The sequence below is a fragment of the Polynucleobacter sp. IMCC 30228 genome, assembly GCF_021395205.1.
Classification (GTDB): domain Bacteria; phylum Pseudomonadota; class Gammaproteobacteria; order Burkholderiales; family Burkholderiaceae; genus Polynucleobacter.
Genome location: NZ_JAJVCS010000005.1, coordinates 173,015 through 229,535, shown reverse-complemented (window position 1 = coordinate 229,535; position 56,521 = coordinate 173,015). Strand labels below are relative to the sequence as shown.

57 protein-coding genes (2 of these 57 cut by a window edge) are annotated in these 56,521 nt (G+C 44.6%); 32 read left to right on the top strand and 25 right to left on the bottom strand.

The window, feature by feature from the left end; translation table 11 throughout:
• The 3 genes in view from LZT21_RS10350 to LZT21_RS10340 are tightly spaced (at most 51 nt apart) and all read right to left on the bottom strand, a layout consistent with a single transcriptional unit that may run on beyond the window.
• On the bottom strand, nt 1–95 hold the start of the coding sequence (locus LZT21_RS10350) for a tetratricopeptide repeat protein (protein WP_233990699.1). 355 nt of this gene lie to the left of the window's left edge; the window shows 95 of its 450 coding nt (coding positions 1–95); it begins with the start codon at nt 93–95; its stop codon lies off the left edge, out of view.
• Nucleotides 96–115: 20 nt separating this feature from the next.
• Complete coding sequence (locus tag LZT21_RS10345) at nt 116–862, bottom strand: hypothetical protein (RefSeq protein WP_233990697.1); 747 nt, start codon at nt 860–862, stop codon at nt 116–118.
• Between the two features lie 51 nt (nt 863–913).
• Entirely contained in the window at nt 914–2,170 is a 1,257-nt protein-coding gene (locus LZT21_RS10340) for an MFS transporter (protein WP_233990695.1), read from the bottom strand.
• 98 nt (nt 2,171–2,268) lie between these two features.
• On the opposite strand from LZT21_RS10340, the gene LZT21_RS10335 reads away from it, so the two are divergent.
• The 3 genes from LZT21_RS10335 to LZT21_RS10325 are packed head-to-tail and all read left to right on the top strand — an operon-like array spanning nt 2,269 to nt 2,860.
• Nucleotides 2,269–2,508 carry a hypothetical protein gene (locus LZT21_RS10335; RefSeq protein ID WP_233924864.1) on the top strand — a complete coding sequence of 80 codons (240 nt, stop codon included), beginning with the start codon at nt 2,269–2,271 and terminating at the stop codon, nt 2,506–2,508.
• Between the two features lie 20 nt (nt 2,509–2,528).
• Nucleotides 2,529–2,711, top strand: a complete 183-nt coding sequence (locus LZT21_RS10330; protein WP_233924865.1) for a hypothetical protein — start codon at nt 2,529–2,531, stop codon at nt 2,709–2,711.
• A complete protein-coding gene (locus tag LZT21_RS10325) occupies nt 2,708–2,860 on the top strand; it encodes a hypothetical protein (protein WP_233924866.1) in 153 nt (50 codons plus the stop codon). Before LZT21_RS10330 ends, LZT21_RS10325 begins: the two co-directional genes overlap by 4 nt.
• Nucleotides 2,861–2,875: 15 nt before the next feature.
• Here the strand turns inward: LZT21_RS10325 and LZT21_RS10320 are convergent, their stop codons facing one another.
• Nucleotides 2,876–3,475 (bottom strand): isoprenylcysteine carboxylmethyltransferase family protein, encoded by a 600-nt coding sequence (locus LZT21_RS10320; protein WP_233924867.1) that lies wholly within the window; start codon nt 3,473–3,475, stop codon nt 2,876–2,878.
• Nucleotides 3,476–3,602: 127 nt separating this feature from the next.
• Between LZT21_RS10320 and LZT21_RS10315 the strand changes: the two genes are divergently transcribed.
• On the top strand, nt 3,603–3,950 hold the full coding sequence (locus LZT21_RS10315) for an FKBP-type peptidyl-prolyl cis-trans isomerase (protein WP_233990774.1): 348 nt from the start codon (nt 3,603–3,605) through the stop codon (nt 3,948–3,950).
• A 36-nt stretch (nt 3,951–3,986) separates the two neighbouring features.
• Here LZT21_RS10315 and LZT21_RS10310 read toward each other — a convergent pair whose 3' ends face one another.
• Nucleotides 3,987–5,141, bottom strand: coding sequence for an iron-containing alcohol dehydrogenase (locus LZT21_RS10310; RefSeq protein ID WP_233924868.1), 1,155 nt, complete (start codon nt 5,139–5,141; stop codon nt 3,987–3,989).
• 130 nt (nt 5,142–5,271) lie between these two features.
• Between LZT21_RS10310 and LZT21_RS10305 the strand changes: the two genes are divergently transcribed.
• Both LZT21_RS10305 and LZT21_RS10300 read left to right on the top strand, forming a co-directional pair.
• Complete coding sequence (locus tag LZT21_RS10305) at nt 5,272–6,567, top strand: Rieske 2Fe-2S domain-containing protein (RefSeq protein ID WP_233990692.1); 1,296 nt, start codon at nt 5,272–5,274, stop codon at nt 6,565–6,567.
• Nucleotides 6,567–7,532 carry a tripartite tricarboxylate transporter substrate binding protein gene (locus LZT21_RS10300; RefSeq protein WP_233990690.1) on the top strand — a complete coding sequence of 322 codons (966 nt, stop codon included), beginning with the start codon at nt 6,567–6,569 and terminating at the stop codon, nt 7,530–7,532. The genes LZT21_RS10305 and LZT21_RS10300 overlap by 1 nt, the downstream gene beginning before the upstream one ends.
• Nucleotides 7,533–7,544: 12 nt before the next feature.
• Here the strand turns inward: LZT21_RS10300 and LZT21_RS10295 are convergent, their stop codons facing one another.
• Complete coding sequence (locus tag LZT21_RS10295; RefSeq protein ID WP_233924871.1) at nt 7,545–8,174, bottom strand: LON peptidase substrate-binding domain-containing protein; 630 nt, start codon at nt 8,172–8,174, stop codon at nt 7,545–7,547.
• Between the two features lie 147 nt (nt 8,175–8,321).
• Here LZT21_RS10295 and egtD point away from each other — a divergent pair, with 147 nt between their 5' ends.
• From egtD to LZT21_RS10280, 3 genes are read left to right on the top strand one after another with little or no spacing between them, the layout of a single operon-like run.
• Nucleotides 8,322–9,266 carry an L-histidine N(alpha)-methyltransferase gene (gene egtD / locus LZT21_RS10290; RefSeq protein ID WP_233935488.1) on the top strand — a complete coding sequence of 315 codons (945 nt, stop codon included), beginning with the start codon at nt 8,322–8,324 and terminating at the stop codon, nt 9,264–9,266.
• Between the two features lie 2 nt (nt 9,267–9,268).
• Entirely contained in the window at nt 9,269–10,600 is a 1,332-nt protein-coding gene (egtB, locus tag LZT21_RS10285) for an ergothioneine biosynthesis protein EgtB (protein ID WP_233990688.1), read from the top strand.
• Nucleotides 10,601–10,611: 11 nt separating this feature from the next.
• Nucleotides 10,612–11,748, top strand: coding sequence for a MalY/PatB family protein (locus LZT21_RS10280; RefSeq protein WP_233990686.1), 1,137 nt, complete (start codon nt 10,612–10,614; stop codon nt 11,746–11,748).
• Here the strand turns inward: LZT21_RS10280 and LZT21_RS10275 are convergent.
• Nucleotides 11,745–12,164 (bottom strand): carboxypeptidase regulatory-like domain-containing protein, encoded by a 420-nt coding sequence (locus LZT21_RS10275; RefSeq protein WP_233990685.1) that lies wholly within the window; start codon nt 12,162–12,164, stop codon nt 11,745–11,747. The genes LZT21_RS10280 and LZT21_RS10275 overlap by 4 nt on opposite strands.
• A 187-nt stretch (nt 12,165–12,351) precedes the next feature.
• Here LZT21_RS10275 and LZT21_RS10270 point away from each other — a divergent pair, with 187 nt between their 5' ends.
• Nucleotides 12,352–12,756, top strand: coding sequence for a translational machinery protein (locus LZT21_RS10270; protein ID WP_233990684.1), 405 nt, complete (start codon nt 12,352–12,354; stop codon nt 12,754–12,756).
• Nucleotides 12,757–12,764: 8 nt separating this feature from the next.
• Here the strand turns inward: LZT21_RS10270 and LZT21_RS10265 are convergent, their stop codons facing one another.
• Nucleotides 12,765–13,670 (bottom strand): fumarylacetoacetate hydrolase family protein, encoded by a 906-nt coding sequence (locus tag LZT21_RS10265; RefSeq protein ID WP_233990683.1) that lies wholly within the window; start codon nt 13,668–13,670, stop codon nt 12,765–12,767.
• Nucleotides 13,671–13,753: 83 nt separating this feature from the next.
• Here LZT21_RS10265 and LZT21_RS10260 point away from each other — a divergent pair, with 83 nt between their 5' ends.
• Entirely contained in the window at nt 13,754–14,773 is a 1,020-nt protein-coding gene (locus LZT21_RS10260) for a Bug family tripartite tricarboxylate transporter substrate binding protein (RefSeq protein ID WP_370634822.1), read from the top strand.
• Between the two features lie 39 nt (nt 14,774–14,812).
• Here LZT21_RS10260 and LZT21_RS10255 read toward each other — a convergent pair whose 3' ends face one another.
• Complete coding sequence (locus tag LZT21_RS10255) at nt 14,813–15,409, bottom strand: lipocalin family protein (protein WP_233990681.1); 597 nt, start codon at nt 15,407–15,409, stop codon at nt 14,813–14,815.
• A gap of 56 nt (nt 15,410–15,465) precedes the next feature.
• Between LZT21_RS10255 and LZT21_RS10250 the strand changes: the two genes are divergently transcribed.
• Nucleotides 15,466–17,262 (top strand): ABC transporter transmembrane domain-containing protein, encoded by a 1,797-nt coding sequence (locus LZT21_RS10250; protein WP_233924881.1) that lies wholly within the window; start codon nt 15,466–15,468, stop codon nt 17,260–17,262.
• Nucleotides 17,263–17,287: 25 nt separating this feature from the next.
• Entirely contained in the window at nt 17,288–17,584 is a 297-nt protein-coding gene (locus LZT21_RS10245; RefSeq protein WP_233924883.1) for a hypothetical protein, read from the top strand.
• A 53-nt stretch (nt 17,585–17,637) separates the two neighbouring features.
• Here the strand turns inward: LZT21_RS10245 and LZT21_RS10240 are convergent, their stop codons facing one another.
• The 3 genes from LZT21_RS10240 to LZT21_RS10230 are packed head-to-tail and all read right to left on the bottom strand — an operon-like array spanning nt 17,638 to nt 20,646.
• On the bottom strand, nt 17,638–18,633 hold the full coding sequence (locus LZT21_RS10240) for a tripartite tricarboxylate transporter substrate binding protein (protein ID WP_233935474.1): 996 nt from the start codon (nt 18,631–18,633) through the stop codon (nt 17,638–17,640).
• Nucleotides 18,634–19,689, bottom strand: a complete 1,056-nt coding sequence (locus LZT21_RS10235) for an Ldh family oxidoreductase (RefSeq protein ID WP_233924887.1) — start codon at nt 19,687–19,689, stop codon at nt 18,634–18,636. It lies immediately after the preceding gene.
• A gap of 27 nt (nt 19,690–19,716) precedes the next feature.
• Nucleotides 19,717–20,646, bottom strand: coding sequence for an SMP-30/gluconolactonase/LRE family protein (locus LZT21_RS10230; RefSeq protein WP_233924889.1), 930 nt, complete (start codon nt 20,644–20,646; stop codon nt 19,717–19,719).
• 172 nt (nt 20,647–20,818) lie between these two features.
• Between LZT21_RS10230 and LZT21_RS10225 the strand changes: the two genes are divergently transcribed.
• The 9 genes from LZT21_RS10225 (at nt 20,819) to LZT21_RS10185 (ending at nt 32,810) form a co-directional block, all read left to right on the top strand.
• Nucleotides 20,819–21,754, top strand: a complete 936-nt coding sequence (locus tag LZT21_RS10225; protein ID WP_233990679.1) for a 3-hydroxyacyl-CoA dehydrogenase family protein — start codon at nt 20,819–20,821, stop codon at nt 21,752–21,754.
• A 381-nt stretch (nt 21,755–22,135) separates the two neighbouring features.
• Entirely contained in the window at nt 22,136–23,377 is a 1,242-nt protein-coding gene (locus LZT21_RS10220) for a cytochrome c (protein ID WP_233924892.1), read from the top strand.
• 221 nt (nt 23,378–23,598) lie between these two features.
• Nucleotides 23,599–25,395: a methyl-accepting chemotaxis protein gene (locus LZT21_RS10215; RefSeq protein ID WP_233990677.1), complete on the top strand. Its 1,797-nt coding sequence runs from the start codon at nt 23,599–23,601 to the stop codon at nt 25,393–25,395.
• A 21-nt stretch (nt 25,396–25,416) separates the two neighbouring features.
• On the top strand, nt 25,417–27,720 hold the full coding sequence (locus LZT21_RS10210) for a chemotaxis protein CheW (RefSeq protein ID WP_233990675.1): 2,304 nt from the start codon (nt 25,417–25,419) through the stop codon (nt 27,718–27,720).
• Nucleotides 27,717–28,178 carry a chemotaxis protein CheW gene (locus tag LZT21_RS10205; protein ID WP_233990673.1) on the top strand — a complete coding sequence of 154 codons (462 nt, stop codon included), beginning with the start codon at nt 27,717–27,719 and terminating at the stop codon, nt 28,176–28,178. The genes LZT21_RS10210 and LZT21_RS10205 overlap by 4 nt, the downstream gene beginning before the upstream one ends.
• A gap of 61 nt (nt 28,179–28,239) precedes the next feature.
• Nucleotides 28,240–29,340 carry a chemotaxis response regulator protein-glutamate methylesterase gene (locus LZT21_RS10200; RefSeq protein WP_233990671.1) on the top strand — a complete coding sequence of 367 codons (1,101 nt, stop codon included), beginning with the start codon at nt 28,240–28,242 and terminating at the stop codon, nt 29,338–29,340.
• Nucleotides 29,340–30,194, top strand: a complete 855-nt coding sequence (locus LZT21_RS10195) for a protein-glutamate O-methyltransferase CheR (protein ID WP_233990669.1) — start codon at nt 29,340–29,342, stop codon at nt 30,192–30,194. Before LZT21_RS10200 ends, LZT21_RS10195 begins: the two co-directional genes overlap by 1 nt.
• A complete protein-coding gene (locus tag LZT21_RS10190) occupies nt 30,194–31,318 on the top strand; it encodes an adenylate/guanylate cyclase domain-containing protein (protein ID WP_233935459.1) in 1,125 nt (374 codons plus the stop codon). The genes LZT21_RS10195 and LZT21_RS10190 overlap by 1 nt, the downstream gene beginning before the upstream one ends.
• A 31-nt stretch (nt 31,319–31,349) precedes the next feature.
• Nucleotides 31,350–32,810 (top strand): mechanosensitive ion channel family protein, encoded by a 1,461-nt coding sequence (locus LZT21_RS10185; RefSeq protein WP_233990667.1) that lies wholly within the window; start codon nt 31,350–31,352, stop codon nt 32,808–32,810.
• On the opposite strand, the gene LZT21_RS10180 is transcribed toward LZT21_RS10185, so the two are convergent.
• Nucleotides 32,797–33,741, bottom strand: coding sequence for a hypothetical protein (locus LZT21_RS10180; protein ID WP_233990665.1), 945 nt, complete (start codon nt 33,739–33,741; stop codon nt 32,797–32,799). The two genes, LZT21_RS10185 and LZT21_RS10180, sit on opposite strands and share 14 nt — an antisense overlap.
• Nucleotides 33,742–33,771: 30 nt before the next feature.
• Nucleotides 33,772–34,923 (bottom strand): GNAT family N-acetyltransferase, encoded by a 1,152-nt coding sequence (locus tag LZT21_RS10175; RefSeq protein WP_233990663.1) that lies wholly within the window; start codon nt 34,921–34,923, stop codon nt 33,772–33,774.
• 110 nt (nt 34,924–35,033) lie between these two features.
• Between LZT21_RS10175 and LZT21_RS10170 the strand changes: the two genes are divergently transcribed.
• Nucleotides 35,034–36,317, top strand: coding sequence for an amidase (locus tag LZT21_RS10170; RefSeq protein ID WP_233990661.1), 1,284 nt, complete (start codon nt 35,034–35,036; stop codon nt 36,315–36,317).
• 8 nt (nt 36,318–36,325) lie between these two features.
• On the opposite strand, the gene LZT21_RS10165 is transcribed toward LZT21_RS10170, so the two are convergent.
• The 4 genes from LZT21_RS10165 to LZT21_RS10150 form a co-directional block, all read right to left on the bottom strand.
• Nucleotides 36,326–37,351, bottom strand: a complete 1,026-nt coding sequence (locus LZT21_RS10165) for a cytochrome d ubiquinol oxidase subunit II (RefSeq protein WP_233924909.1) — start codon at nt 37,349–37,351, stop codon at nt 36,326–36,328.
• Nucleotides 37,339–38,691 (bottom strand): cytochrome ubiquinol oxidase subunit I, encoded by a 1,353-nt coding sequence (locus LZT21_RS10160; protein ID WP_233924911.1) that lies wholly within the window; start codon nt 38,689–38,691, stop codon nt 37,339–37,341. The genes LZT21_RS10165 and LZT21_RS10160 overlap by 13 nt, the downstream gene beginning before the upstream one ends.
• A gap of 103 nt (nt 38,692–38,794) precedes the next feature.
• Nucleotides 38,795–39,418 carry an NTP transferase domain-containing protein gene (locus LZT21_RS10155; RefSeq protein ID WP_233990659.1) on the bottom strand — a complete coding sequence of 208 codons (624 nt, stop codon included), beginning with the start codon at nt 39,416–39,418 and terminating at the stop codon, nt 38,795–38,797.
• A 15-nt stretch (nt 39,419–39,433) separates the two neighbouring features.
• Entirely contained in the window at nt 39,434–39,670 is a 237-nt protein-coding gene (locus tag LZT21_RS10150) for a hypothetical protein (protein ID WP_233935442.1), read from the bottom strand.
• 110 nt (nt 39,671–39,780) lie between these two features.
• Between LZT21_RS10150 and LZT21_RS10145 the strand changes: the two genes are divergently transcribed.
• Nucleotides 39,781–41,004, top strand: coding sequence for a Coenzyme F420 hydrogenase/dehydrogenase, beta subunit C-terminal domain (locus LZT21_RS10145; protein ID WP_233990657.1), 1,224 nt, complete (start codon nt 39,781–39,783; stop codon nt 41,002–41,004).
• Nucleotides 41,001–41,624 carry a 2-hydroxychromene-2-carboxylate isomerase gene (locus LZT21_RS10140; protein WP_233990655.1) on the top strand — a complete coding sequence of 208 codons (624 nt, stop codon included), beginning with the start codon at nt 41,001–41,003 and terminating at the stop codon, nt 41,622–41,624. Before LZT21_RS10145 ends, LZT21_RS10140 begins: the two co-directional genes overlap by 4 nt.
• On the opposite strand, the gene LZT21_RS10135 is transcribed toward LZT21_RS10140, so the two are convergent.
• Nucleotides 41,613–43,205, bottom strand: a complete 1,593-nt coding sequence (locus LZT21_RS10135) for a 4-hydroxyphenylacetate 3-hydroxylase family protein (protein WP_233990653.1) — start codon at nt 43,203–43,205, stop codon at nt 41,613–41,615. The genes LZT21_RS10140 and LZT21_RS10135 overlap by 12 nt on opposite strands.
• 74 nt (nt 43,206–43,279) lie before the next feature.
• Between LZT21_RS10135 and LZT21_RS10130 the strand changes: the two genes are divergently transcribed.
• The 5 genes from LZT21_RS10130 to LZT21_RS10110 are packed head-to-tail and all read left to right on the top strand — an operon-like array spanning nt 43,280 to nt 47,301.
• On the top strand, nt 43,280–43,819 hold the full coding sequence (locus tag LZT21_RS10130; RefSeq protein ID WP_233990651.1) for an isochorismatase family protein: 540 nt from the start codon (nt 43,280–43,282) through the stop codon (nt 43,817–43,819).
• Between the two features lie 11 nt (nt 43,820–43,830).
• Nucleotides 43,831–45,039, top strand: a complete 1,209-nt coding sequence (locus tag LZT21_RS10125) for an acyl-CoA dehydrogenase family protein (protein ID WP_233990649.1) — start codon at nt 43,831–43,833, stop codon at nt 45,037–45,039.
• Nucleotides 45,040–45,822: an SDR family NAD(P)-dependent oxidoreductase gene (locus LZT21_RS10120; protein WP_233990647.1), complete on the top strand. Its 783-nt coding sequence runs from the start codon at nt 45,040–45,042 to the stop codon at nt 45,820–45,822.
• Between the two features lie 11 nt (nt 45,823–45,833).
• Nucleotides 45,834–46,895 carry a phosphotransferase family protein gene (locus tag LZT21_RS10115; protein ID WP_233990645.1) on the top strand — a complete coding sequence of 354 codons (1,062 nt, stop codon included), beginning with the start codon at nt 45,834–45,836 and terminating at the stop codon, nt 46,893–46,895.
• 49 nt (nt 46,896–46,944) lie between these two features.
• On the top strand, nt 46,945–47,301 hold the full coding sequence (locus tag LZT21_RS10110) for a phage holin family protein (RefSeq protein WP_233924938.1): 357 nt from the start codon (nt 46,945–46,947) through the stop codon (nt 47,299–47,301).
• 107 nt (nt 47,302–47,408) lie between these two features.
• On the opposite strand, the gene LZT21_RS10105 is transcribed toward LZT21_RS10110, so the two are convergent.
• The 6 genes from LZT21_RS10105 to pcaD form a co-directional block, all read right to left on the bottom strand.
• A complete protein-coding gene (locus tag LZT21_RS10105) occupies nt 47,409–47,987 on the bottom strand; it encodes a c-type cytochrome (RefSeq protein ID WP_233924939.1) in 579 nt (192 codons plus the stop codon).
• Nucleotides 47,988–48,004: 17 nt separating this feature from the next.
• A complete protein-coding gene (locus LZT21_RS10100; RefSeq protein ID WP_233935423.1) occupies nt 48,005–49,306 on the bottom strand; it encodes a sorbosone dehydrogenase family protein in 1,302 nt (433 codons plus the stop codon).
• A gap of 154 nt (nt 49,307–49,460) precedes the next feature.
• The gene (locus LZT21_RS10095) at nt 49,461–51,641 is read right to left on the bottom strand and encodes a TonB-dependent receptor (protein WP_233924941.1); all 2,181 of its coding nucleotides are present in this window, start codon (nt 51,639–51,641) and stop codon (nt 49,461–49,463) included.
• A 17-nt stretch (nt 51,642–51,658) separates the two neighbouring features.
• Nucleotides 51,659–53,407: an AMP-binding protein gene (locus tag LZT21_RS10090; protein WP_233990643.1), complete on the bottom strand. Its 1,749-nt coding sequence runs from the start codon at nt 53,405–53,407 to the stop codon at nt 51,659–51,661.
• 102 nt (nt 53,408–53,509) lie between these two features.
• Nucleotides 53,510–53,740: a hypothetical protein gene (locus LZT21_RS10085; protein ID WP_233990641.1), complete on the bottom strand. Its 231-nt coding sequence runs from the start codon at nt 53,738–53,740 to the stop codon at nt 53,510–53,512.
• A gap of 11 nt (nt 53,741–53,751) precedes the next feature.
• On the bottom strand, nt 53,752–54,576 hold the full coding sequence (gene pcaD, locus LZT21_RS10080) for a 3-oxoadipate enol-lactonase (RefSeq protein WP_233990639.1): 825 nt from the start codon (nt 54,574–54,576) through the stop codon (nt 53,752–53,754).
• 122 nt (nt 54,577–54,698) lie between these two features.
• On the opposite strand from pcaD, the gene LZT21_RS10075 reads away from it, so the two are divergent.
• Both LZT21_RS10075 and LZT21_RS10070 read left to right on the top strand, forming a co-directional pair.
• On the top strand, nt 54,699–55,745 hold the full coding sequence (locus tag LZT21_RS10075) for a tripartite tricarboxylate transporter substrate binding protein (protein ID WP_233990637.1): 1,047 nt from the start codon (nt 54,699–54,701) through the stop codon (nt 55,743–55,745).
• 2 nt (nt 55,746–55,747) lie between these two features.
• A protein-coding gene (locus tag LZT21_RS10070; protein ID WP_233990635.1) for an amidohydrolase family protein crosses the window boundary here: on the top strand, nt 55,748–56,521 show its 5' portion. It continues 147 nt past the right edge of the window; only the first 774 of its 921 coding nucleotides appear in the window; the start codon lies at nt 55,748–55,750; its stop codon lies beyond the right edge, outside the window.

Sequence of the window (56,521 nt, the reverse complement as noted above, 5' to 3'; positions counted from 1 at the left end):
CAGACGGGATCAAATTTAACTGGTGGGGAATCGGCAGCGAATGCTACTCCACTAAATAGCCAAAAAAAACATAAGACGATTAATCCTTTTTTCATTACATTCCTCATTAAATAGGTTACTGACGTTGATACGAGTTATAAAAATTATCCTGAATCACATAAGCCTTACCCTGCGCCTGCAAGACCAAATCTTGGGAAAGCGTTTTAACTGCATATGTCCAGCCATCGGGTAACTTAAGGCGCGTGGCTAATTGCGCCAAATCGTTCATGGACAAGTTAGGGTCAGCAATTTGTGAATACGATTGCATAATATAAGTCTGTCCTTGGGGTGAAGTTAGTTGGTAAATTAGCGTGCCACTCTTGTAAATAAACGCTGTTTTGCGGTTTACCACATTCGGCACAAAAAATTGGGTGCCTGCTAATTGCCGCTTTATACCCACATCCAAAGTTGCCCGTAAACTCATTTCAATTCCGCCAAAATTCTCAATGACATCTTGGGCTGTTTTGCCAGCAGCTTTAATCTCATCCATAATCCAGTAACGCGGGCCATTCAGACGCACAAATGAGGCATCATTTTTTTTCTCAACTTCTTTAACGTCGAGTGCTTTCCATAATGCCTCAGGACATTCGTTAAGACCCTGGGTATTAAATACTTTTATCGTCAGGGTGCCTAAATGACGCTTACCATACAGCACTTCACAATAGCGTTTATTACGCAATCCTGATATCGATTTACTGTACTGATTTTCTGAGGGAGGCGCATTTACCTCGTTAACTTGCTTTTCTGCTGCGGATGCGGCGAGGGGAGTAAATAACTGAGCGAAGAAAATAAGGCTTAAAACACCGATATTAGTAATTGTCATCTTGAGATAGTTAAATAAAAAAAGTGGGTTTGCTTAAAATAGGCCAAAAAATTAGCTGGGCGGTTGATTTGCAGGTGCTCGATACGGATGAATTTTACCGACAAGCCAAAAAGTTAGCAAACCGCACAGCACTGCGCCATAGCCAACCCTGTTGTAATGCTCAATTTGTCCGCTTGGGCTAATAGTAATAACCATTCCGGCTATTACCGATGCAATTCCTGAGCCTAGCATTTGTACCGAGCCAATTAAGCTCATAAAGGTGCCCCTGTTTTTGGGCTCAATCACCTGACTCACCATAGCCATTGCTGGAATCATGCGCCCTGAAACTAAGATAAAAAATGCGGTGGAATTAATGAGTACCAACCAAATGGGTACGGGGACTAAATTCGTGGTGACAATAATCGGTACCAAACTCAATATTGCTAAGGCGCGAAAAGTACGCTTTTTACCGTAACGGTCAGCTAAAGACCCAATATAACGCGAGCTCAATAAAGATGCGATACCGCCAAACAGATAAACCAAGGAAATATAAGCATCAGGTACGCCTACATTCATGGTGAAGTAGAGCGCGATATAAGGAATGACAGAAAATCCTGTCAACATAATCAAGGCCATAAAACAAAAAGCAATCAGGTGATCGCGCTGTACCACTAAGCGATAAATTTGTCGAAAGCGATTCCCATCAGCCTTATGGGCCAAATGACCTGCAATTGAGGGGATAAATTGATAGCCCAGCCAAAAAATAAGGCTGGCTAAAAGCGCGATAAAAATAAATGGGGCGCGCCAACCTAAAAAAGAAATATGGTTAGCTAAAAATAAACTTAGGGGAACACCCGCAACGGTTGAGACCGAAAATGCCGCCATGACTGTGCCAATTGCTTTACCTCGGCGCTCAAATGGAATCACATCAGCCACAATGGTTTGCACTAGTGAACCCAAGATGCCGCCAAAAACACCAGCTAAGGCACGCGCGAAAAACAATGTTTCATATGATGTAGCTAGGCCACAAGCTAAGGTAGCTAGGGTAAAGGCAATATAGAGACTTAGCAATAGCTTGCGCCGCTCGAAGCGATCAATATAGTATGTAGCAAATACGCCGGCGATGGCAGCAGCAAATGTATAAGAGGAGATAAGTAAGCCAAATTGATGGGTATTAATTTGGAAAGCACTAATAAATTGAGGCCCTAAAGGCATCATGATCATAAAATCCAGAATATGAGTAAACTGAATTCCTGCCAGCGCAAATAGAAAATAGCGTTCGCTTTTTTTACTACCACCTAAATATTGCAGCACTGAATTGGGGCTCAAGGAAATTTCCGCGAATTGATGTCTAAAATGAGGATTTACTTAATAATACTTAGATCTTATGTATTATTTATTCAGGCTCAATTATCCCGTATCCCATAATGATCAAACACATAATTCAATGGACTTTATTAACTTTAGGGCTTTTTCTCATTTTCTTTGGATTATTAACGTGTGTATTTGTAATGTTAGGTCTGTATGAGTTTGAATTATTTAATTTTCGCCTATCCTCAGGGGTGCGCGTGATTAGCGAATTGTCGATTGCCGGCTGTTTACTATTAGCAATGAGTTTTGGTATAGATGATTATTTTAATGAGCCCATTAAGATCGGCTCTAAATAAGATTTTAACTAAGGAGATATATGTTTAAAAAATCGGATTTTTTTATCTTGCTTGCAGTGGTTATTTCATTTATAACTTCGGCCTACCTATGGTTTGTGGTTGGCGATAAAGATCAGGCCATCTTTACCTCTCTCTGGGTACCTTCCATTTTTGGCTTTGCTATTTATTTCAAAGTTTCGGCTTTATTGAGCAGAAAATCATGAGTAACACTGTCCTACTCATTATTTCTATTTTTGTCTTTTGTCTACTTGTGACAGGTTTACTACTGATGGTGCGAGAATTTATGGGAATGATGGAGGAAGCCTCTCCTGAAGTAAAGCATTGGCTCGACACTAGCAACGACAAAAAATAGAAGCGATCTGGCTGCTTAGTATATTAGTGGCAAAAGCTTGCGAACGTGTTTTTGATAATCTGAATATTCAGGAAAAGTAGTAACTAACCACTGCTCTTCTTTTCTCGATTTGATGTCAAAGAATATAAAAATCAAGCCTACATAAGCAAGGGTTAGTTCGCCCTGGGTAATTAAAAACCAAGCAAAAGAAAGCATAATGACCCCAAAATAAATCGGATGCCGGACCAACCGATACAATCCCCTTCTCACGAATTTAGCCCCCGGTTTTGGCCCAGGGAGTGGGGTCAGGTTGCTGCCCAACTGAAATGCGGCCACCCCAGAAAAAATGATGCTCGTAGTAAATAAGATCCAGCCTAGCCAAAATAGCCAATGACTGATTGAGCCCGTCCATATTTTTTCACCGCTCAAACTACTAGGGCCAAAGAATAGTAAAACTAATAATAAAGCTTGGATAAGGACATAGAGCGCTCCGCGCGCAAATATAGAGGGTGGACTTGGCGGGTTTGGTTTACTATCCATAACAAGATCCTCTTTTAAGCATGCCTCAATGGTATGCGCATTCAGAATATAATAAATCGGATGTTTAATGTTTCTTTTTAAAAGACCTAGCGCCATGAAAATGAATCTTCCCAACACCTTATTATTTGTTTGTACTGCATTAAGCTGCTTACTAATAGTAGCGCCGAATGTGCTGGCACAATCGGCAAACCCTTCTCAACCCCCTGCTGCAAAGGTAACTAAAGTGACTGAATTGAAAAAAATTGATGTTGTTGTCGGCACGGGTGCCGATGCCACCTCCGGCTCTAATGTGTCGGTACATTACACCGGCTGGCTATACGATCCCAGCGCGCCCAATAATAAGGGCAAGAAATTTGATAGTTCTTTAGACCGTGGTCAACCTTTCAGCTTTCCTCTCGGCGGTGGTCGTGTGATTCGTGGTTGGGATGAAGGTGTTGCCGGCATGAAAGTGGGCGGCAAACGCACTTTAATTATTCCACCCGAAATGGGCTATGGCGCTAGTGGGGCGGGCGGCGTCATTCCACCAAATGCCACCCTACTGTTTGACGTTGAATTATTGGGCGTGAAATAAATTTATTCTTTAAATCTTATCAAAGTGTTTAACTGCTTAATAAGCGCTTTGATATAAGCTCAACGCATCTGCAAATTGCACATCACGCGGATTATTAATCAGTAAACGCTGCACATTCATCGCATCGCGTGCGAGCATTTCTAATTCGTGTTCTTTAACACCCACTTCGCGCAAACGCTGTGCATAAGGCATGGTAATGACATGCGCTGCAATCGCTTCAATAAAATCAACTGCGGCTAATTCATCACTAACAGAATTTAACTCAGGCAAAATAGCGCGGCCTAGCTCAGCATATAAGGACTCAGCCGCAGGTAAATTAAATTTCAATACAGGCAACAAGACCAAAGAATTGGTTAAGCCATGCGGTAATTGATAGTGACCACCTAATGGGTAAGCAAGGGCATGTACCGCGCCTACTGGCGCATTGGCAAAAGCCATTCCCGCCAATAGCGAACCTAAGAGCATGTTTTCCCGAACTTGCGCATCTTTGCCGTCACTCACTGCCTCGGGTAAGTTGGCATAAAGTAACTGTAAGGCCTTAATCGCCAATGCATCGGATAAAGCATTCTTCTTAGATCGAGATGTGAAAGCTTCAATCGCATGAACCATTGCGTCAACGCCCGTCATTGCAGTAATTACTGGGGGTAAACCTAAAGTAAGCAAGCTATCCAGTACGGCAACATCGGGATAAAGTAATGGCGAAACTACGCCTTTTTTCTCATGACTTGGTGTAGTCAGAATAGCAATTGGGGTTACTTCTGAACCCGTTCCTGCCGTGGTTGGCACTTGAATGAGGGGCAAGCGGGGTCCACGCGCCAAACCAATGCCATAAATCGTGGGTAATTCTTGCGGTGTTTTTGCCAACAGCGCAACCAATTTAGCGGTATCGAGTGAACTACCGCCACCAAAACCAATGACGCCGTCAGCATGAACAAGTGCTGCAGCTTTAACAGCTGCCTGCACACTCACCTCAGGTGGGTCAGCGAGCACATCCGAAAATACCGTGACCTTCACCCCGGCTTCACTTAATGAAGTTAAAGCGCCATCGATTAAGCCAGCCTTCATCAAGCCAATATCAGTCACCAAAAATACCTGGCTCATGCCTAAGCCGCGAGCTATTTCACCAAGACGCTTTGCGGCGCCCTGCTCACAAATGATTTTTGGGGTGGTTTCAAAGGTAAATTGAGGCATATCGCTATTTTATTACACCTCCCCCCAAAAGCAGCATAACTGCGCCTTTTGGAGCAAAAGCTTTACCTCATTCAGAAGCTCGTTAGAATAGGAAAAAAGTCGTTTATTCAAATGAGGTAATGAGACCACCATGCTTTCTGCTGCTGACAACGAATTATTGGTTCGCACTAATCAAAATACGCCTCTGGGGGAATATTTTCGGCACTTCTGGCAGCCTGTTGCCTTAAGCGAGGAAATACCTCTACCTGATTGTGCCCCAATACGGGTTACTGTCATGGGTGAAGAGTTACTGTTATTTCGTAACTCAGCTGGCAAAGTAGGTTTAATTGATCGTTACTGCGGGCATCGCGGTGCTGACCTCTTTTTTGGGCGTAATGAAGAATGCGGAATTCGCTGCATTTATCACGGCTGGAAATATGATACCGATGGTAAGTGCATCGAGATGCCAAATGTACCTCCAGGTGCGGCCTACCATGACACGATTCAAATTAAAGCCTATCCAACCCAAGAATTTGCCGATATGGTATGGGCCTATATGGGGCCAGCAGAATCCATGCCCGCACTCGTCCCACAATTAGAAGTTGGCTTAGTGCCGTCAGAAAATCGTTATGTAACCAAGCGTTTAATCGAGTGCAATTGGGCTCACTCAATGGAAGGGGCACTCGATACAGCCCATTTTTCTTTCTTACATATGCCGGCCCCCTCACAAATGAATGATGACAACCCCAATGTCGCTGCCGATGTGAAGCGCTTACGCTGGCTACGCAATGACCCAACACCGCGCTTTACTTTTGTTGACCATGAAGTTGGCTTTGTCATCGGCGGTGCCCGCCATGCCGATGAGGATGAACACTATTGGCGCTTAACGCAATATTTATTACCGAATCATTCCATCACGCCATCGTCAATGCCAAATGAAATTTATTATGGCTATAGCTGGACACCAATTACCGATGAGGCGTGCTGGATGTATGTCTATGCTTGGCATCCTGAGCGGGCTATTACTGCAGAGGAGCGTACCCGTTTTGACCAAGGTGGATATGGCCAATTTGCCGCCCTCGGACCTGGCTACTTACCCTTAAGAAATCGCAGTAATAATTATTTATTAAGTCGAGAAGAACAGCGCACTGAATCTTTTACTGGCATTCGGGGCATTGCCGAACAAGATCAAATGGCACAAGAAAGCCAGGGCTATATTCTTGATCGCACCAAAGAACATTTAACCCCTACTGATGTTGGCATTGTGCGCTTTCGTAAACTGATTTTAGATGAAGTGAAGGCACTGAGTGCGGGCAATACCCCAAAAGCAGCACACTTAGGACAAGCCTATCGTACTCGGGGTGGTGGTGCTTTAACTGCAGATCAATTGCAGTTAGAAGAAGTCATGATAGAACGCTTTGGAACCAAAACAGGAGTAGTTAACTAATGAAGAATGCAAGAAATCTATTAGCCGCGCTATTGATATTTTTTAGCTTTAATGCTGGCGCGCAAAATACGGCTAAGCCAATTAATTTCATTATTCCCTTTTCAGCGGGTAGCGCTAGCGATGTAATTACGCGTATTTTGCTCGAACAAGTGACGACGAATACGGGTCAACGTTTTGTTTTTGATAATAAGCCAGCTGCTGGCGGCAATATAGGAACTGCAGCAATCGCTCGCGCAGAGCCTGATGGATTTACCATGGGCACCAGTACTTCGGGCCCTTTGGCGATCAATAAAATTCTGTATCCTGATTTAAGTTACGATCCAGAAAAAGATTTTCAACCGATTGCGCTCATTGCCATCCTACCTAATGTGGTCGTTGCTAGCTCAACACTCAATATCAATACCCTTGCCGAACTGAATGACTATTTACGCAAAAACCCAGATGTCGCATATGGCTCGGTAGGCAATGGTAGCTCGCAACATTTAGCGGGTGCTTATTACGAACAATTACTGGGGGTGAAAATGACCCATATTCCTTATCGCGTTACCGCTAACCTAGTGACAGATTTAGTCGCTGGTCGAGCACCCGTCAGTTTTCAATTACTACCAAATGTGGTTGGGCAAATTAAGGCAGGAAATATTAAACCCCTAGCCGTTGCATCCAATAAACGCTTAGCGGCACTCCCTAATGTTCCTACTGCGGCCGAGGCAGGTGTTAAAGGCTATGAATCTGCCGCGTGGTTTGCCATTGTTGCTCCTAAAGGCACACCTAAAGCTGTAGTTGAACGCCTCAATAAAGATATTGTCAAAGCCAGCGCCGATCCCAATGTGAGAGCACGCTTTACTGAACTCGGCGCTGAACCACAAGCAAGCTCACCTGAGGAATTGCAACGCTATATTAATTCTGAAATTAAGAAATGGACTGATATTATTAAAAAAGGGGGTATTACTTTAGAGAAAAGTTAAGGCCCAAAAAATTTATCGCACACCTTCCTGCTCTAAAAAGTCATTTACTAAATCCAGTCTCAGGCGCGGATTTTCTTGTAATAAAAGCTGTTGTTTTTGCAACGGTGTTAATGGTAATAACTCCGCCCAGCGATTCGCAACCCAACCGCATTCATCCAAGCGAAAGGGTTGCTTAAAAGGCATTTCCTCTTGAGGCACACCCTGCTCTTGTAAGGCACGAATGACTTTTCCCAAAGTAGCTGCACTGGCAGTCAATTCCGCTGGAATTGGCATGATGGCATCATCTCCCATCAGTTCAACAGTGGCCATGACTAAGCCATTAGACTGGACTGTGCTTTCTAAAATACGAAAACGCCTTTGTCCTTCGCATTGAATCAAATAGAGCGCTGGCTGCAAAGCATCAAAATGCATAATTTTTGCCAAAGTACCAATCGGCATTAATTGCACTGCTTGGTTTGGCGTGCGCACCTCAGAACCTGCAGCAATAGTGGCAATGCCAAAGCAAGAATTCTCCTTAAAGCACTTCTTCACCATATCCAGATAACGTACCTCAAAAATCTTTAAGGGTAAAACGCCCCCTGGAAAGAGGGTGGTTCCCAATGGAAACAAGGGGATGGCTTGAGTTAGAGTGGCTTGTGGCATAAGGCAGAATTCAATATGGATAAAGAACTTAAGCACAATCATAGTGCTAAATAAACTTATTTGCAGATACCCATACACTCCGTCGGCTTCACACGCAATTCATCGAGTTCAGGTATAAAGAAGTGCCCTACCTCAAGTGAAATTGCTGTGCCAATCTCTTTTATTGAAACACTCTCGCCCCAAGCTACTACCCTTCATCAAGAAGCTGAATTAGGCATTTTAAGTACTCCCGCGAGTTTGCCGCCGAAGTTCTTTTATGACAATCTAGGTTCGCGCTTGTTTGAAGCTATTACCTATCTCCCAGAATATTACTTAACTGCGACCGAAGAAATCATTTTTAACCAATTTGGTGCAGAAATTCAAGCACACATCGGCGCCAAACCTTTACTCATTGATTTGGGAGCTGGCAATTGCCAAAAAGCGGCGCGTTTCTTTGGTTTGCTCAAGCCCAATCTCTATGTCGCGATCGATTTTTCGATTGCTTATCTTAGAACCATCTTATCTCACCTACAAAGTCAATATCCCACGATCCCGATGATGGGAATAGGGATGGATTTTTCTCAGCAATTGCGCTTACCGCCAGAAGTTCCCCAAACGCCTCGTACCTTCTTTTATCCCGGCTCTAGTTTAGGGAACTTTTTACCAACTGAAGCCTTGCAACTACTCAAGCAAATCCGTCAAGAATCTTTGGGTGGCGGTCTGCTGCTTGGTATCGATTTATTCAAATCAGCGAGCATCCTTGAGCCCGCTTACAACGACCCACTTTTAGTAACAGCGGCTTTTAACCTCAATATTTTGCGCAACGTGAATCAATTGCTAGGGTCCAATTTTGAAGTGGCTAAATTTAAGCATCACATCGAGATTAATGCTGAGCTGATGCGCGTCGAACTCTATTTGGAGGCATTAGAAGCTACTACAGTGCAATGGCAAGGAAAAGAGCGTTATTTTAAAAAGGGGGAACGAATTCATACGGAAAACTCCCATAAATATTCTCTAAACTCCATCCAAAAGTTATTAACTGCTGCAGGATTTGATAAGATGAAAGTGTGGACTGATCCGCAACAATATTACGCCGTAATTTATGCCACCTAAACATGTCAAACAAAATTAATCCTGCCACCTTGAATGAACAAGTAAATTTGCAGACTGAGTTTATGCAAACGCGGCAGCAATCGCTTGATCTTGTTGCTCACTTAAGCGCCGAAGATTGTCAGGCTCAATCAATGCCAGATGCCAGCCCAGCTAAATGGCATTTAGCTCACACGACTTGGTTTTTTGAGACCATGGTCTTGCAGTATTTTGAAAATAATTTCGCTCCTTGGCGTAAGGTATTCGCCGTCTTGTTTAATAGTTATTACAACGCCGTTGGTGATAAGCATCCCCGACCAGATCGTGGCTTATTAACCCGCCCAACTTTAGACGAAGTGATTGCTTGGCGCCAGCACGTAGATGCACGTATGCAGAAACTATTAGCCGATGAGATCACAACTGAATTAGCGTGGATTACTGAACTCGGTATCCATCATGAACAACAGCATCAAGAATTACTATTAACCGATATTCACCATTTATTTTCAACTAATTCGCTGCTGCCGATTTACTTACCAGAGCAAATTCGTCCTACTGAAGCTGCTGGCGTCCATCATTGGATGCGCGGGCCCCAACAAGAGCACAACTTATTTAAGCTCGGGTTTAATACCGCGGCCACGGGCTTTCATTTTGATAACGAAGCACCGCAGCATACAGTCTACCTTGCGCCCTACTCACTCGATAGTCAACTCATTACTAATCGTCAATGGCTTGAGTTCATTCGTGCAGGCGGTTATCAAGAGCATCAATGGTGGCTAGACGCGGGCTGGGCCTGGATTAATCAAGAAAAAATTCAGGCGCCAATGTATTGGAGGCCAATTAATACTGCACAAGGTATTGCTGCAGAATATGCTGAATTTACTTTACGTGGTAATGCCCCGCTTAATCTCGCAGCACCGGTTAGCCATATTAGTTACTTTGAAGCCGAGGCTTTTGCTCGCTGGTTGGGCACATCCCATGCAGAATATCGTGGTGCACGCTTGCCGACCGAATTTGAGTGGGAGGCATTTGCACTCAATCAAGCGGGTAATGTAATTCCTGGAAGTAGCCATTTGCTTGAAAGTCACGATCTCGTACCAATGCCTTCAGCAAACCAGACTCTTTATGGGGATGTCTGGCAATGGACTTCGAGTAACTATGGTCCGTATCCCGGATTTCAACCGTGGGATGGCATCGCAGGAGAATACAACGGCAAATTTATGGTTAACCAAATGGTGCTCAAAGGTGGCTCTTGCCTAACGCCTCGATCGCATATTCGCCCCAGTTATCGTAATTTCTTTCCTGCCCATACGCGCTGGCAAATGACCGGATTGCGTTTGGCTCGTGACGCTAGTTAAGCTAATTAAATATGGTATTTAATTTTGATGCGCCCATCAATCGGCGCAAGACGGATTCCATTCGCTGGGATGCAAACCCCCAAGATGTGATTCCGCTCTGGGTGGCTGATATGGACTTTGCTTGCCCGCCTTGTGTTGTAGATGCTCTTTCGGCCCGCGTGCAACACGGTGTATTCGGCTACACGCACTCACCTAGGACTTTGCCAGAAGCTATTGCTAACTATTTACAAGTGCATTACAAGTGGGAAGTTGATCCCAGTTGGATTGTCTTTCTCCCCAATGTTGTATCGGGTTTGCATACTGCGGTACGGCAACTAACTACACCCAATCAACATGTATTAATTCCTCGGCCTGTTTATCACCACTTGCGCTTAGCCTGTACCCAAGCCCCACGCGACTTTACTGAACTCCCTTTAGTTTTGGAAGCAAATCGCTGGGTCTTGCCATTCGCTCAGCTTGATGAGTTTGCTAAGCCGGGTACGCGCTTATTACTCTTATGTAATCCACAAAATCCAGGGGGCACCGTTTTTACGCGCGCTGAATTAAGTCAAATCGCTGATTTTTGTTTAGCTAAGGATATTCTGATTTGCGCTGATGAAATTCATGCAGGTTTAGTACTCGATGACAATAAGCGCCATATTCCCATTGCCAGTTTGAGTAAAGCCATTTCAATGAATACCGTTACCTTAATGTCCTTGAATAAAACCTTTAATTTCCCGGGTGCTGGCTTAGCTTGGGCGGTAGCGGAAAATCCACTAATACGTAAAGCCATGCAGACTGATCTTCATAGCACAATCGCTGATCCATCCTTATTTAGTTATGTTGCTACGCAGGCAGCGCTTGACGAAGGTGAACCATGGAGAAAAGCACTGATTCAGTATCTACGAGAAAATCGCAATCTAGTTGAAACCCGCATCAATGCAAGCAATATCCTGCACTTTGCTCATAGCGAAGCGAGCTATTTAGCGTGGATTGATTGCAGCAAACTCGGGTTAGCTAAACCACAGGATTTATTTTTACAGCACGGCGTACATCTTTCGCCCGGGTCCCAATTTAATGAGCCCAAATTTGTCCGCCTCAACTTTGGCACTCAAAGAGCGTTACTAAATCAAGCTCTCGACCGCATGGAATTAGCAATCCGCAATTAAGAAGGACTTTTCCAAGTAATAACGATGCGCTGAGGCATGTCTTTCGCAATCACCAAAGTACGATTTTGAGCCATGCCATTATAAGAAGCCGCAATTGAATAAGAGCCTGGTGGAAGTTTTACTAACATGAGTGGCCCATCGCAGACCGTCTCGAGCAAAGGTGCATTTTTTGCATCACTAATGACAACTTTAACGCCCGCAACCCAAGCTGGTTTTGCTTGACCATCCGCTTGCGAAAACTCAAGTAATAAAGGCCATTGTTTAGCTTCAGCCTGCATCGCCTTAGATACGTCTGAACCAATTCCGCCAGTAATAAAACGAATACCATTAATAGTACGGGCATCTGGTAGCTGAGCCAAACAAGCGAAAGTAGCAAAATAAAGCACTAAAAAAATAATTCGGTGATGAATACGCATTATTTGCTCCTACAATTAATAGGCTTTCAGTATAAGACCTTTAAGTCTATTCTATTACCTTCACGCTGCTAAATAAACGAATTAGTCAACTGACTCAGTAAGCCCATATAATGAAGCGAGAGGAATATGGGCTTAGATTGATTAGCGCATATGCCATTTTCAGTTGTAATCGTATCAAGGAGCAGCAATGTCATTTAATCATGTCGTCGTTTGGATTGACCATCAAGAAGCCCATATTATTCGTTTTGATGCTGAAGCAAGTGAAAATCAAATCATTTCTACTCACTCTAAGCACCTCCATTTACATCATAAAAAAGGGGCTTCAGGTAGCGGTCACGTGGCACTCGATTCAGGTTATTTGCACGCGGTCATTACGGCAATTAAAGATGCCAAAGAAATTTTGATTATCGGCCCAGGCTCTGCAAAGTTAGAACTATTTAAGCACGCAAACCAACACGATCCACAGGTAGCAAAAAATATTTTAGGCGTAGAGACTGTCGATCACCCAAGTGATGCGCAAGTATTAGCTTACGGCAGAAAATATTTTATTAAAGCCGATAACATGCTCGGTGATTCTAAAATTAAACATTAAGCTTTCTACTAACCCATTACCAATGGGTTTTCTAGTACGCCAACCCCACCAATCTCTAGTTTCACAATATCGCCCGGCGCTAAATACTTGGGGGGTTTAAAACCTAAACCTACCCCGGCTGGTGTGCCAGTTGCAATGATGTCACCTGGATACAAAGTAATCCCCGCTGAAATTGTCTCAATGAGCTTGGGAATATTGAAAATTAAATCTTTTGAATTAGAGCTTTGCCGTAATTCTTGGTTAACCCAACATTTAACTGAGATATCGTTAACATCTAGCTCATCGGCTGTCACTACCCAAGGCCCCATCGGGCAAAAAGTATCAAAGCTTTTTCCTAAGAACCATTGCTTATGCCGTTGTTGCCAATCGCGTGCGGTCACATCATTAATTGCGGTATACGCCCAAACATGTTGCATTGCATTGGCTTGACTAATGCCTTTACCACCTTTGCCAATAATCACCGTTAACTCAACCTCGTAATCAACAGCATTTGAAACTTGTTGCGGAATCACAATATTTGCTCCTGGACCGATCACCGACTCAGGGGGTTTAGTAAAAATAATCGGGTCCTTCGGAATTTCATCGCCCGGCTTAGAAGTGCTGCTATCAAAGCCACTCGTGCCAAATTCTTTTGCATGATCAAAATAATTTTTACCAACACAAAAAATATTACGCCGCGGCCTTGGAATTGGGGCCAACAACTGGATTGCACTGAGGCTGTGAGTAGTAGTAGTAGCTGGCAAAGGCTGCTTGGCCAATTGCAGATTTAAAAGCGTTAGAACTCCGGCTTCAGTCAGATTAGTAGATACGCCGTATTCAGCAATATTGTCTTGCTCAGTGGACACTAAACCTACCCGCACGCGCTCGATTTCAGCGGGTGTGCCATGACGCAAACGGAATGCAGCAAATTTCATGAAACTCATCTCCTCAAACGATTGTATTCACCTGAAAATGATTGTAGTAGGATATGAATTCCTTCATTCGAGTAAATAAAAATATGAGACAAGCTCACCCTCTTTCGGGTTTACCCCAACCCTGTATTTTAGTCTTGAGTACCATGCTGGGTTTATTGACTATGCTCTCCGGCCTTTTAATCAGCGCGGCTCATGCGCAAGAGGCGTGGCCTACTCGTCCTCTGACGATGGTCGTACCTTTCCCACCTGGGGGAGTGGCTGATACCGTAGCCCGCCCAGTAGCTGAAGCGCTGTCGCGTAGCTTAGGCCAAGCAGTAATTATTGAAAACAAAGTGGGCGCTGGGGGTGGGGTTGGAATGGCGGCAGTCGCCAAATCAAAGCCAGATGGCTACACCATGTTGATGGCGCTATCCTCAATTTCCATTATTCCTGAAGCCGATAAAATTTTAGGGAAAACGCCCTCATTTCAACTAAATCAATTAAAACCGATTGCCCGCTTCACCGCCGATCCAACTGTTTTAGTGGTGCGGAGTGACAGCCCATGGAAAACCTATAAGCAATTTTTGGATGCCATGAAAGCATCCCCAGGTAAATATAATTTTGGCTCATCAGGAAATTACGGCACCATGCACGTTCCCATGGAAATGCTGAAAGCCAATGAAAAATTTTATATGGTGCATATTCCCTATACTGGAGCAGGCCCTGCAATTGTGGCCTTACTGGGTGGTCAAGTTGATGCCTTGGCAACGGGGCCATCTTCGGTGGTGCAATACATCAAAGCTGGAAAATTACGACCTCTAGCGCACTGGGGCAATGTGCGCCTAGTGAGCTTGCCTGATGTGCCCAGCTTTAAAGAGCTGGGGGTGCCGATTGAATTTGCCCAGTGGTCAGGCTTATTTGTGCCCAGTAATACTCCGGATGCGATTGTGAATAAATTACGCGAAGCTGCCAAGCTAGCTGCAAATGATGAAAAAGTGAAAGAAATTATTGGTAATTCTGGTAGCCCGGTAATGTACCTCGATGCGCCCGAGTTCAAGACTTACTGGGATAAAGATGCGGGAGACCTAGCTATCTCAGTGAAAAAAATTGGTAAGGTCGAGTAACAGCGAATTTAACGCAAGCACTCAATTCGCTCATGCAGTTTAGTCTTGCGGCGTGAGACTCAATTGACTTAAATCAAATTGCTGTGTGACGAGTCGTTGTAATAAATCATCATAGGATTTTTGATTGACCTTTGGCGTGCGCGATAAGATCCATAAATACTCGCGCCGCGGATCACTTACAGCAGCCAATTGATACTGTGGATCAAGATCAATCACCCAATAATCACCCCACACAAAGGACAAAATTGCTAACCAGTCAGGAGCAAAACGAACCTCTAATTTAGGGGAAGTAGCGCCGCCAATTTGCCTCGCGGTGCCAATTGCTTGGGCCATTTCACCACCCTCAACTTTGCACCGATTCGTTACCTTTACATTGCCATCTTCTTTTAATTGGTAGTTTGCATTCGTGCCAGAAAGGCATTTCCGCTGAAACCAATTAGGAAATTTTGCGATCTCATACCAAGTACCCAAATAACGAGCAACGTCAATTGACGGTATGGTTTTAACCGGTTGTAGCTCGGCAGCCGGGTTGGCCTGAGCATTAGCTTGCGCGGTCGCTGGTGCACTAATCTGCAGCAACGCAGTACAGATTAATGCTTGGCATACCAGAACGCTCATTTTTAATTTTATCAACATATATTCATCACCTACAATACTTGATCAATCTAAATAGTGTAAAAGTATCATCATATATGAGTAAAAAGCCTGTAAAGATCAGTAGCATTCGCCATTGGCTCAAAGACTATCAAGTGATTCGCCAATATCGTCTGCAATGGATTTTAGCCATTATCTTTGTGTTTGTTGCTGCAGGCGCTACCCTAGCGGTACCCATCGCCTTTCGGCAATTAATTGACACTGGCTTAACTAGCCAAGCAGTCCACCGTGAATTTATTTACCTCCTGATCATCGCTGTAGTCTTAGCGCTTGGTACAGCCGCGCGCTTCTACTTTATGTCGTGGCTTGGCGAACGCGTTGTGGCCGATATGCGTGAGCGGGTTTTTCAAAATGTCCTTCGGCAAAGCCCGAGTTATTTTGAAACCTTACAAAGCGGTGAAGTGTTATCACGCCTAACTAGCGATACCACCCTAATTCAAACTTTAGTTGGCACGAGTATTTCCTTAGCCTTACGCAGTTCAGTCATGGCAATTGGTGGAATTGGCATGATGTTAGCTACCAGCCCTTGGTTAGCAGGCATGATGGTAGGTCTTTTATTGTTTACTGTGTTGCCACTGTGGGCTTTTGGCCGTCGCGTGCGCAAGATGTCGCGGGCTAGTCAAGATAAAGTTGCCGACGCCAGTGCGATTGCCGGTGAAATCCTCAGTGCCATGCCTACTGTACAAGCCTTTGTACGAGAACCGTATGAGCAAAAGCGCTATCGCACTGCGGTTGAGTTGGCCTTTACCGTTGCTAAAGAACGCATCAAAGTACGCTCAATGCTTACTGCCTTAGCGATTACGCTTGCATTTTCAGTCATCGTTTTTGTCTTGTGGGTCGGAGCCTTACAGGTTGGTACGGGACAAATTACGATTGGCCAATTAACCCAATTTGTTTTATACGCAGCCTTAGTATCAGGTTCAATTGGCGCTTTGTCTGAGGTTTGGGGCGACTTACAACGCGCATCTGGCGCAACTGAGCGACTCGTTGAACTAATCCAAGCGAAACCCGCAATCGCCTTTGATCATCATGGTATTGATGACTCAGCTAATCGGCTTAAGCAACAAATGGATAAGATTGGGGCTTTAGCCGCCACGCAAACTGAGGCCATACAGTTTGCCAACGTATCTTTTTCTTATCCATCGCGCCCTACATTTTTGGCCTTAGATCATTTAAATCTCACCATTCCTAAGGGTCAAAGCTATGCCTTAGTAGGGCCATCTGGCGCAGGCAAAAGTACTATTTTCTCCCTGCTATTACGTTTTTATGAGCCGCAAAGTGGCGCTATCAATATTTTTGGCCGCACACTAGAACAGTGGCCCATCGACGAGTTACGCCATCTGATTGGCATTGTTCCGCAAGAGCCTTTAATTTTTGCTAATAGCGCACTTGAAAATATTCGCTATGGTCGTCTAAATGCTACCGATGATGAAGTGATTGCTGCTGCCAAAATGGCATATGCCGATGAATTTATTTCTGCACTACCAGAGGGTTATCACAGCTTTTTAGGTGAACGCGGTGTACGCTTATCGGGTGGACAAAAACAGCGTATTTCAATTGCCCGAGCCATTTTAAAAAATCCTTTCATCCTTTTATTGGATGAAGCGACTGCTTCACTCGATGCCGAATCGGAACGTGCCGTGCAAAAAGCCTTGAATGCGCTCCTGCCCGGAAAAACTGCTTTAATTATTGCGCATCGCTTAGCTACCGTATTACGTGCAGATCGCATTATTGTTTTGGATGAAGGCCGCATTGTTGAGGAAGGTACCCATGCCGAGTTGCTTGAAAAAAATGGCCTCTATGCGCGCCTCGCAAAATTACAATTCACGGCTTAAGCATAGATACTATTAAAATATTAGAATGCATCCCATCAAAACTTCTCATCTACTACCGCTCTTGTTGCTCTTAATCGCTCTTACTACGAGCGTTATTTTCAGCGCCTGTGGAACCTCAAAAAGTAATTTCAGAGCTGTGCAAACGTCCGATGGACGAGTCGGCGTTCAAACCGTGGTTACCGCAAATGATGAAGAAGTGATGGCAGTAGCCATTGAGGAATGTAAAAAGTTGGGTAAAAAGGGCGCGGCTATTTCTGAGGTACGGACAACCTTAAATGACCGCTTTCCAGTGATGCACACCTATACCTGCACCACATATTAAAGTCCTGTAGCCAATCAAAACCCCTATAGCAAAACAAATTCGACGTGCGCGTTTCATTCAAGCTTAATATTGGTTTTTTCCATAACTTGCTTCCACCGTGCAATTTCTGAAAAATACAGTTCACTAAATTGGGCTTGATTCATTGGGGCAATTTGTACGCCAGCTTTATTTAAACGTGCCTTCGTCTCAGGGTCTTCAAGCAATTTTAAAATCGTAGTGCTGAGTAAACTCATGATTTCCTTGGGTGTACCTGCAGGGACAAAAACACCCTGCCATAAGGTCATGTCATAAGCTCGTACCCCCGCTTCAATCATCGTTGGCAACTCAGGGGCGCCACTAAAGCGCTGTTTACTGGTTACCGCCAAAGCACGTAACTTATCGCCTTTATATAAAGGGAGGCCCACTGGCATCCCGGCAAAATAGAAATCAATTTGCCCACCTAAAACATCGGTAGCCGCAGGTGACCCGCCTTTGTAGGGCACATGAATGGCCTGTAAGCCAGTCATTGCTAAAAATAGTTCGCCCGCCATGTGATCCGAGTTGCCAATACCCGATGAAGCAAAGCTTAGTTTGCCAGGCTTGCTTTTTAGTAGGGCTACTAATTCAGCAACATTCTTTGCTTGAAATTCTTTATTCACTACCAAGATATGAGGAGTTGCAGTAACCCCAACCACGGGAATTAAATCTTTCATGCCGTTAAAGGCTAATTTTGGGTTTGCAGCCACATTGATGGCTAAACCATTTTGGGCAAATAAAATCGTATATCCATCGGGTGCACTTTTGGCTACCGCATCTGCTGCCAAACTACCGCCAGCACCCCCACGATTTTCAATCACTACAGTTTGTTTTAGCGCGATACTTAAATCTTGGGCAATAATGCGTCCAATAATGTCAGTTGAACTTCCCGGTGCATAACCCACCAGCACTTTAATAGGCTTATCGGGATAGGCAGCAAATACGGGTTGCATTAATCCAGCCAATAAGAAAAAGCTGCCAAGTAAAATCGAACGTGCGCCAAATGGAATCCTGCACCATTGTTGAAGTGTCATCTACTGCTCCTTAAGTAAAAGAGGTACGCCATGTTCAATGGCTAATGCATCTAAAGTTTTAAATAGTTCTAATGATAGGGGAATACCGTCGCGCTGTCGTTGTTCAGTTGTGCGCGCGGCACCCTCCCCTGGCACACGTATTCCAGCTCCACCTGGAATAGGAGTCGATTGCTGTATATCACGCACAACTTGATTGACCCTTTCAATAAATGCTTCAGGGTCACCAAAAGCCGAGGGGTCTAGAGCAATGACAGCTTGGCCTGTGTTGGTAGCGCTAGCTTGCTGGGCATTGAAATCGATGGTCTCTTTACCTACCGCAGCACCGTTTAAACTCCCCGCTAATAACCCAATCATCAGTGCTAAGCCGTACCCTTTGTATTCGCCAATTGGTAAAAGCGAACCTTCGCTAGCGCGCTTCGGATCGGTAATGGGTTTACCGCTTCGATCTATCATCCAAGTATCGGGCATCAACTCCCCCCTTTGCGCGGCTAATTTAACCTTACCATAGGCGGCAATGGTTGTTGCCATATCTAATAAGACAATGGGCTGCTTGCCGGCAGGTATTGCGATTGCAAGGGGATTAGTGGAGAGCAACAAATCAATTCCGCCCCACGGGGCCATATGATTTGCGTTGCCCACTGCCATATAAATTCCGATGAGACCCTGCTCAGCAAGCATCCGCACATATACTGCTGCTGCGCCAGCGTGGTTACCATGATGACTACCAATCCAAGCTACACCAAACTGCTTCGCTTTTACTTGAGCTAGCTCAACCGCCCGTGCCATTACCAAATGACCCAGCGCATTATCGCCATTTAATAGCGCAGTGGCGCCGAAATCTTTTTCAACTTGCATCTTGGGATGCAAATTAACGCCACCCGCTTGAATTCGCTTCACATATGAAGGTAAGCGAAATAAGCCATGACCATCGGCGCCTGCTAAATCAGACTGCAACATGAGATGCGCAACTCTCGCCGCATCATCGGGCGGTACGCCTACCGCCCTAAAAATATCGCTTATGAAACCTTGTGCGGTGGCTAAGGAAATGTACTGCATCTTCAGTGGTATCAAATCTAATAAAAACTAAGTAAGACCAAACATTTTTTTACCGGCTACAGGTAGGCGGGCTTTTAAAATATCGCCAGATAGTGATTCAGTAATGTAAACATCTTTGCCATCACCGCCAAAACATAAATTGGCTAAATGATGATGATGGGGATTTTCAGAATAAATTAAATGGGTAGGCAACATATTGCTATCGAAGCGCCATACTCCAATACCGAGATGACATACCAATAGGCCATTCTCCGCATCCATTTCAATGCCATCAGGCCCAGCAACCCCACCTGTTAACTGAATCGCTACCCCGGTTTTCGAGACCGAGCCATCAGCCATCAAGGGTAAGCGCCAAATTTGCTGAGAGCGAGTTGCCGCAACAAAAACATGTTTTTCTTGCGTATTTAAAGTGATCCCATTCGGGCTCGGTACATTTAAGGCTAAGCGATCAAGCTGCCCATTTGCGCGCAAACGAAAAACGCGCCCAGTAGGATCGGCAATGCCGGTTTGCCCTTGATCAGTAAAATATAAATCGCCATTCGAGGCAAAATGTAAATCATTTAACCCTTTAAAATTTTCGCTGTACATCGAACCTAAAATGGTTTCTAACTTGCCAGTTTTCGGATCTAAAGCCAATAAGCCTGCTTTGTAATCACAAATAAACGCACGGCCATCTTGATGAAACTTCAAGCCATTCGGCCAGCCATCGTATTGGGTAACTAACTCCCAATCTCCTTTAGGCGTAATGCGGAAAATCCGCCCAAAGGGAATGTCAACAAACCATAAATTACCTTCACGATCAAAAGAAGGCCCCTCTAAAAAACACTCGACTTCGGCATTTTGACGATTCGGGTCTGACCAACCCGTACGAGATTTTTTTTTAAACTTGGCTGGCATCGACATAAAAACTTCAGCTTTAATCTTTTCTACTGGCTGAAACGGGTTGTACATTGACATTACAAATTTTCCTTAAATGGTGCAAGTGAAGTAGCCTATTTAAACATAATTATGCGCGGACAAGCTCAGGTAGCCGCAGACATTTTCAGTCCTTCGCAGTTATGCTAATTTATTGCGAATTAGCTCGACTTCGACTTAAAATTGAGTTCCAACCCATCTCGGACAATACCCCATGACATATATTGCAGTAATTGGTAGCGGCACCATGGCCGCAGGGATTGCTGCTGGCTTTATTGCGGAGCAATACCCAGTTTTAATCTTGGGTCGCAATCAAGCTAAGGTATCGCAGTGTCTGCAAAAAGCGGTGGCCTTAGCGCAAACTATTTCCACCCAATCTGCTATTCGTGAGCAAAGCCCAAGCACACTATTGGCGCAACAACGGGGTGGCGATCTCGATACTTGGGCTGATTGGCAAGATTGTATTTGGGTCATTGAAACTGTTGCCGAAGATCTAGCACTCAAGCAAGCGATTTTCCAGTCGCTAGATCAGCGTGTTCCCCCACATATTCCTATTGGCAGCAATAGCTCAGGCTTTCCAATTTCAAAAATTGCCCAGAATTTAACTACTGCCAACCGCATGCTTGGAGCGCATTACTTTATGCCCGCAGAAATTGTGCCTTTAGTCGAGGTTGTACTTGGAGAAAAATCGACTCTTGCGATTGCGGAACAAGTTTGTGAACTCTATCGGCAAATTCATAAAAAACCGGTCTTAGTGAAACGCGATATCCCTGGTTTTTTAGCTAACCGTATACAACATGCGCTGATGCGTGAAGCTTTAGCCCTGGTGGACGCAGGTATTGCCACTCCAGCTGATATTGACGATGCAGTACGTTATAGCTTTGGTTTTCGCTATGCGGCGATTGGGCCCATGACTCAAAAAGAAATTTCTGGTTGGGATGGGATGGCCAACGCCGCAAAAGAAATCTATCCCTCCCTTTCGAATAGTCAAACCATTCCCCCGAGCTTGGCGCAATTAATGGCAGAAGGTAAAACAGGGATGAAGGCGGGGGCTGGCTATCGTAGTTGGACACCAGAAGAAATTAAAGCAACTACCGCGCTCTATTCCAAACGCTTAAAAGCAGCTTTTGAGATTTTGAATATGCAGTAATGGTGATTGCACACTTAAGAAAAGTGCAAGCTACCTAAAAATACAATCGTTAGAATTGCGATAGAAAAGATAATGATTCCTACCAAATAAATTTTAGCCGATCTATTTTTAACGTACTGCGGATAACTTTCTTTCATACCGATCTTTCAATATGGGATTAATTGAGGGCCTCAATAATCTTAAATCAAAAGTGAGCTAACAAACTACCTCTAGTGGAAAACCCCTAAAAGCTAGCCCATTTTGAATATTTATACAGCTTAGGCATAATGTTTTTAATCCTTATATCCTTTTTATGATTGGCACAATCAATTGCTAAACCAACAACCTATGCTCGGTATTACTTCCAGTTTCGCCTTACTAAGGTTGACCAAAAGCAATTTTTTGAAGGCTCGCAAACATGGCTTTGAGCAGGCGCTTGTCATGGTCATGGTGGCACTGAGTATCGCGCCTGTATATGCACAAAAGGCCACCGCCCCGATAGCTGCGCCGCAAACTCAACTACAAAAAGGCGAGTACCTCGCCCGCGCTGGTGATTGTATTTCTTGCCACCAAGCTCCCGGCGGCAAGCCATTTGCTGGTGGACTTCGCCTCGACACCCCTTTTGGATATATGCTTTCGCCCAATATCACCCCAGATATACAAACGGGCATTGGCTCTTGGTCGGCGAATGATTTTTATCGTGCGCTGCATGATGGCATCAATAAAAAGCATCAAGATCTTTATCCCACCATGCCTTACGATTTTTATACCAAGGCCACGCGCGAAGATATTGATGCAATTTATGCTTATTTACGCACTGTGCCAGCTGTGAGTAATCAAGTGGAGGTAAATCACCTTGATTTCCCCTTCAATATTCGGCTGTCGATGATTGGTTGGCGGGAACTCTTTTTTAAAGAGGGCACATATCAAGCTAACCCCAGTAAATCTGCCTCATGGAATCGCGGTGCCTATCTAGTTGAGGGCTTTGGCCACTGTAGTGATTGCCATTCGCCACGGGATATTGCTGGTGGTATCGAGAAGAAAAAAGCGTATACCGGCGCAGTAATTGATGGCTGGTTTGCCCTCAACCTAACCTCCAATATTACTACCGGGCTTGGCTCTTGGACAGCTGAAGATATTGCTAAATATTTAAAAACAGGCTCTTACAAAGGCAAAACAGCAGTGTTAGGCCCCATGGGAGAGGTAGTGCATAACAGCATGCAATACATGACCGAAGCCGATTTAAATGCCATGGCAGAGTACTTGAAATCCCTGCCACCCAATTCCTCTCTTTACGCCGGTAGGGCTGGGCCAGATCCGACCAAAATCATCGGCGCCAAACTCTATCTCGACAACTGTAGTGGCTGTCACCTCTCAAAAGGGGTTGGTGTTGCTGGAGTCATTCCACCCCTTACTGGCAACCCTGTTGTGAAAGCTCCAGACCCTGCGAATATCTTTAAGGTCGTTCTAGGGGGCATTCATCCACGAGCCAATTACATTGCCATGCCCGCATTTAAAGCCCGCTTAAACGATCGAGAAATAGCCGAAATTGCAAATTATGTACGTACCAGCTGGGGAAATACTGCCCCCGCCAATGCTACCCCCGAGCTGGTAGCGAAAGTGCGAAAAAATTTGGGTAATTAAGTAGTACTATTGCGACGCAATACTTTCCTGGGTCAAGGTGCCCCAAGTCAGGGCAAGGCCTAGGGTAGTACTGGGGAAAACCGAATTATTTTGCCCTTAAACTACTATATTATGAAAAGTCGATTGATTGGCAAAATGATGACTTTTTTAGTTTTGACCCCCTTGATTTAGCCCGCTTTCGTGATCTCTTTTACTCTTTTTAATTATTTGGACTGTTCATCATGCTGAAGAACTTTGAAAAACTAGCCCTCCGCACCAAACTGATCATCGGTTTTACTATCGTGCTCATACTCATGGTAGTCATTAGTGCGACTGCCTTTTGGTCAATATCCAACCTAGTGCATACCTCTCAAAATATCTACGAAAAAGATTTAATTGGTATTTCAGTTTTAAGGCAAATTAATCGTGATGTGAATGGCATTGGTCGTGCAACCAATCGTTACGCTCTGGCAATGAATGCTGGCGATCTTGAAGGCGCAAAAAAATCGCAAGAGTACATTGAAAAAACAAAAGTAGACTTGCTAGGCAGTTATGAAAAGGCCAAGGCAACCATTATTCGCCCTGCCCTAAGAGAAAAAATAGATTTAGTTAAGCCCAATATCATGAATTTTTATGCGGGAGTTGACTCTGTCTTAGCTGCAGCACAGGGTAAAGACCCTGCTTTATCGGCTTATAAGGTAATTAACTCCAAGCAATATCAGGACACAGTCGCCACCGTAGCTGCCTCAGTTAGGGAAGTTTCCGAACTAAAAACGAAGGGTGCTGAGGAAAATTTTAAAGGTGCGATGGAGCAAGGCAATACAGCCGAAATGACTCTCGCCGTTTTACTTGGTTTGAGCATCTTACTTTCGCTTGTTATTATTTATTTAGTCAGTCAATCGATTAATAAGCCCTTAAGCAGTCTACAAACCTCAGTGCTCGATTTGGCTGAAGGCAAACTGAATAATAAAATTGAAAACACCGACTACCCCAATGAAATTGGTGAAATGGCTAAAGCCGTTGGTGTACTACAAGTAGGCTTACAGAAAGCCGATCAGTTACAACAAGCTGAACGCGAAAACAATATTCGCGCCAAAGAAACTACCGAACAAATTGGCTCAATCATTTCAGCTGCGGCAGGTGGTGACTTTACCGCCCAGGTTCCGATGGCTGGTAAGGAAGGCTTCTTTAAAGATATTAGTGAACAGGTTAACCGCTTAATCGATACTTCACGCCAAGCTTTTATCGCCATTATGCGTAACGCTACTTCGGTCGCTAGCTCCTCGGAAGAGTTATCTGCCGTGAGTATGCAAATGAGCTCAAATGCTGAAGAAACATCGGCTCAAGCTAAAGTGGTCTCAAACTCAGCAGTCCAAGTTAGCGCTAATACGCAAACAGTTGCAGCAGGTGTCGAAGAAATGAGCGCCAGCATTCGTGAAATCTCGATTAACACGGTGGAAGCGTCAACCGTTGCCCACAAGGCGGTTGAGTTAGCCCAAAAAACCAATGCCACCATGGCTAAATTAAGTACGAGTAGTTTGGAAATTGGTAACGTCTTAAAAGTCATTTCAAGTATTGCCGAACAAACGAATCTCTTAGCCTTAAATGCGACGATTGAAGCAGCCCGTGCTGGCGAGTTAGGTAAAGGGTTCGCAGTGGTAGCGAATGAAGTTAAAGAGTTAGCGCGTCAAACTGCTAAGGCCACTGAAGAAATTGGCGGCAACATAACGGCGATTCAATCTGATACTCAAGGCGCTTTAGTGTCGATTGAAGAAATTTCCGCCATTATTAATAAGATTAATGATATTTCCGGCTTAATTGCCAGCGCAGTTGAAGAGCAAGCTGCAACCACAGGCGAAATGGGTCGTAGCGTCTCAGAAGCTGCCACAAGTAGCGCAGATATTGCTTCTAATATTAATAGTGTTGCGACGACTGCGCAAAGTACCTCTGAAGGTGCGGCAAATTCGCAGCAAGCCGCTTCACAGTTAGCGCAAATTGCTGGGGAATTGCAAAGTCTTGTAATGAAATTTAAAGTTTAATAGGCAAGCTAAGCGTTATCCATGGACAATAACGACGACATTTTGGCGGAATTTATTATCGAGGCAAGAGAAATACTTGACCAACTCGATTTAGATTTTGTCCAGCTTGAAGAAACACCCGACGATAAAAAACTCGTTGGTAATATCTTCCGCGCCATGCATACGCTGAAAGGAAGTAGCGGATTTTTTGCTTTTAAGCGCCTAGAAAAAGTTTCGCACGCAGGAGAAAGCCTGTTAGGGAAAATTCGGGATGGGCACTTGGCACTCGATACCCAAAAAACCAGCGCTCTACTCATGGCGCTTGATGCTTTGCGGGAAATTATTAGTGGTATTGAAGTCGCCAATACAGAACCAGCCGGTGACGATGCCATCCTGATCGCCGACTTGCTTAGTCTTGCGAGTGGTGGCGCTGTTAGCAGTACCGCTAATCGCAATGCAATGCCCTCATCTGAAACCTCCACACCCGCGGTTGACACGGGCGTTACTACCGATGACTTAGTCCTTGATGCAATTGAATCAGAAGATATAGAGGCTACAGATGAAACCTTAATGGGCGATAGCCTAGTTGCAACTGATAATGAAATGGTGGTAGATGCTGCAGCGCCAACTGGTAATGTACGCACTACTGAAGTAGCGGCCCCAGTAAAAGTCAACTTAGAGTTGCTCGACAAGTTAATGAATTTAGTCAGCGAAATGGTACTGGCGCGCAACCGTTTACTACCTTTTACCGCCGAATTTGGTGATCACAATTTTTCGAATACCGTCAGGTCAATTGACTTACTCACCTTAGAGCTGCAAGAGCGCATGATGAAAACGCGCATGCAGCCTATCTCACAGGTTTGGGCAAAATTTCCCCGCTTAGTCCGTGATATCGCTAATGATTGCCATAAAAAAGTCACCCTCATTCAAGAAGGTGCTGAAACCGAGCTCGATCGCACCTTACTTGATGGGATTCGTGACCCGCTTATTCATATTATTCGTAATAGCGTTGACCATGGTATTGAACTCCCTGCTGAGCGCTTAGCTAAAGGCAAACCTGAGAATGGCAAGGTATTACTCCGAGCGATTCATGAGAATGGCATGGTAGTAATCGAAATTGCTGATGACGGCGGTGGTATTAAATTTGACGCGGTACGCCAAAAAGCGGTTGATAAGAAATTAGTGAGTTTTGAGGACGCTAAAAAACTGAGTGATATGCAGTTACTAGAATTCATTTTTCTGCCTGGCTTCTCTACCAATCAAGTCGTCACCAACCTCTCCGGCCGTGGTGTTGGCATGGATGTGGTGAAAAATAATATTTCGGCCATTGGCGGCTCAATTGAAATTGATAGCCATCGCGGCAAAGGCACCAATATTCGTTTAAAAATTCCGCTCACTTTAGCGATCATGCCAGCGCTATTCGTGCGCTGCGAAAGCGAGCGCTATGCAATTCCGCAAAATAGCATTTCCGAAATGGTGCGCATTGATCCTACTAATTCAACTGGCTTGGAAGATTTTTATGGCACCCCAGTCTTTCGCTTACGCGGCAAACTCGTGCCGCTATTATTTTTAAATCAACAACTAAAATTGAGTGCACATGTACCCGATAGCGCAAAAGCGATTAATGTGGCAATCTTGCAATCCTCGGGCATCTCTTTTGGTCTCGTAGTTGATGAAGTACTTAACATGCAAGAAGTAGTAGTTAAGCCGCTTGGCGCCCTCTTAAAGGGGATTCCTGATTTTGCTGGCGCGACTATTTTGGGCGATGGCCGAGTAGCCTTGATTTTGGATGTCGATGGCATGGCCATTCATTCTGGCTTAGTTGCGAAAATTCAAGCACGCCCACTCAACCCTGACACCGTCTTCGATCAAGTGCGCGAAGAAGAAGTCGCGATGTTATTGTTTGAATTAGCTGGTCTAGAACGCATTGCCATTCCCCTTGATAATGTCGAGCGCTTAGAGAATTTTGCGCTCAGTCGGGTGCAGCGCAATGGTAGTCGCGAGGTAGTGCAATATGGTAACCACATCATGCATTTAATTCGTATGAATGAGTATATTGAAGGCGCCCAACCTGCAGTTGACTCAACTACCCAACCGTTATCAGTGATTGTGCATTACTTTAATCAAATGCCTATTGGCTTAGTAGTTAGTCAAGTTCACGACATTATTCATGTGCCTAAAAAATTACAGAAAGCGAATCCACCTCAGCGCGGCTTGGCGGGCTGCGTACTAATGGGTGATAAGGTGATTAATGTCATCGATCTACAAGAAATCTTAATGATGCGTAATTTGCAAGAACACCAAAAGACCTACCCAGAAGTCATTGATATGGATGTATTGCGATGAGCTCAACCACTGATTTTGCTACCTTCTATTTAGGTGGCTTGTATTTTGGTATCACTGCTACTGATGTTCTTGAACTAAATAAAAACTTAGACGTAACGCGCGTGCCAAAGAGTCCTAAAACGGTTCGCGGCATTATGAATTTGCGTGGCCAACTCGTGCCTGCAATTGATATGTATGAGCGCTTAGGGCTCGAAAATACCTCGCATCAGCAAGAAACGATTAGTATTATTTTGCAATGTGAAGGCATGTTAATTGCCTTGTTGGTAGATAACGTGGGAGAAATTATTCCCTTAGAACAAGATACCTTCGAGCCACCACCCAATAATTTTCCTAAAATGTCGCGAGAGCTGGTCTTAGGGGTGCATAAATTACCAGAAAAATTACTGTTAATTTTAGATCCCAAACAACTCATTAAGGGTATTGCCTTTTCAGGGAAGCCAGCACTATTAAGCGTTTAAAAACCTTAGATAAATGCAGTTTAAGGCCGCTTCCTAATGATTCCGTTTTAATTCCATTTCCATGAAACATATTATTTCCCCTAAAGATAAAATTCGCGTGCTGATCGTTGATGACTCAGCTGTGATGAGACGTATCATCATGACGACCCTATTACGCCATGCTGATATTGAGGTAGTTGGTACTGCTGAGGATGGTCTTGAGGCCATTGAAATGATTGGGCGCATTAAGCCGGATTTAATTACCCTCGATGTTGAGATGCCAAAAATGGATGGTTTAACGGCGCTCAAAGAAATTCGTAAACTGGATCGCGATTTGCCGATTATTATGTTTAGCTCGCTAACCCAGCGTGGCGGTGAAGCCACTATTACCGCATTAACCAATGGCGCGAGCGATTATGTTGGTAAGCCAAGCGATAAAACCAATATGAATGAAGCCATGCGGGTACTAGAAGATGAGCTCATACCCAAGATTCGTGAGTTATGTAAGCCCACGCCAGTGAAGCCTAGCAAAATCATTCCGCCAAAAGAACTCATTGCTGAAGTGAAGCAACAAATCTTTGCTAAACCAAGCGGACTTCCCGCCAGCCGCATTGAAGCCCTTTGTATCGGTGTATCTACTGGGGGACCAGCCGCCTTAATGGAAATATTTGAGGCTTGGAAGGCGCCCTTAAGCGTGCCTATTTTTATCGTCCAACACATGCCACCCAAATTTACTGAGCTGCTAGCTTCAAGATTAACTAGTGTTGGCGTTATTCCAGTTGAAGAGGCTCAGCACGGGCAAGAAGCATTTCCGGGTAAGGCGTATATTGCTCCCGGCGGTAGGCACCTAGAGCTGCGTAAGTCAGGGGCCAAAGTAGTAATGATGCTCAATGAAGATCCACCTGAAAATTCCTGCAGACCCGCGGTCGATGTCCTGTTTAGAAGTGCAGCAAAAATCTATGGCAGTCATCTACTAGCCCTAGTATTAACGGGCATGGGTTACGACGGACTGAAAGGTGCTGTCGATATTGTTAATGCCAATGGCAGCGTGTTAGTGCAGGATGAAAAAACGAGCGTCATCTGGGGTATGCCTGGCGCAATTGCCAACGCCAATTTGGCTGAAAAGATTTTGCCATTAGGTGATATTCCGAACGAAATTATCTTTCGGACGCAAAAAAAATAATGACTCAAGCGCTCACTATCCATCAAAATAATATTCATTTATTTTTCCAAATGCTAGAAGAGCATTTGGGTATTGCTCTTGATCATAGTAAAGAATATTTAGTGGCCTCCCGTTTAGCAGTAATCGCCAGATCTCATAACTTCAAAGATCATCATGCCTTAATTCAGCATCTCTTAGTCAATCCTCTCGGTATTTTGCATCATCAATCGTTTCATGCAATGACCACAAATGAAACTATGTTTTTTCGAGATAAATATCCCTTTGAAACATTACGGACCACGATTATTCCTGCGCTGATTGCCAAACGCCGCGAGACAAAAACCCTAGAAATTTGGTGTGCTGCGGCCTCTACCGGCCAAGAGCCTTATAGTTTGGCTATTCTTTTACGTGAAAATTTCCCTGAACTCTATTTTTGGAAAATTCAACTTATTGCTACCGATATTTCAGAGCCGGCCTTAACGCAAGCGCGCACTGGCATCTATTCGGAAACAGAAATCAAACGGGGTTTAAGCGAGGAGCAAATTAAGCGGCACTTTAAAAAATTGCCGACTGGTCAATATGAGATTAGTAGCGAACTAAAGCAAATGATTCATTTTGAGAGCCTGAATCTCGTCAAAGATTGGCCGGTCATGCCCAAGTTTGATTTAATCTTAATTCGTAATGTGCTGATTTACTTTAACGCTGAAACGAAAGCAAAAGTATTTCGGAAATTGCGTTCTCAGCTAACAGATGATGGTGGTTGCCTATTGCTTGGCTCATCGGAATCGATTCTCTATGATCAATCCTTCAAAGTGCAGCAGGAAGATCGTGTTTCATATTACTGCAAAGACCTTCATAAGGAGATGCAACGCTAATGAGTGCCGATCTGATGTTTAAGAATATTTCGCCCGAGGTGCTGGAGCAAACTAAGCTCATGAAAGTATTGGTGGTTGACGACAGTCGTACCCTCAGACGCCTATTAATACGGGAACTGAATAATGTTGGCATTACCAATATTACCGAAGCTGGCGATGGTAACGAAGCGCTAGAAAAAGTGCGGGCTGAGTCGTTTGATCTCATGCTATTAGATATGGAAATGCCTGAATTAGACGGCTTAGGCGTATTAAATATCGTCAAGTCTGATCCAGCCCTCAGTTATCTACCCGTCATTGTGGTGTCTGGTGCTGAGCAGTTTGAAAAAACGGTGGAGTGCATTCAGATTGGTGCAGAAGATTATTTACCAAAGCCATTCGATCCCGTTTTATTACGCGCGCGGGTTTTTTCTTCCTTAGAAAAAAAACGTTTACGTGATTTAGACCGGGAACACATTGCCCTTTTGCAGCACGAAAAAGAATTACTCAATATTGAGCAAATGAAAACTGAAAAACTCATGCTCAATATTTTGCCTAAGCCGATTGCTGAGCGCCTTAAAAAGGGCGAGAAAAATATATCTGGCTCTTACCCAGAAGTGACTATTTTATTTAGTGACTTAGTTGGCTTTACCAAGATGTCTTCCACTAAATCACCTGCTGATCTCGTGAAATTATTGAATGACTTATTTACGCGCTTTGATAAACGGGCAGAAGAATTGGGTTTAGAGAAAATTAAAACGATTGGCGATGCTTATATGGCCGTAGGTGGCTTGCCGATTCCGCGCTCTGATCATGCCATCATTGCCGCCGATATGGCACTGGGAATGTATCAGGACTTAACGGAGTTTAATCAAGCAAACGGCAGTGATCTACAAATGCGTATTGGCCTCAACTCAGGTCCAGTGGTCGCAGGCGTAATCGGCTTTACCAAGTTCTCTTATGATCTCTGGGGTAATACCGTAAATACCGCAAGTCGGATGGAATCCACCTCAGCTATCGGTCGAGTTCAAATAACCCCAGCTACTGCGGAAGCTTTGACCGGTCACTTTATTTTAGAGGAGCGCGAGCTAATTGAGTGCAAAGGGCTTGGCCCAATCCTCACTTCCTTTTTAGTAAGTAGAATATAAGCACTAAACCCTATACTCTTCAAAAAATATTATGAGCGTACCTAATTCTCGCGTCTTTCTACTTCCTAAGACCATTCTTTGGATCGTCATCGCCCTTAATTTTGGCCTGATGATTTGGCTAGATAAATTAGCCGATAGTCCTTGGGGCTGGAATGCCACCGACCTTGAAAAAGGCTCGATGAATCTGCTAGTTGATGGTCTGGCTATTTTCCAATTTGTCTTGCTTGCCTTTACGCTCGATCAAATCATGCGTTTTAGTGTTATCCGCTACAACACCCTCTCGCAAAAAGTGCATGTGCCAGCAATTATTATTCAGCTGAGCAGCATTCTTGTTTATTCGGTAGTAGGCTTGGTTGCCTATGTTTTGCTCTATGACCATTCCTTCAACCACATATTAGCTACTCTAGGGGCCCTCAGCGTAGGTATTGCTTATATCTTTAGAGATCTGATCGCTGAAGTTGTCAGCAGCATTACGATCCAAGCAGACCGCCTAGTTTCAATCAATGATTGGCTTGAAGTAAGCCATGATGGTTCAAAAGAATATTTACAGGTGAAAGAAATTGATCACCGCATGGTAGTCCTTAAAAATATTTTTGGTCTCACTACGCGCATGTATAACCAAAAGTTTTTAGGCATGTCCTTCATTAACTTATCCAAACAAGAAGGAGGGGTTTGGTCACGGCGCCGCTTTGAGTATCAACTCACGGCACGCAATAATCCCGAGCGCATTTTAGCGATTATGAATTTAGCAATGGCCCACGTTATCGAAACACATCCTGAATTCAGGCCTTGGCATTTCTGCTCACTTGCTAGCATTCAAGAAGGGGCAATTTCCTATTTAGTGCTATATGAGTGTTTGCCTGAGGTAGTTCCATATCAAGCGCAAAGTATCATTTTGCTCAGCTTTATTCGTTTCTTTAAGGCAGCTGGAGTCAATCTCAATCGCCTGGAGGCCCAACACCCTCTTGAAAATTTTACTGATACCCAGAATCGCCTTTTAGACTCTTACGAATTAGGTATCTTAAGACTGCTCAATAATGAAGAAATTACTGCCCTCTCTAACGTAATTAAAACCAAGTATTGCTACGCAGGTCAGCCAATTATTAAAAAGGGCGCTGAAGAAGATTGGATGTATATTATTTCAGAAGGCTGTCTGGAAGTGAAAATCGCTGATAAAACCGGTGAACTTAAAGTCGTGGCAACCCTCTGGCCAGGTGATTTTGTGGGAGAGATGTCCATGCTCACTGGTGCGGTTCGCTCGGCTGATGTATTTGCCAAAACAAATGTGATTCTGCTCGAAGTATCTAAAGAAAATATTGCACCTTTATTAGACTCTAACCCTGAATTAGTGAAACAATTTTCTGATGTCTTGGCTCAACGTCAAGCGCAAAATGAAACCTTTGCAACTCAAGACGGTAAAGACAATACGATTGCCGCTGCATCAAAAAGTATTACTGCAAAAATTCTGCATTTCTTTCTTAAGAAGAAATAAGCTTACTTTTTTGTAACTGCTCGATGAGTTCCATGCGGCTGGCATTGAGGGCTAAGCGCTGAGCATGCGGTCCCAAGAAATCAATGTGCTGTAAAAATTTGAGACGACCATCGGGGGCCATCAGTATCTGTGCTTTGTCGGGGTAATGGGGCTGCCATTCGGCAGCAAGCGCCTCGGTTAGTACAAGCCCATGTGTCGGTAAGGAGCTAGCCAATAAATCTGCTTCCACCATCAACATACTCAGATAATTTAATTTAGTCGGCGGTGGGCTGGTGCTCTGAATGATGTTGAGTAGGGTATTTAAATACATTGGGTCGGTTGCTAAAATAATGGTTTCAACCTTGGGCATGAATTCATCAATAAAATTGCTAGGTAAATTCAGGGCTCGTAACCAGAAATTAATTTTTTCAATGGACTTTTTTTCAATCTCAAACGGTTGCGTATTCATCATGCCAGGGTGACCAAAGTCATGACCAATCGCACTAAATAGCAAAATCCAAGGCTCCTCCGCTACTAAAAACCAAGGATTACTAGCGTCGATCATGCCTGCCAAACCTGGCTTTCTCTGAATGCTTTGCCCATTGTTATTGGCTACATTTTGTTGTCCAAGTAGCAAGGTAATGCCTAAACATACATCCTTAAAATGGCTGCGAGAATGATAGGCTGGTTCGGCTTGTAAGCCGAGATTATAAGCCTCGATCTCCATACTTAATTGCAGGCAAAGTGCCTTGTAGGGATTATTTTCATAATCAAAACCTTGCCAGACCGGCGATTCAATCAAGAGTTTAACCAATGCGACAAAAGATAACTGTTCGAATGCTGGGTTAGTGAAAATCAAATCGAGGTCTGCGGCAATTTGCGCTGGACTCAAAGTGGGATTTTCCTCTAGCTGCGCCTGAAATTGCGCCAACCAAGCTAAATCATCATTCATTTAGTTATTTCCGTAGCTTAAACAAATCTCTTATAAGTCTGCAGGTATTTTGTGTAGATTTTTTTGTACTCGTTGCCACTCAGCTAACACATGATCACGCACTACCTCTCCTGTTTTCCGCGCACAGACAATATCCTGGGCATCAACTCGCTGATCTAACAGGCATTGCAAGCGTAAAATATCTCCCCCCGGTTCAAAATTAGGTAGCCAAGTAGCCCAGAAAAAGCCTAATTGCTCTAAGGCTTCAATTTCTTGGGCAGCCAAGGGATTATGCAATGGAATATCTAAATAAATTACTGGCGGTGAAAATGGTTTTAGATTTTCAAGAACACTTGCTACCTGTTGTACTAGATCATCACCTAGAACCGTAATGCGTAAGTGTGCTGGAGCACCTTGATGAGCAATGACTGAGGAGATCTGTGATACTTGTTTTGCTTTTACTGCCACTGATGTGCCAATCAGCGTTCGGTGCAGATCGAGCGGCGTAAGTAGTGTAGTAAAAAAAGAATGGTGATGTAGCGGCAAATAAACATGATATTTTTGATCACTCTGTTGACTTGTCGGTAGTTCTGCTGGTCGATCAGATTTGATGGGAATATAAAAAGGGATGAGTGAATGGCGTACTCCTGTTAAGTTATTTAATCCAGCCATTTGTACGTCGCCCGGTTGGCCATTAATCAAGAGGCCCATTTCCCCGCCACCAGTAGAAATAACCTCATCTTGGCTAAAGGGATGATTACTGACGCAGGCGGCCCAGTAACCGGTAATTCCCATTTCCTCGGCATATCCCCGTCGAACCTTAGCCAAACGATCTGAAATATGATGACCCCGATAGCGCGGGTCAACTACTAGCTTAGCAGCTTCTGGTATGGGGTCTGCTATATCTTCAAAGCTCAATGCACAGTGCCCCACCACCTCACCCTGCGGCGTAAGCGCGACAATCGAAAACATTGAGCCCTCGCTCAAAGCGGTGGCAATTAACTGCGGCTGATACATCATGGGGTTTGGGTAACTGGGACCATAACAACGGTAAATACATTGGGCTAGACTCAAGGCGTCGCTAGGCTCCATTTTGCGCACCTCAAGTTGAGCTGCCTCTGCCTCTGAAACTTGAGTAGAATCATGCGCTAGCACGGGGGTATTGCCGAATAGTTTTGTCAATAATGGGGAATGATCTGGCATATGCTTAAAGCTCAACATTTTTAATACATAATATAAAACACTATTATCAGCCAACTTGAAAACATCTGTAAGAAGTCCTCCTTATTCCAAATTCTACGAGATACCAAGCAATGACGCTAAATGATCTTAGTCTGATTGAAGCCTGCCAACAAATACAAGCGGGTGAACTCGATCCAAAAAAATATCTTCGTGCCTGCTTTGATTATGCCAATACCCTTGAGCCAGAATTACATGCTTTTGTTAATCGTGCCTCGCTGGAAACGCTCTTACAGAATGCAGGTGAAATGAATAGCGGCCCACTATGGGGAATTCCCGTAGCGGTGAAAGACATTATTAATACCGTCGATTTACCCACCACCAATGGCTCACCAATCTATGCAAACCACCAACCCACCAGTGATGCTGAAATTATTGGCCTGATTAAGCAGTTAGGCGGCTTAATTTTTGGCAAAACAGTGACTACTGAATTTGCTTGGCGCAATCCAGGACCAACCGTAAACCCCTGGAATCCCTTGCATACTCCTGGCGGTTCATCGAGCGGGTCAGCTGCGGTTGTTGCCAAAGGCATCGTCCCCTTAAGCCTTGGAAGTCAAACCTTAGGCTCAATCATTCGCCCAGCTGCGTATTGTGGCGTGGTTGGTTTTAAGGCAAGTTATGGCGTCATTCCTAACGGCGGAGTCTTTCCTTTTTCGCACTCTTTAGATCATGTAGGTTTATTTACCCGCTCGGTTGCCGATATGATCTTTGCATTTAATTTAATTATGACGCGGCCCCACCAGTCGACAGCTAAGGGCGCTTCCCGTATCGGCATTCTGAAAACGCCCTACGATGCAAAAATGAGTGACGAGCAAGCGCGTACGCTAGAGTTAGCAGTAATACAACTGGCTAAGGCAGGAATAGAGGTTGAAGAGATCGTGCTGCCCACTAGTTATGCTGCTGTATTTGAGTCGATCTTCTGCATGATTGAAACTGAGGCAGCAGTTGTACATCAACATCACCAAGAAAATCACTCAGCTGAAATTAGCGAACATATTCATGCTCTGGTTAAAAACGGGTCGGCTTATACTTCCGCACAATATAGTGCAGCAATGCAACTACAAGCCCATTTAAAAGAAGACATAAAGCAGTATTTTAAAACGGTGGATGTTTTTCTCACAGCACCTGCTACAGGTGAAGCACCTTTTGGAATTCAAGCAACTGGTGACCCCATTTTTTGCTCACTCTGGAGTTTTCTAGGCTTGCCTGCGATAACTATACCCGTAGCCCGCTCTAGAAACGATTTACCCTTAGGCCTTCAATTAGTAGGGCAATTTCAAGGCGATGATAATTTATTGCAAATTGCTAAATTAGTTGAAGACGCACTAAACAAGGCACGTAAGCCAGCATTAAATTGATTACTTACTTAATAGTAAGACAAAGGTTGTGCCTTGCCCCAGAAGATCCAATAAGAATAAATTGTGTAAAGGATGATGGTGGGCAGCACAATGACCGCGCCCCAGAAAATAAACCACAAGGATTCGGTGGCTGCAGCCGCTTGCCAAATCGTCATTTGATCGATAATCAAATAGGGAAATAAACTATAAGCAATCCCAAGGAAGGCGAGTAAAAATATCACAATGGTAAGAACAAATGGGTGCCATTGCAAATGCAACTTGCCTGAATCTAAATGATTTAAAGACCGATAGATTAAAAAGAAGCAGACCAAGGTTAAGAGCGGTAAAGGTGACAACCATACAATATTTGGGAACACAAACCACTTCTGCATAATGCTCGCGCTGAAATAAGGCGTAGCTAAGGAAATTAACCCAACGCCTGCAGCCGTCAGCCACAAACTTTTACGCGCCCAGCCTACCGCTTTAGCCTGCAGTTCATCCGTGGTTTTCATAATCAACCAGGTCGAACCCAAAAGCATATAACCCATTGGTAAACACATCGCTACCAAAGCAGCAAACAACCAGCCTAAGAGCCCTGAATCAAAGCCTACAATGTAGCGGCCAATCATCACGCCTTGCGCCATCGCCGCAATGATGCTGCCTAAGTGAAATAAATAATTCCAAATGGGTTTATGTTGCGCTTCTGCTTTTACTCTGAAGTCAAATGAGACGCCGCGCAAAATTAAGCCCGCCAACATGGCGGCTACTGGAAGATACAGATTAGTCAAAATAATGCCATGGGCAATTGGAAAAGCCACTAATAAAACCCCCACGCCCAGCACTAACCAAGTTTCATTCGCGTCCCAAAAAGGCCCGATGGATGAAATCATGGCATCTTTTTCTTTATCGTTCGCGCTATTTAATAAGATGCCCACCCCTAAGTCATAGCCATCTAACACGACATAAGCAACCATGGCTACACCCATTGCACCTAGGAAGAAAATGGGCAGCCAACCGGCTGCTTGGGCAAGATCGGGCCACACTAATAAGCCCATGTCACGCCCCCATCCGTATTTGCCTGACGCTTTTCATTAGCTGGCAAATCGGCTTGACGAGCCAAATGAAAAACGACCGCAATGTAACTAATAATTAAACCAATATATAAAGCTAAGTACATTAATAAGCTGCTCAATACCATACCAGTAGGTAGTTTGGTGACGGCCTGTGCAGTGGTTAATACGCCTGAAACCAAATACGGTTGCCGCCCAATTTCCGTAACATACCACCCTGCTACTACCGCAATCCACCCTGAGAACGTCATTCCCAATAAAGCCCGAAGCATCCACTTCGGCAATGAGCGCTGACCTCTTGAAAGCCAAACAGCGGCCCAAGATACCAACATCATTAAGACCCCTACGCCAACCATAATCCGAAAAGCAAAAAAGACCGGAGCTACGGGTGGAATTTTTTCAGGAAACGCTTTTAAACCTTGCACCTCACCATCAAACGAATGGGTGAGATAGAGTGAAGCTAATTTAGGAATGCTGATTTCAAAATCATTTTTTTGTTCTTTGCTATTGGGAATCGCAAAGATCACTGCTGGCGCACCTTTTTCCGTATTCCAAATACCTTCCATCGCAGCAACTTTAGCGGGCTGATATTCCAAGGTATTTAAACCATGTGAATCACCCACATACATCTGCAATGGAATTAAGATAGCGGCAGTGATGATGGCCATTCTGAGGACCGCAGCATTCGCAATCGATGTACTGCCTCTGAGCGCCCGATAAGCAGAAATGCCTGCTAATAAAAATGCCACGGTTAAAAATGAGGCAATGAGCATATGCGTAAAACGGTAAGGCATCGATGGATTAAAAATAACCTCGAGCCAATTACTAATATGGGCTTTACCATCGATCATTTTAAAACCTTGGGGCGTTTGCATCCATGAATTTAATACGATGATCCAAAAGGCAGAGAGGGTTGTACCAAAAGCGACTAGAAATGTCGCTAAGGTGTGCACTCCTCGAGAAACACGCTTAGCACCAAACAACATGATGCCGAGAAAAGTTGCCTCTAAAAAGAAAGCGGTTAACACCTCATAGGCCAACAATGGTCCAGCAATATTACCGACCGTTTCCATATAACCTGGCCAATTTGTACCAAACTGGAAACTCATCGTAATACCGCTGACTACACCCAAGGCAAAAGTTAAGGCAAAAATCTTGACCCAAAATTGATAGGCCTGAGCCCAATATTGCTCACCAGTGCGATTACCTTTTATTTTGAGATATAAAAGAAACCAACCCAGCGCGATGGTAATCGTGGGAAACAAAATATGAAAAGTAATGTTCGCACCAAACTGAATGCGACTTAATAGCATCGTATCAATCATCTAAAACTCCGCCTCTAATAAACCCCAATTAACTCTATTTTGCGCTTGATTACAAAGTCTTGCTGAAGATGGGCTCGAGCAGTGCTGGACAAACCCCACCGGTTCACGGAGTCTTTTGCGTCAATATGTTTAAATCTTCGGGGGTATCGATATCGATTACAAAGTGAGCATGATCGGTTTTCAAAAAAGTAATCAGCTCAGGATGTAAATCAGTGTATTGCCGGCAACTCAATTGCTCCGTCGAAGCCAAAATAGCGCGCATCACTGCACCAGAAAAAAGTACCGGATTGCCCCGTTGTCCAGCAACCTCTGGAATCAAAATAATTTCGGGCGCACTGGATAAGCCACCCTTGAGATTAGCAAGTTGACTAAATTCTTCTAGCAGTAAAGTGAGTTCAGCGCGCCCAATAAACGGCTGATCACACAACAGCATGATGATGACATCGAACTCGCTACCGAGGGCTTCAATTCCTAAACGAACCGAGCTTGCTTGCCCGAGTTCGGGCGTGGAATTACGCACTACCTGGACAGGAAATAGTTGCGCAATGGTTTCAACTGACTGATAGTAATAACCAGTCACCACCACTACTTCACTTACACCAACCGCATATAAAGCAGTTAAATGATGCTCAAGAAATGACAGGCCCTGCAGTTTAAGCAGGGCCTTGGGTAACCCCCCAATGCGACTACCTTGTCCAGCAGCTAGTAAAACCGCTCCAATGCGCATCAGGGAAAAACAAGCTTATTTGCGAATGTGGGCGTGGCGAGCCGCGTCTTGCGACATTCCAGCGCCAGACTTTCCATCCATCGCTTCTTTTTCAGCAGTAATCTCTTTACGGCGTTCTTTACAAGCAGTCGTAATCTCTTGCAATGCCTTACGGGCACGGGTTGCTGATGCTTTAATGCCTTTTTCTTTGAACTTTTCATTCTCAGCTTGGTACGCCTCAAAACTAGCGATTATTTTTTCGTGATGTGACATTTTTTTCCTTTTAGAGCAAAACAATGAGGGACTACCAAATCAGTATATCGTGCTGCTATGCCCTACATTGGTGCATGAAAATAAAGGCATAAGTCGGGTATAAAGGTGCCATGACTTTGAACCTACAAGCCTCGGTTGATAACCCCTATCGGAATTTATGTACCGACTGTGGTATTTCGCGGAGTTCCGACCCTAAACGGTGTGGTCGAGCGTGCCAATTTATTCAGCAAAAGTACCCTGAATTAGAGACACAAATTCACGGTCGTGCCCGCGACCCACTGCGCCCAGATGAATTGCACTTTGGCCCTTTTTTGCGCATGTTGCGAGCCAGCTTAAAGCAGCCTAGCGCTGGCGCGCAATGGACCGGGATCACCACCCGCATTGCTGAGCGCTTACTGGAAACCAAAGCGGTGGATGCCGTACTCACCATGACAGCCGACCCAGAAGATAACTGGCGGCCAAAACCCATTTTGGTCGATAAGGCTGCCGATTTAGCGCAATGTCGAGGTATGCGCATGGGTTATGCCCCATTACTTTCTTTGTTAGAACCAGCAGCCGCTAAAGGTTATAAAAAATTGGCCGTAATTGGGATTCCGTGTCAGGTTTACGCGCTACGCGCTTTAGAAAAAGAATTGGGCTTTGATAAGTTGTATGTTATCGGCACACCCTGCTCTGATAACACCACTACAGAAAACTTTCATGATTTTTTAGCGCTCGTTACCGACCAAGCTGAAAATGTCATTTATCTGGAATTTCGGGCTGACTACCATGTTGAAATTCGTTTTAAAGATGGTACCAAACGTGAAATTCCTTTTTTACAATTACCCCTATCCACTTTGCCGAATGATTTCTTTCCTTTAACCTGTCGCACCTGTGTTGATTACACAAACGTCTTGTCTGACATTACCGTCGGCTATATGGGGGGTGAAGGTCAGCAGTGGTTATTGGTACGCAATCAAACTGGGGAAGAACTACTCAAGTTATTGGGCGATGAGGTGACTCTTACAGTACCAGGTAGTGCAGGTAAACGTTTCTCTGCTGTAAACGGCTTTATGAAAAATGTGAAATTGGCGGCGGGTGGTTTGCCACTGCGCAAAATGCCAGATTGGTTAAGGCCGCTTGTCGGTTGGCTCATGCCCCGCATTGGGCCGCGTGGGCTGGAGTTTGCACGTGCGCGGGTGGAAATGAAGGCTATCGAAACCGTCTTACACTTACGGCGTGAACATCCTGCACGAATTGCCTCAATGGTGCCAAAACACATTTGGCCTTTAGTGGAACCTTATGATTTAAAGCCAGCGGCAAGTGAACTTCCTACCCCTAAGCAATCATTATGAAACCCCCAGCTAATTTTTACTACGACATTATTTCCCCTTACGTCTATTTTTTTCTCAAGTTACGTAAACCCCTCGAAACACTTGTCGATTTAAAACCGGTACCCATTTTTTTTCCTGGTTTACTGCGCCTACAAAATAATCGTGGGCCAGCTGAGATCCCTGAAAAAAGAATTCATACCTATACCTTCTGCGTTTGGAAAGCCCAACAACTGGGTATTCCCTTTCAGTTTCCGCGGCGCCATCCATTTGCTTCTGCGGCTGCACAACGCTTATTACTACAAGAAGGTGCTGACTTCGCGATGATTGATAAAGCCTTTGATTTCGTTTGGGGTCATGGCGGCGATCCTGAAACCCAATGGAGTGAATTTTGCCTGGCGCTCGGTTTACCTGCGACCACTGCAAAACCAAGCACTGCAGAGATCAAGCAAGCTTTGATTGCCAATACTGAAAGCGCAAATCAAGCTGGTATTTTTGGAGTGCCCAGCGTTAAAGTCAATGAGCGGGTCTTTTGGGGTTCAGATGCCATTCCCTGGATCTTGGATTTTCTTGAACGCCCAACCATGTTTGCTGATGCCGCCTATCAGGCAGCAATTCATGCCGAAAACCCCTTACTCCACTGAATTTTTTAAGGTCTGCGGTAAGTCAACCATGATGGCTGTGCCTGGCACGGTACAGCCTTGATCACAACATTTGCCTGCTTGGGTGTTTTGGGTAATCGGTCGCTCTGCTTGAAGTTCAGAAGGGTTGCTCTCATGAGCAAGCACACCGCGGTTCAGTAGACGTTCTACCAAGGCTACTTTATCGCCAAGCGGATAGTTACGATAAATTTCCCGTTTCATTGCTTCTGGTGACCCGCCACCATGCAAACTAATTACCGAATACCAACCACCTTGATACGACGCAGTTAAGTCTTCAATAAAGCGTGCGGTTTCAATGCGTTTGTCATAAGGAATAGCTGGGTTTGCGCGCAAGACATCGGCCAAGTTTGCCGCAGTCGCCGGGTTATGATCTTCATCAGGCCCAGGTAATGCAACAATTAAACCGCCAGAGACATCATGTGCAATGCGTTGCATATCGTAAATTTGGGTGGCTAATAAAAGCTTGCCAATATTGGAGTAAACCGCATCGGGCATAAAGCTTTTTGAAAACGGATCACGCGTCGCGTATACCGAGGCAGCTACACCACAAGCATAAAATCCTTCGGTTATTTTGATTAGATCAACCATTTGGTCGCGTAAATGACCTTCGTCTTCGGGATTAAAACCATTGGCTTCGCACATTAAGGCGCCAGCACCAATTAAAAGGTCACCAAAACCAGCGCGTGCGCCAATACAACTATGGCGATGATGCGTAGCATAAGAGTGCGTCAGTGCTCCCGAATACTCCCATTCATCAGCATAAAAAACTTTTTCCCAAGGCACAAATACCTTGTCAAACATAACGACCGCAGTAGATTGACCATAGCGATTCGAAAAGAGTGCTGCCTTCTCGCCAGGCCTGCCTGCAGGCCGCGCAACCATCGTGATGCCTGGAGCGTCGATTGGTACAGCACAGCAAACTGCAAAGGCCGCATCAGCAGCCAGCATATTGCGGCCCGGCATCACCAATAACTCGTGCACATAAGGCGCGCCAGTCACAATCGCTTTAGTTCCCGAAATGACAATTCCTTTAGCGTTGCGCTCAACAATATGCACATAACTATCGAGATTAGCTTGTTGATGCGGGCGTTTACTGCGATCGCCTTTAGCATCAGTCATGGCAATTCCCAAAGTTAAATCGCGCTCTTGTACCTCATGCAAATAGGCTAAGAACTTTGCGCTATTTTCAGTGGTGCCTTTGGCATCATCAATTTGCGCTGACACTTGATAAATTGCATTTAAGGCATCATGGCTTAAATAGCGTTGTGCGCATCCCGTTTCTTGACAAAGCAAACGCACTGCTTCTAATTTATTCAGTAAATCACCAGCACTCTGATTAATATGCAAAAGTCGATTGACTGTTTTGCCGCTGCTCTGCTCAGTTGCCAACATTAATGGCTTAAATTCCTCACGCAAGGCATAGTCATAGGTCACACCAATGGCATTAATCCCTGGGGCAAAACCGGGCTCATCCGCTACCGAGGTAACCAAGCGGCCATTCAAATATACCGTGGGTTTATAAGACCGCAGAGAATCGCGGTATTCATTTGCAGACATCAACATAGCGCTACCTTTAATGAGTAATACAAGTAGTGTAAACAAAGTCTACAATTGGCTCTAGAACCTGAAAGATCTTTATGTTGATCACTGCCAATAACTCTGTACTCGTCATGATTGACCTACAAAAACGTCTCATGCCGGCTATCGCTGGAGGTGAGTCGGTCTTACAACAATGTTTACGGCTTGGTCAAGCCGCCCAAATACTACAAGTGCCTATTATTGGCACAGAGCAAAATCCTGCGAGTCTCGGTGATAACTTACTGGAGATTAAAGCGCTCTGCCAAACCACCATCAGCAAAACCTATTTTGATGCCTGTCATGATGGTTTATTAATTGAACTAGATAAATTTAAACCCGCGCGTCAACAAATAATTTTAGTGGGTTGCGAAACTCATGTTTGTGTACTGCAAACCGTATTTGGTTTAATTGCAAGTCAGTATCAAGTAACGATCGTGGTCGATGCCCTTGGCTCGCGCCAGACGCTCGATAAGGAGACTGCAATTGAACGCATGGAAAAAGCGGGTGCCAATCTGGTGACAAGCGAAATGCTCATTTTCGAATGGTTGCAAACCAGTAATCGACCTGAATTTAAATCTATCCTTAAAATCATTAAATAAATCAAAATAATATGGATTTTTCTCTCGACCCCCAAACGACAGAACTGCGTGAACGCACCAAACGCTTTATCGCCGAACAAGTCATCCCCTTGGAAAGTGAACTTGATCACCATGCACATGGTCCAAGTGAAACCTTACGGAAGGAATTAATCGCGCGGGCTAAGAAAGCAGGCCTACTTACACCCCATGCCTCAATTGAATTTGGTGGCTTAGGCTTAAGTCATGTTGCTAAAGCCGTCATCTTTGAAGAGGCTGGTTATTCTTGTTTAGGTCCTACTGCACTTAATATTGCCGCACCCGATGAGGGCAATATTCATTTAATGGAAGCGGTTGCCAATGCAGAGCAAAAAGAGCGCTGGCTGCGCCCACAAGTTCAAGGCCTTACTCGCTCTTGCTTTGCGATGACCGAACCGCCCCCAGGGGCTGGTTCAGACCCTGCCATGCTCATGACTACTGCCACTCCCGATGGCGAGGATTATTTAATCAATGGCCGGAAGTGGTTTATTACCGGTGCAGATGGGGCTGATTACGCCATCATCATGGCACGCCTTGAAAATACTGCACCAAACAGTGCAGATGCCAAGTCAAGCGGTCCTGCTGCGACGATGTTTCTGGCCGATATGAAACAAACCGGTATTGAATTAGTGCGTAATATGGACGCGCTGGACCAATGTTTTACAGGGGGTCATGGTGTTATTGATTTTAAGAACTTACGCGTACCAGCTAAAGATATCTTAGGAAAATTGGGTGAAGGTTTTCGTTACGCCCAAATTCGTTTAGCGCCCGCCCGTTTAACCCACTGCATGCGGTGGTTGGGCCAAGCCCGCCGCGCGCAAGACATAGCCTTGCAATACGCGATTAAACGTACTGCCTTTGGCATGCCACTATCTCAACATGAGGGGGTAGGGTTTATGTTGGCTGATAACGATATGGATTTACAGACTGCCCGTCTACACACTTTGCATACGGCTTGGCTTTTAGATCAAGGTGAAAAATGCAACTATGAATCGAGTCGTGCAAAAGTCGTTTGCTCAGAAGCTGAATGGCGTGTCGTCGATCGTTGTGTACAAATTTTAGGTGGTCAAGGGGTCACAGGCGAGACGCCGATTATGCGGATTTTTACTGATATGCGCGCCTTTCGGATTTACGATGGCCCGAGTGAAGTCCATCGTTGGAGCATGGCGCGAAAATTAGTTAAAGCTGCCCAGGACAATCAATAAATGGCGCAAGATCTTTTCCGCTTAGACGGTAAAACTGTATTAGTGACTGGTGCATCTAGTGGTCTAGGACGGCACTTCGCCCTGCTTATGGCGCAAGCTGGGGCAAGCGTGGCTTTAGCGGCACGACGTATCGATGTCTTAGAAGACTTAGTTCAAGAAATCAATTCAGCTTCACCAAAGTCTTCGGATGTAAAAGCCAAGGCATTTCAACTCGATGTGAGTAATGCGCAACAAGTGAGTCAGTGCTTTGATCAGCTTGCTGCTTGGCATTTGCCGGATGTGATCATCAATAATGCTGGCGTTACCATCACTAAACCCCTGTTACAGCAAAGCGAGAGTGATTGGGATCAAGTCATCGATACCAACCTTAAAGGCGCTTGGCTAGTAGCTACCGAAGCCGCAAGGCGACTAGTAGCTGCCAACAAACCAGGCAATATCGTCAATATCAGCTCTATTCTCGGTGAGCGCGTTGCGGGTGGTGTTGCGCCCTATGCGATCTCTAAAGCGGGCGTACTGCAACTGACAAAAACCATGGCACTTGAATTGGCGCGCTACTCGATTAGAGTGAATGCCTTACTACCGGGTTATATTGCGACTGATCTAAATCGGGCTTTTTTACAAAGTGAAGCCGGCGAAAAACTCCGTGCACGTATACCAAGTCGCCGTTTTGGCGAAGTGAGCGATCTTGATGGTCCGATTTTATTGTTAGCGTCTGATGCTAGCCAAGCAATGTCGGGGACCTCAATCGCGGTCGATGGCGCTCATTTAGTCAATACCCTGTAAAGCTCCGCTAAATGAGTGTGCTGATGAGTACGTCGTTTAATCTGCCTGCCTTTTCTGCCTATCTGCGCAATCATGGCATATCCACAAATAACGACTTACCCAAAGATATCAGTGAAGCCTTAATCATTAAGCCACTGAGTGGCGGCCAATCTAATCCCACCTTCTATATTGAGGCGGGCAAGCAAAAAATGGTGTTACGCAAAAAACCCACTGGTCACTTATTGCCCTCAGCACATGCGATCGACCGTGAGTACCGCGTGATGGCAGCACTTGCTAAGCAGGGTGTTCCTGTGCCGCAGATGTTAAATTACTGTGAAGATGAGTCGATTGTTGGCACGCCTTTTTTCTTAATGTCATTTCTTGATGGTCGGGTTTTAACTGAGCAAGCTTTGCCGGGTATGACCACTACTGAACGCGCTGCTATCTATTCAGAAATGAACCGGGTGATCGCCAGTATTCATGCGGTCGATTACCAAGCAGCAGATTTAGAAAGTTTTGGTAAGCCTGGTAATTATTTTTCCCGGCAAATTACCCGTTGGTCACGTCAATGTAATGAATCTAATTTACCCATTAGTTCTGCGCTGCAACGTTTAATGGAATGGCTACCAGCGCATATTCCGCCTGGCGATGAAACCACCCTAGTACATGGTGATTTTCGGATGGATAATTTAATCTTTCATCCAACCAAGCCTGAAGTCATTGGGGTGATTGACTGGGAACTTTCAACCTTAGGTCATCCGCTTGCCGATTTTGCCTACCAATGCATGGCTTGGCATATTCCACCTACCTTATGGCGCGGTATTGGTGGCCTAGATTTGACCACCCTAGGAATTCCGACTGAAGCGCAATATGTCGCTCAATACGCAGCTAATACCGGTAGAAATTCTGCTGAACATTGGGATTTTTATTTGGCCTATAACTTCTTTCGTATCGCTGCCATCTTGCATGGCATTGCCCAGCGCGTAGTTGATGGTAATGCTAGCGGGGAAGACGCGATTGCCAATGCCCAACGATCTGAACCCCTTGCCGAGCTGGGGTGGCAGTGCGCCCTCCGCTACTCAGCAAGTCGCTGATACGACTAAATGCTGATACTATGGAAACTAATAAAACGAGGACAAAACCATGTTTGCCAACTCAACACCATTTTTAATTACCTGGGGCGTAACCGCCCTATCGCTGTGGGCAGCTAGCTACGTCTTTAGCGGCCTGAAATTTAACGACACGGGATCCTTAATTATTTCTGCTTTGGTATTAGGCTTTGCTAATGCACTAGTAAGACCGCTATTAATAGTCTTTACCTTGCCGCTCACCGTCCTCACCATGGGTCTGTTTCTGTTGGTGATCAATGCACTGGTATTGATGCTCGTTGCAAAATTGGTGAGTGGTTTTAGTTTGGCTGGTTTTTGGACCGCATTCTTTGCCAGTATCTTTATTTCGCTACTAAACGTTTTTATTAGCTCTTTGTTTACCAGTAACTAAGTTGCGATTTAAAAATCTCCACACTCAGCACCTTTTTAAATTTGAACTATTTTTATAATCGTTATAGTCCGTACAAAGTAAACAATTCTCTCAAAATAAAACTCTATTTATTTTAGTTGCGAAAGGTAATGAGCAATTGCCTTTAAATCGTCCTCATTCATGCCATAGAGCGAGGCGACCATAATAGTATCTCGCCCAGTTGCCTTATTAGAGCGAAATTGCCGCATAGTGTGCAAAAGATATTCCTCCCGTTGGCCGGCAATCCGAGGCATTTGATCTCTACCAACATAAGTTGGTAAATGGCAAGTGCCACACAAGGCTTCCTTCGAAATATACTCACCTTGTACATACAAAATTTGATTACGGATACCCGCTTGAGACTGAGCAGTTTGGCCTGCATAAAATTGAGCTATTTCAACAATCGTAGCATCACTAAATCCATCAAGTAAACCCTTCATCTCTGGCGGAATATTACGTAGACCTTCCCGTATCATGATCATTTGATTTTCAAGAAAAGTTTTTGGTTGGCCAGCTAGCGAGGGGGTGCCAACAATCTTTGAGTTGCCATCAACCCCATGACAAGCGCCACAGGCCTGTAATTTACTAGTGATACCTTGAGCAAACAAAAGCGACGTTGCGCTAGAAAAAATGATACCTAAGGCAAACGTCGCTATTCGTAAAAACAACAAAATAATAAATCTTTTTATTTAGCTGCAAGTTGCTGCTTACTATATGTCACTCTATAAATAGCACCAAGCTGCTCATCTGAAACCAACATAGATCCATCAGGCATCTGCATTAAATAGGCTGGGCGGCCCCAAAAAGACTGATCAGCTGGGTTTAAAAAACCAGTAATAAAAGGTGTTATCTTAGGATTCTTGCCATCAGCTCCTGCTTTAACCATCACCACATCGAAGCCCGACTTTTGATTACGATTCCAAGATCCCTTACGTGCAATTAATGCGGCATTCTTATACTCTGGTGGGAACATATTGCCGGTATAGAACTTGATTCCCATAGTAGCTACGTGAGTGCCCATCAAAGCAACAGGTTGCTCAACCCCCTGACAAGCATTTGCTTTCGTAATGACATTGTCGGGAAGATTGCCTTGGTGACAATAAGGGAAGCCAAAATTTAAACCTGTCTTAGAAAGTAGGTTTAAAGTGTCATTGGGCTTATCGTCACCCATCCAATCACGCCCATGATTTGTAAACCAAAGTTGCTTGGTTGTAGGATGCCAATCAAAGCCAACGCTATTGCGCACACCCGTCGCCAAAACTTCCATTCCCGATCCATCTGGGTTATAGCGGCGAATTTGTGCATATTCTGCAGTGGGTGGCTCACAAATATTGCAAGGTGCGCCAAAGGGGATATATAGCTTGCCATCGGGACCAAATGCAATGTACTTCCAATTATGGTGCTGCTCAGGAGGTAGATTAAATTTAGCGGTTAAGTCAACTGGTGTAACGCTCGCATTTTTATCTATACCGTCAAAGCGCAATACTTTATCAATTGCCATCACATATAAAGAGCCCTTATTAAACGCAACTCCTGCAGGTTGGACTAATTTATCGACCACTATTCGATTCGTGCGCTCTTTCCCGTTATCGGTGACCTCATAAACACGGCCAATAGCACGGGTACCAATGTAAACTTTGCCATTATCACCAAGCGCCATGGCACGTGCGCCCGGCATTCCAGTAGCCCAAACCTCAATCTTGAAGCCGGGTGGTAGCTTGAGTTTATTAATGGGAATATCACTGATTGGCGTTGCGGTCATCTTGCCTGCTAAGGGGGCCAAAGTTGAATTGGCCATATCAGGTCCCATTCCTTGCTTCCAAGCGGGGGGTGGGGCGGCGGCGGCAGGGGCTGGGGCGGCTGCTGCTTTTGGCTTCTCTGGCGGAGATGAGGCACAGCCTGCCAAGATGACAACAATTGCTGTAACTGCCCATAAAGATGCATTCAATTTGACATCGTTATTTGTGGAATTTTTAGATAAGTTCATGCTTTTCCTACTTTCTTCGGATGGATCAAAAACTACTTATTAATTTAATCACTTTTTAGACTGTTATAACCAAGTCTTTACTTAGGGTTTAGCCTAATTAATCTTCTGTTAGTTCCTCAGCATGAAGCGGGCAAAACCTGATTAAAGCCCTACTCTAAAACACTAAGCGCGCGCCAACAGATACGGCTAAAGGCATTCCCGCCTGATAACTACTAGCGCTATTAGCAATATTAAAAGTCACATATTGGCGGTTAAATAAGTTCACCACAGAAGCAAAAATTGTCGCCTGCGGGGTAATCTCATAATTGGCTCTAAAGCCAACTACCGCATAAGCTGGCACCGGAAAAGCATGGGCTGTATCCATCCATGAATTTCCCGCATAACGCACGGTTGCAGTCAGGCTGGCTTTAGGTAAGGGGTAATAAGTAATTCCAGCACTGCCCAAATTTTGGGGAACGCCGCCAACTTGGCTATTCGTCGGGTCACTGGTGGCAGTCCAAGTTAGACGGGTCACGGTATAGGTATAGCCACCGTCAAGACTCCAGTGTGAATTAATATCGTGGTGATACTGAAATTCAAGGCCTTGACTTAATAAATTTTGATTATTGGTGAAGTAACTAATCGAACTCGAATTACAAACTCCTGCTCCGCCATTTTTAGTTAAGGGATTGACTGCACCAGAATTACATAAATTTTTAGCCAAAGCCACATCGGTAGAATTTGCCGCCTTCAAGGTGTAATTGGCAACTGCATTGGTAATGTAATTATTAAAAGCAGTGACTTGCGCAAAACCCCCGCCCCAGCGGTAATCGCTTCCGAATTCAAATCCTTTCATCGTTTCTGGAATTAAATTGGGATTAGAGAAGTACCAGCCTGTTGCCGAGCCATAGGTCCGCAAAGTATTGTTTAAGCTGGGCGCGTGATAAGCCTGATAAGCAGCGGCCCGAAAATCCCAATCTTTGCTTGCTGGAAATAAGAGTCCCAGAGAAGGATTGAAGGGGTTCACATTTTGGTTTTTAATGGTTTGCACCGTTTTATTATTGCCATTGGGGCCAGTGTTGTAATACGTGGGTGTTTGACTATTCCACGCATCAATTCTGGCGCCTAAAGTTACCTCAAGAGGAATCGTTGTGCCCTTCGACTTCAATTGCCCCATCAAGCCATAAAAATTTTGCTGACCTTGAGCATAATTAATCGCTGCTACATTACCATTGGTTGTTAAGTTATTGGTGGTATTCGAGGCGGATATATTGCGCGCGTCAATTCCCACAAGATATTGATCAACTAATTTTGATTTTAAATTATGGGTATATTGAGCAGACGCACCAACCGTACTATAGGGATCGGTGTAATTAGCATTGATATAAGGCGTGCCGTTGGCTGCGGTTGAACCGCTTTGTTTATAAAAATGGGTCTTTTCATAAAACGCGTTGACATCAATTTTTTTATCGACATCTAACTTTGTTGTTGCGCCAGCCGCGATATTGGTTTCCTGAATAAAATTGGGTGCGATACTGTAATTGGTACTTAAGTCTTTCATGGTGCTATAGCCGAGCCGAAAAAAACCTGAGGTATCTTGAGTAGGCTTGAAATAATTCTGCAAACGAATATTCGAGTTACTTGCATTATCCGTACCCATGCCGTTTTTTATATTATTAGGTGAGGCCGGTGAAATAGTGGCGTAATTTTGATATCCCAAGGTAGAGAAAAAATCAGCCGAGATACGTGTTTGCAAAGCATCAGATGTGACGATATCTTTTGAAACAGCTACGTTACTGGTATTAAAGGCACCGTAGCTAGCCGAAACATCTTGCGAACTATTTTTTGGCGTTTTGGTATTAATGTTAATCACCCCGCCCATGCCATAGTTGCCCCATAAATTCGAGACGCCTCCACGGACAAACTCAACACTTTCTACTGACGAGAGTGGGACCAAATTCCATTGCACTGTGCCATAGAAGGCATCATTAGCTGGCAAGCCATCAATTAATACTAAGGTACGACCAAAACCTAAACCACGCACGTTAATACTTTGGCCAGTGGGATCTTTTTGATAGTAAGGCACATCATTTAAAAAAGTGCCAGGAACATTTTTTAGCACTTGATCTAAGGTTTGATCAGGCGCCACTTCCAACACTTGCGGAGTCAAAATAGTAGTGTTTAAGGGAATTTGATTGAGTGGCGTATCTGATCTCGTAGCATTGACAACCATATCACTTAATTTTTGATCATAGTTGGCTGGCGGGGCAATTTGTGCGACTGCCAACCTAACTTGCAAGGCAGAAAATAAAACCATCACTAGGATGGCTTGAACACTTTGCCGTATTACTTTCATCGCTCAAACACCGAGATTCATTGCCTTAATTCACGCCGCAAAATTTTGCCTAAATTGGTTTTCGGTAAGCTTTCTTTAAATACGATGTATTTAGGCCGTTTATAGTTAGTAAGTTGGGCTTTACAAAAATTCTGAATACCTTCTTCCGTTAGATTACCCCTTGGTTCGACGGATAGATTCTCGCTTGGATCCGCAGTTACATCCTGTACTACAAATAATTTCACTGCTTCACCTGTTTCTTCGTCTGGAACCCCAATTACCGCACATTCCATTACCCCATCGAGTTGCATTAAAAGCGCTTCTATCTCATTGGGATATACCTTAAATCCAGAAACAATAATCATGTCCTTTTTACGATCAATGATTTTGACGTAGCCATCTGCATTCATCATGCCAATATCGCCTGATTTAAAAAATCCATCTGTCGTCATCGCCTCACGTGTATCTTGCGGCCTATTCCAATAACCTACCATCACTTGCGGTCCGCGAATACAAATCTCGCCCGGCTCGCCAAGCGCGGTCGGCAAACCATCGTCGCCTCTTATTTGGATCTCTGTACTGGGTAACGGTAGACCAATGTGCCCCGTAAATTCCTTAATTAATGGCGTATTTACACACGCCACCGGTGCTGTTTCTGATAAACCATAACCTTCGGCAACGGGTACACCCGTCATTTGTTGCCACAAATCGGCAACGTTTTTTTGCACTGCCATACCGCCGCCAATGGTAACTAGCAAATTGGGGAACTGTAGCTTAGCAAAATTAGGATGGCGCAATAAGGCGGCAAGTAAAGTATTCACTACAGGGAAAAGATGGATTGATGGATTTTTTGCTAACAATTGAATGAAGCCCGCAATATCTTTTGGATTTGGTACCAAAATGTTTAAGGCGCCCCGCTGAATTCCCACTAAAGCACACGCTGTTAACGCAAAGATGTGATACAGCGGTAAAGCACATAAAAACACTAATTGATCATCTTTGCTGACCGTTGCACCAGCTGGCGTTTTTAAGGTCAGCGCTGGCTCTAACCAAACATCAACCTGCAGCATATTGGCCAAGATATTTCGATGCGATAAAACCGCTCCCTTGGAAACTCCGGTTGTCCCGCCGGTATATTGCAAAAAAGCGATATCCGCGGGCAAAATTTGCACCGCCTGTAGTTGCTTCTTTGCGCCAATGTGTAATGCGCTTTTAAAAGCAATGCTACCTTCAAGATGCCAGGCTGGTACAACTTTTTTAACATGACGTAAAACAAAATCAATGGCCCACCCTTTAATGCCAATTAGCTCGCCAATACTAGTAACGATGACCTGCTTCAATTGCATTTGCGGTTCTATGCTTTGATAAACATGAGCAAAATTTTCTAAGATGATTAGGACAGAAGCGCCGCTATCCTGCAATTGATACTCCAACTCGCGGGGGGTATACAGTGGATTAATATTGACCACCACGAAGCCCGCTCTTAATATGCCTAGCATCGCGATCGGGTATTGCAGAACATTTGGCAGCATGATGGCAACCCGCGCGCCGCGCTCTAAGCCTAAGCTTTGTAAATAAGCGGCAAAATCTTGCGAAGCCTGATCGAGCTCGCTAAATGTTAGCGCCTGGCCAAAATATTGATAGGCTTTACGTTGCGAAAAGCGCGTAAACGATTCGCTAAATAAATCAAGTAGCGAGTTATACCGTGAGATATCAATCTGCTGAGGGACTCCCGCAGGATAGTTTTTTAACCACGGCTTATTTAATTCATCTCCCGCCGTATTCATGATGAAGCCCTCTTTCAAGAAACTTAAATCGCTCTGTCAGTTATAGAGTTAAATACTGAAACTGATTAATAGCGATTTTATTTTCTATTGCGGTTCTATTTTCTATTTTGATTTTAATTTTGCTGATGATTTTGTCGTACTTGCTTTAGCTACATGTACCTTAACTACTGACTCAGTTTTGCCCATTAAGGATGCGAGTAAAGGATTTTTTCTGGCGAGTGCATTTTTTTGCGCTGAAGTATCGGCTTTGCCAAGCTGCTTCGCTTTAGTTGCATTTTTCATTTGGTGGGCCACTGCTAGCCCTTGATTTTTATATAGATCCGTTTTTTTCATGATTTTTTTACTTAAAGACGATCGTCAACACCATCTATAAAGCCGCGAATTGCGGTATTAAACGCAGCGGGCTGTTCAATATTAGATAAATGCGCAGCATTTTCAATAATGATCATTTCAGAGTGCTCAATTAAACGATGCAGTACCGTGGCTTGATCAACGGTACAGGCTGGATCTTGTCGACCAGTTAACACCAGGGTTGGCGCTTTAATTTTTAAGAGCATCGCGCTATGCGTCATATCCCGTACCGCACTACCGCAGGCGATATAGCCCTCAACGCCAGTCCCTAAAATCATCTGCCGCACCTTTTCAATTTCCGCTGGTGAGCTATTAATAAAATCATCGAGAAACCAGCGCTTTAGGGTGCCAGGCATCAGCCCCGCTATGCCCTCATGCTTGGCCGTTGCAAAGCGCTCCTCCCACAAATTGCGCGGCGGCATCTCACTTGCGGTATCGCACAATGACAGCGAATAAACTCGCTCTGGAAAACGCGCACCTAATTGCTGACCAATCATGCCGCCCATTGATAAACCAATGAAATGCACTTTGTCTATGTGCAATGCGTCTAACAAACCAATGGCGTCATCTGCCAATTGCGCCATACTGTAAGGTCCGTTAGTTATGCCAGAGCCACCATGACCACGGGTGTCATAGCGCAAAGTACGATATCGATCAGTCAAGGCGGGAATGGTGCAATCCCACATAGCGTAATTCGACATGAGGCTATTACTTAGTAATACAACGTGGCCGTTTTCGGGTCCATCGAAGCGATAAGCTATATCGATGCCGTTCACTTTTATGCTAGTTTTGCTGGTGGTTTGAGCTGAATTTGTCATGGAAATAATTAAGGTTCTATACTTTACGATTATAAGAATGAGGTAATAAAAAGAGTTAGATCATTATCTTACTCAAAATAGCTCAATAAATTACGCCGCACGGCTAACCCTAAGGAGATAGCATGAAGCATTCCAACTGCACTAGAACTAACCCTATAAAGCCTTTTAGCTTGATTTCCCCACGTATTTTTACTCTGCTCATTGCCTTTAGCTCGATTTGTGCAGTTGCTACCCTTTCGGCCTTGTCTTTATATAGCACTAGTGCTCAGGCCCAAAATTACCCGACGCGCACGGTCAAAATGATCGTGCCCCTCACCCCCGGTTCAGGCGCCGATATCGCTGGGCGCATAGCTGCCAAAACCCTGACAGATATATGGAAGCAACCAGTCATTATTGAAAACCGGCCAGGTGCTGGTGGCCTCATTGGTACTGGTGTAGTCGTGAATTCAGAACCAGATGGGTATACCTTGTTAGTACAGTCAGCGTCGTATGCAGCTAATCCGGCTATTTATAAAAAGTTACCCTATGATCTTAAAAGTCTAACTGACGTCAATATTTTAGGAAATAGTCCCTATGCCTTAGTCGTGTCAGCAGAGAGCCCCTATAAAACCATTAAAGACTTAGTCAATGCCGCCAAAGCTCAGCCCGGAATCCTGCCTTTTGCCAGTGCAGGAGTGGGAAGCTCAACCCATCTTGCTGCTGAATACTTTAATCAGACCATGGGCATCAAGATGCTACATGTTCCCTATAAAGGCTCGCCTGAAGCAATCCAAGAAACAATCTCGGGAAGAACTGCCTATTACATGGCGCCATTGCAAACCGCAATTGCACAAATTCAAGGGGGGAAAGTACGCGCGCTTGGTGTAACTAGCGCTACTCGAGCTGAAGCCGCGCCCGAGATACCTACCATTGCGGAACAGGGCTTTCCCAATTTTGAAATTGGTTTGTGGGTTGGCGTTTGGGCGCCCTCTGCTACGCCTAAAGCTGTTCTACAAAAAATCAATACCGATATCAATCGCGCTTTACAAGATCCCGAACTTAAAACTGCTTATGCAAAAGCCGGTATTACGATTAAGTTGATGAATCTAGCTGAGACTGAAAAATTTGTAAATAGTGAAATTACGAAGTACCAAAGGATTGCGAAAGACGCCAATATTGAGCCGCAATAAGCGTGCATTCGGCCCCCCTTTGTCAAGCACCTGCTAGCGAAATACGCTCCCCGCGGAGTGTATTTCCTCGTGGCGCAGTCGATTGTCATGCCCATGTCTGCGGCCCTGCAGCCCAATATCCGTATGCTCAAGAGCGCATCTACACACCTCCGGATGCCAGCCTAGAAGACTATCGATCACTGCTACGGATGTTAGGCGTTGATCGTGCGGTGCTAGTACAACCCAGTGTGTACGGCACCGATAATCGCGCGCTCATTGATGCCCTAAAAACGGATTCAACGCACTTGCGTGGCGTAGCGGTATTACCAATCGATAGCAAGATGGTGAAGGATAAAGAGCTCGAGCGATTACATGCTGTAGGAGTACGTGGTTTACGTTGCAATCTAGTTGATGTCGCCGATCCTTCGGGTAGCTTACCGATTGAAGCGCTGACAAGCTTAGCTCTACAGATCGCGCCATTTGGCTGGCACTTAGAATTACTCATGCATGTGAATGCGTATCCGCAGTTAGCCTCTATCTTTGCGAACTTTCCGGTTGACTTAGTGTTTGGTCATTTTGGTTATTGCCATGCCAAGCACGGCATCCATAATGCGGGCTTTCAAGGACTACTGAGCCTGATGAAAGATCAACGGGCTTGGGTCAAAATGACAGGGCCCTACCGTATTTCTGCGCAATCAGCAGCTGCTACCAAGACAGGCGCAATTGCGGACTTATATGCTGATATGCGCCCTTTTAATGATGCGGTCATTGCCGCTAATGCAAAGCAACTAGTCTGG

Excerpts from the sequence above, each read along its gene's own strand:
- LZT21_RS10345 (WP_233990697.1), bottom strand. The coding sequence starts at position 862 with ATGACAATTACTAATATCGGTGTTTTAAGCCTTATTTTCTTCGCTCAG.
- LZT21_RS10335 (WP_233924864.1), top strand. The coding sequence starts at position 2,269 with ATGATCAAACACATAATTCAATGGACTTTATTAACTTTAGGGCTTTTT.
- LZT21_RS10330 (WP_233924865.1), top strand. The coding sequence starts at position 2,529 with ATGTTTAAAAAATCGGATTTTTTTATCTTGCTTGCAGTGGTTATTTCA.
- LZT21_RS10325 (WP_233924866.1), top strand. The coding sequence starts at position 2,708 with ATGAGTAACACTGTCCTACTCATTATTTCTATTTTTGTCTTTTGTCTA.
- LZT21_RS10320 (WP_233924867.1), bottom strand. The coding sequence starts at position 3,475 with ATGGCGCTAGGTCTTTTAAAAAGAAACATTAAACATCCGATTTATTAT.
- LZT21_RS10310 (WP_233924868.1), bottom strand. The coding sequence starts at position 5,141 with ATGCCTCAATTTACCTTTGAAACCACCCCAAAAATCATTTGTGAGCAG.
- LZT21_RS10305 (WP_233990692.1), top strand. The coding sequence starts at position 5,272 with ATGCTTTCTGCTGCTGACAACGAATTATTGGTTCGCACTAATCAAAAT.
- LZT21_RS10300 (WP_233990690.1), top strand. The coding sequence starts at position 6,567 with ATGAAGAATGCAAGAAATCTATTAGCCGCGCTATTGATATTTTTTAGC.
- LZT21_RS10295 (WP_233924871.1), bottom strand. The coding sequence starts at position 8,174 with ATGCCACAAGCCACTCTAACTCAAGCCATCCCCTTGTTTCCATTGGGA.
- egtB (WP_233990688.1), top strand. The coding sequence starts at position 9,269 with ATGTCAAACAAAATTAATCCTGCCACCTTGAATGAACAAGTAAATTTG.
- LZT21_RS10280 (WP_233990686.1), top strand. The coding sequence starts at position 10,612 with ATGGTATTTAATTTTGATGCGCCCATCAATCGGCGCAAGACGGATTCC.
- LZT21_RS10275 (WP_233990685.1), bottom strand. The coding sequence starts at position 12,164 with ATGCGTATTCATCACCGAATTATTTTTTTAGTGCTTTATTTTGCTACT.
- LZT21_RS10270 (WP_233990684.1), top strand. The coding sequence starts at position 12,352 with ATGTCATTTAATCATGTCGTCGTTTGGATTGACCATCAAGAAGCCCAT.
- LZT21_RS10265 (WP_233990683.1), bottom strand. The coding sequence starts at position 13,670 with ATGAAATTTGCTGCATTCCGTTTGCGTCATGGCACACCCGCTGAAATC.
- LZT21_RS10260 (WP_370634822.1), top strand. The coding sequence starts at position 13,754 with ATGAGACAAGCTCACCCTCTTTCGGGTTTACCCCAACCCTGTATTTTA.
- LZT21_RS10255 (WP_233990681.1), bottom strand. The coding sequence starts at position 15,409 with ATGTTGATAAAATTAAAAATGAGCGTTCTGGTATGCCAAGCATTAATC.
- LZT21_RS10250 (WP_233924881.1), top strand. The coding sequence starts at position 15,466 with ATGAGTAAAAAGCCTGTAAAGATCAGTAGCATTCGCCATTGGCTCAAA.
- LZT21_RS10245 (WP_233924883.1), top strand. The coding sequence starts at position 17,288 with ATGCATCCCATCAAAACTTCTCATCTACTACCGCTCTTGTTGCTCTTA.
- LZT21_RS10240 (WP_233935474.1), bottom strand. The coding sequence starts at position 18,633 with ATGACACTTCAACAATGGTGCAGGATTCCATTTGGCGCACGTTCGATT.
- LZT21_RS10235 (WP_233924887.1), bottom strand. The coding sequence starts at position 19,689 with ATGCAGTACATTTCCTTAGCCACCGCACAAGGTTTCATAAGCGATATT.
- LZT21_RS10230 (WP_233924889.1), bottom strand. The coding sequence starts at position 20,646 with ATGTCAATGTACAACCCGTTTCAGCCAGTAGAAAAGATTAAAGCTGAA.
- LZT21_RS10225 (WP_233990679.1), top strand. The coding sequence starts at position 20,819 with ATGACATATATTGCAGTAATTGGTAGCGGCACCATGGCCGCAGGGATT.
- LZT21_RS10215 (WP_233990677.1), top strand. The coding sequence starts at position 23,599 with ATGCTGAAGAACTTTGAAAAACTAGCCCTCCGCACCAAACTGATCATC.
- LZT21_RS10210 (WP_233990675.1), top strand. The coding sequence starts at position 25,417 with ATGGACAATAACGACGACATTTTGGCGGAATTTATTATCGAGGCAAGA.
- LZT21_RS10205 (WP_233990673.1), top strand. The coding sequence starts at position 27,717 with ATGAGCTCAACCACTGATTTTGCTACCTTCTATTTAGGTGGCTTGTAT.
- LZT21_RS10200 (WP_233990671.1), top strand. The coding sequence starts at position 28,240 with ATGAAACATATTATTTCCCCTAAAGATAAAATTCGCGTGCTGATCGTT.
- LZT21_RS10195 (WP_233990669.1), top strand. The coding sequence starts at position 29,340 with ATGACTCAAGCGCTCACTATCCATCAAAATAATATTCATTTATTTTTC.
- LZT21_RS10190 (WP_233935459.1), top strand. The coding sequence starts at position 30,194 with ATGAGTGCCGATCTGATGTTTAAGAATATTTCGCCCGAGGTGCTGGAG.
- LZT21_RS10185 (WP_233990667.1), top strand. The coding sequence starts at position 31,350 with ATGAGCGTACCTAATTCTCGCGTCTTTCTACTTCCTAAGACCATTCTT.
- LZT21_RS10180 (WP_233990665.1), bottom strand. The coding sequence starts at position 33,741 with ATGAATGATGATTTAGCTTGGTTGGCGCAATTTCAGGCGCAGCTAGAG.
- LZT21_RS10175 (WP_233990663.1), bottom strand. The coding sequence starts at position 34,923 with ATGCCAGATCATTCCCCATTATTGACAAAACTATTCGGCAATACCCCC.
- LZT21_RS10170 (WP_233990661.1), top strand. The coding sequence starts at position 35,034 with ATGACGCTAAATGATCTTAGTCTGATTGAAGCCTGCCAACAAATACAA.
- LZT21_RS10165 (WP_233924909.1), bottom strand. The coding sequence starts at position 37,351 with ATGGGCTTATTAGTGTGGCCCGATCTTGCCCAAGCAGCCGGTTGGCTG.
- LZT21_RS10160 (WP_233924911.1), bottom strand. The coding sequence starts at position 38,691 with ATGATTGATACGATGCTATTAAGTCGCATTCAGTTTGGTGCGAACATT.
- LZT21_RS10155 (WP_233990659.1), bottom strand. The coding sequence starts at position 39,418 with ATGCGCATTGGAGCGGTTTTACTAGCTGCTGGACAAGGTAGTCGCATT.
- LZT21_RS10150 (WP_233935442.1), bottom strand. The coding sequence starts at position 39,670 with ATGTCACATCACGAAAAAATAATCGCTAGTTTTGAGGCGTACCAAGCT.
- LZT21_RS10145 (WP_233990657.1), top strand. The coding sequence starts at position 39,781 with ATGACTTTGAACCTACAAGCCTCGGTTGATAACCCCTATCGGAATTTA.
- LZT21_RS10140 (WP_233990655.1), top strand. The coding sequence starts at position 41,001 with ATGAAACCCCCAGCTAATTTTTACTACGACATTATTTCCCCTTACGTC.
- LZT21_RS10135 (WP_233990653.1), bottom strand. The coding sequence starts at position 43,205 with ATGTTGATGTCTGCAAATGAATACCGCGATTCTCTGCGGTCTTATAAA.
- LZT21_RS10130 (WP_233990651.1), top strand. The coding sequence starts at position 43,280 with ATGTTGATCACTGCCAATAACTCTGTACTCGTCATGATTGACCTACAA.
- LZT21_RS10125 (WP_233990649.1), top strand. The coding sequence starts at position 43,831 with ATGGATTTTTCTCTCGACCCCCAAACGACAGAACTGCGTGAACGCACC.
- LZT21_RS10120 (WP_233990647.1), top strand. The coding sequence starts at position 45,040 with ATGGCGCAAGATCTTTTCCGCTTAGACGGTAAAACTGTATTAGTGACT.
- LZT21_RS10115 (WP_233990645.1), top strand. The coding sequence starts at position 45,834 with ATGAGTGTGCTGATGAGTACGTCGTTTAATCTGCCTGCCTTTTCTGCC.
- LZT21_RS10110 (WP_233924938.1), top strand. The coding sequence starts at position 46,945 with ATGTTTGCCAACTCAACACCATTTTTAATTACCTGGGGCGTAACCGCC.
- LZT21_RS10100 (WP_233935423.1), bottom strand. The coding sequence starts at position 49,306 with ATGAACTTATCTAAAAATTCCACAAATAACGATGTCAAATTGAATGCA.
- LZT21_RS10095 (WP_233924941.1), bottom strand. The coding sequence starts at position 51,641 with ATGAAAGTAATACGGCAAAGTGTTCAAGCCATCCTAGTGATGGTTTTA.
- LZT21_RS10090 (WP_233990643.1), bottom strand. The coding sequence starts at position 53,407 with ATGAATACGGCGGGAGATGAATTAAATAAGCCGTGGTTAAAAAACTAT.
- LZT21_RS10085 (WP_233990641.1), bottom strand. The coding sequence starts at position 53,740 with ATGAAAAAAACGGATCTATATAAAAATCAAGGGCTAGCAGTGGCCCAC.
- pcaD (WP_233990639.1), bottom strand. The coding sequence starts at position 54,576 with ATGACAAATTCAGCTCAAACCACCAGCAAAACTAGCATAAAAGTGAAC.
- LZT21_RS10075 (WP_233990637.1), top strand. The coding sequence starts at position 54,699 with ATGAAGCATTCCAACTGCACTAGAACTAACCCTATAAAGCCTTTTAGC.